This window comes from Kitasatospora sp. NPDC048722, assembly GCF_040650235.1.
In the GTDB taxonomy this organism is placed as follows: Bacteria; Actinomycetota; Actinomycetes; order Streptomycetales; family Streptomycetaceae; genus Kitasatospora.
This window is the reverse complement of the sequence record NZ_JBEZGX010000028.1, coordinates 55221-106181: the sequence shown is the minus strand read 5'-3', so window position 1 is coordinate 106181 and position 50961 is coordinate 55221. Positions and strand designations below refer to the sequence as shown.

The 50961-nt window shown below is 73.3% G+C and carries 46 protein-coding genes (1 of these 46 cut by a window edge); 23 read left to right on the top strand and 23 right to left on the bottom strand.

The genetic code is table 11. The annotated features are described in order from the left end of the window. Positions 1 to 10: 10 nt before the first annotated feature. From AB0C76_RS21675 to pdxH, 5 genes are all read right to left on the bottom strand, one after another. The gene (locus AB0C76_RS21675; RefSeq protein WP_359967718.1) at positions 11 to 1246 is read right to left on the bottom strand and encodes an FxsB family cyclophane-forming radical SAM/SPASM peptide maturase; all 1236 of its coding nucleotides are present in this window, start codon (positions 1244 to 1246) and stop codon (positions 11 to 13) included. 145 nt (positions 1247 to 1391) lie between these two features. Next, on the bottom strand, positions 1392 to 5405 hold the full coding sequence (fxsT, locus tag AB0C76_RS21670; protein ID WP_359967715.1) for an FxSxx-COOH system tetratricopeptide repeat protein: 4014 nt from the start codon (positions 5403 to 5405) through the stop codon (positions 1392 to 1394). Beyond that, on the bottom strand, positions 5395 to 6777 hold the full coding sequence (locus AB0C76_RS21665) for a TIR-like protein FxsC (protein WP_359967712.1): 1383 nt from the start codon (positions 6775 to 6777) through the stop codon (positions 5395 to 5397). The genes fxsT and AB0C76_RS21665 overlap by 11 nt, the downstream gene beginning before the upstream one ends. A gap of 160 nt (positions 6778 to 6937) precedes the next feature. After that, entirely contained in the window at positions 6938 to 7129 is a 192-nt protein-coding gene (gene fxsA, locus AB0C76_RS21660) for an FxSxx-COOH cyclophane-containing RiPP peptide (RefSeq protein WP_359967709.1), read from the bottom strand. A 146-nt stretch (positions 7130 to 7275) separates the two neighbouring features. Then, a complete protein-coding gene (gene pdxH / locus AB0C76_RS21655; RefSeq protein WP_359967733.1) occupies positions 7276 to 7908 on the bottom strand; it encodes a pyridoxamine 5'-phosphate oxidase in 633 nt (210 codons plus the stop codon). A gap of 417 nt (positions 7909 to 8325) precedes the next feature. Here pdxH and AB0C76_RS21650 point away from each other — a divergent pair, with 417 nt between their 5' ends. Both AB0C76_RS21650 and serC read left to right on the top strand, forming a co-directional pair. After that, the gene (locus AB0C76_RS21650; protein ID WP_329932237.1) at positions 8326 to 9426 is read left to right on the top strand and encodes a citrate synthase 2; all 1101 of its coding nucleotides are present in this window, start codon (positions 8326 to 8328) and stop codon (positions 9424 to 9426) included. Between the two features lie 162 nt (positions 9427 to 9588). After that, positions 9589 to 10707 carry a phosphoserine transaminase gene (gene serC, locus AB0C76_RS21645; RefSeq protein WP_359967705.1) on the top strand — a complete coding sequence of 373 codons (1119 nt, stop codon included), beginning with the start codon at positions 9589 to 9591 and terminating at the stop codon, positions 10705 to 10707. A 234-nt stretch (positions 10708 to 10941) separates the two neighbouring features. On the opposite strand, the gene AB0C76_RS21640 is transcribed toward serC, so the two are convergent. Further along, the gene (locus tag AB0C76_RS21640) at positions 10942 to 11736 is read right to left on the bottom strand and encodes an SDR family oxidoreductase (RefSeq protein ID WP_359967702.1); all 795 of its coding nucleotides are present in this window, start codon (positions 11734 to 11736) and stop codon (positions 10942 to 10944) included. Between the two features lie 110 nt (positions 11737 to 11846). Between AB0C76_RS21640 and AB0C76_RS21635 the strand changes: the two genes are divergently transcribed. Next, on the top strand, positions 11847 to 12437 hold the full coding sequence (locus AB0C76_RS21635; RefSeq protein WP_359967700.1) for a TetR/AcrR family transcriptional regulator: 591 nt from the start codon (positions 11847 to 11849) through the stop codon (positions 12435 to 12437). Here the strand turns inward: AB0C76_RS21635 and thpR are convergent, their stop codons facing one another. Beyond that, entirely contained in the window at positions 12438 to 13031 is a 594-nt protein-coding gene (gene thpR, locus AB0C76_RS21630) for an RNA 2',3'-cyclic phosphodiesterase (protein WP_359967698.1), read from the bottom strand. A gap of 45 nt (positions 13032 to 13076) precedes the next feature. Here thpR and AB0C76_RS21625 point away from each other — a divergent pair, with 45 nt between their 5' ends. Beyond that, positions 13077 to 13595, top strand: coding sequence for a GNAT family N-acetyltransferase (locus AB0C76_RS21625; RefSeq protein WP_359967695.1), 519 nt, complete (start codon positions 13077 to 13079; stop codon positions 13593 to 13595). Positions 13596 to 13657: 62 nt separating this feature from the next. Here the strand turns inward: AB0C76_RS21625 and AB0C76_RS21620 are convergent, their stop codons facing one another. Further along, the gene (locus tag AB0C76_RS21620; protein WP_359967730.1) at positions 13658 to 14947 is read right to left on the bottom strand and encodes an MFS transporter; all 1290 of its coding nucleotides are present in this window, start codon (positions 14945 to 14947) and stop codon (positions 13658 to 13660) included. 353 nt (positions 14948 to 15300) lie between these two features. After that, entirely contained in the window at positions 15301 to 15735 is a 435-nt protein-coding gene (locus AB0C76_RS21615; RefSeq protein WP_359967692.1) for a MarR family transcriptional regulator, read from the bottom strand. Positions 15736 to 15887: 152 nt separating this feature from the next. Between AB0C76_RS21615 and AB0C76_RS21610 the strand changes: the two genes are divergently transcribed. After that, a complete protein-coding gene (locus tag AB0C76_RS21610; RefSeq protein WP_359967689.1) occupies positions 15888 to 16292 on the top strand; it encodes a VOC family protein in 405 nt (134 codons plus the stop codon). A 338-nt stretch (positions 16293 to 16630) separates the two neighbouring features. After that, positions 16631 to 17407, top strand: coding sequence for an MHYT domain-containing protein (locus tag AB0C76_RS21605; protein ID WP_359967686.1), 777 nt, complete (start codon positions 16631 to 16633; stop codon positions 17405 to 17407). Positions 17408 to 17486: 79 nt separating this feature from the next. Here AB0C76_RS21605 and AB0C76_RS21600 read toward each other — a convergent pair whose 3' ends face one another. Both AB0C76_RS21600 and AB0C76_RS21595 read right to left on the bottom strand, forming a co-directional pair. Beyond that, a complete protein-coding gene (locus AB0C76_RS21600) occupies positions 17487 to 19199 on the bottom strand; it encodes an enoyl-CoA hydratase-related protein (protein WP_359967683.1) in 1713 nt (570 codons plus the stop codon). A 196-nt stretch (positions 19200 to 19395) separates the two neighbouring features. Further along, complete coding sequence (locus AB0C76_RS21595) at positions 19396 to 20319, bottom strand: DUF4231 domain-containing protein (protein ID WP_359967680.1); 924 nt, start codon at positions 20317 to 20319, stop codon at positions 19396 to 19398. A gap of 132 nt (positions 20320 to 20451) precedes the next feature. Here AB0C76_RS21595 and AB0C76_RS21590 point away from each other — a divergent pair, with 132 nt between their 5' ends. Then, on the top strand, positions 20452 to 20901 hold the full coding sequence (locus tag AB0C76_RS21590; protein ID WP_359967677.1) for a VOC family protein: 450 nt from the start codon (positions 20452 to 20454) through the stop codon (positions 20899 to 20901). Positions 20902 to 20971: 70 nt separating this feature from the next. On the opposite strand, the gene AB0C76_RS21585 is transcribed toward AB0C76_RS21590, so the two are convergent. After that, on the bottom strand, positions 20972 to 22432 hold the full coding sequence (locus AB0C76_RS21585; protein WP_359967674.1) for an NCS2 family permease: 1461 nt from the start codon (positions 22430 to 22432) through the stop codon (positions 20972 to 20974). A 184-nt stretch (positions 22433 to 22616) separates the two neighbouring features. On the opposite strand from AB0C76_RS21585, the gene AB0C76_RS21580 reads away from it, so the two are divergent. The 3 genes from AB0C76_RS21580 (at position 22617) to AB0C76_RS21570 (ending at position 25721) form a co-directional block, all read left to right on the top strand. After that, entirely contained in the window at positions 22617 to 22907 is a 291-nt protein-coding gene (locus tag AB0C76_RS21580) for a DUF2530 domain-containing protein (RefSeq protein WP_359967671.1), read from the top strand. 76 nt (positions 22908 to 22983) lie between these two features. Beyond that, positions 22984 to 25452 (top strand): HAD-IC family P-type ATPase, encoded by a 2469-nt coding sequence (locus tag AB0C76_RS21575; protein WP_359967668.1) that lies wholly within the window; start codon positions 22984 to 22986, stop codon positions 25450 to 25452. Positions 25453 to 25499: 47 nt separating this feature from the next. After that, the gene (locus AB0C76_RS21570) at positions 25500 to 25721 is read left to right on the top strand and encodes a hypothetical protein (protein WP_359967665.1); all 222 of its coding nucleotides are present in this window, start codon (positions 25500 to 25502) and stop codon (positions 25719 to 25721) included. Positions 25722 to 25763: 42 nt separating this feature from the next. Here AB0C76_RS21570 and AB0C76_RS21565 read toward each other — a convergent pair whose 3' ends face one another. Both AB0C76_RS21565 and AB0C76_RS21560 read right to left on the bottom strand, forming a co-directional pair. Further along, complete coding sequence (locus AB0C76_RS21565) at positions 25764 to 29066, bottom strand: molecular chaperone Hsp90 (RefSeq protein ID WP_359967662.1); 3303 nt, start codon at positions 29064 to 29066, stop codon at positions 25764 to 25766. Between the two features lie 216 nt (positions 29067 to 29282). Further along, positions 29283 to 30164 carry a DUF3027 domain-containing protein gene (locus AB0C76_RS21560; protein ID WP_359967659.1) on the bottom strand — a complete coding sequence of 294 codons (882 nt, stop codon included), beginning with the start codon at positions 30162 to 30164 and terminating at the stop codon, positions 29283 to 29285. Between the two features lie 591 nt (positions 30165 to 30755). Between AB0C76_RS21560 and AB0C76_RS21555 the strand changes: the two genes are divergently transcribed. The 4 genes from AB0C76_RS21555 (at position 30756) to AB0C76_RS21540 (ending at position 34346) form a co-directional block, all read left to right on the top strand. Further along, positions 30756 to 32066: an MFS transporter gene (locus AB0C76_RS21555; RefSeq protein ID WP_359967727.1), complete on the top strand. Its 1311-nt coding sequence runs from the start codon at positions 30756 to 30758 to the stop codon at positions 32064 to 32066. 106 nt (positions 32067 to 32172) lie between these two features. Continuing rightward, positions 32173 to 32703 carry a hypothetical protein gene (locus AB0C76_RS21550; protein WP_359967656.1) on the top strand — a complete coding sequence of 177 codons (531 nt, stop codon included), beginning with the start codon at positions 32173 to 32175 and terminating at the stop codon, positions 32701 to 32703. 10 nt (positions 32704 to 32713) lie between these two features. Next, on the top strand, positions 32714 to 33502 hold the full coding sequence (locus AB0C76_RS21545) for a futalosine hydrolase (RefSeq protein WP_359967653.1): 789 nt from the start codon (positions 32714 to 32716) through the stop codon (positions 33500 to 33502). Next, on the top strand, positions 33495 to 34346 hold the full coding sequence (locus AB0C76_RS21540) for a 1,4-dihydroxy-6-naphthoate synthase (RefSeq protein WP_359967650.1): 852 nt from the start codon (positions 33495 to 33497) through the stop codon (positions 34344 to 34346). Before AB0C76_RS21545 ends, AB0C76_RS21540 begins: the two co-directional genes overlap by 8 nt. Positions 34347 to 34364: 18 nt before the next feature. Here the strand turns inward: AB0C76_RS21540 and AB0C76_RS21535 are convergent, their stop codons facing one another. Next, positions 34365 to 34748 (bottom strand): cold-shock protein, encoded by a 384-nt coding sequence (locus AB0C76_RS21535; RefSeq protein ID WP_359967648.1) that lies wholly within the window; start codon positions 34746 to 34748, stop codon positions 34365 to 34367. A gap of 566 nt (positions 34749 to 35314) precedes the next feature. Between AB0C76_RS21535 and AB0C76_RS21530 the strand changes: the two genes are divergently transcribed. Then, positions 35315 to 35551, top strand: a complete 237-nt coding sequence (locus AB0C76_RS21530) for a hypothetical protein (RefSeq protein ID WP_359967645.1) — start codon at positions 35315 to 35317, stop codon at positions 35549 to 35551. An 18-nt stretch (positions 35552 to 35569) separates the two neighbouring features. On the opposite strand, the gene AB0C76_RS21525 is transcribed toward AB0C76_RS21530, so the two are convergent. Next, positions 35570 to 36196, bottom strand: coding sequence for an HAD family hydrolase (locus AB0C76_RS21525; RefSeq protein ID WP_359967642.1), 627 nt, complete (start codon positions 36194 to 36196; stop codon positions 35570 to 35572). Positions 36197 to 36296: 100 nt separating this feature from the next. Between AB0C76_RS21525 and AB0C76_RS21520 the strand changes: the two genes are divergently transcribed. From AB0C76_RS21520 to AB0C76_RS21505, 4 genes are all read left to right on the top strand, one after another. Further along, positions 36297 to 37334, top strand: coding sequence for an iron ABC transporter permease (locus AB0C76_RS21520; RefSeq protein WP_359967639.1), 1038 nt, complete (start codon positions 36297 to 36299; stop codon positions 37332 to 37334). After that, positions 37331 to 38377 carry an iron ABC transporter permease gene (locus AB0C76_RS21515; RefSeq protein ID WP_359967636.1) on the top strand — a complete coding sequence of 349 codons (1047 nt, stop codon included), beginning with the start codon at positions 37331 to 37333 and terminating at the stop codon, positions 38375 to 38377. Before AB0C76_RS21520 ends, AB0C76_RS21515 begins: the two co-directional genes overlap by 4 nt. After that, positions 38377 to 39168, top strand: coding sequence for an ABC transporter ATP-binding protein (locus AB0C76_RS21510; protein WP_359967633.1), 792 nt, complete (start codon positions 38377 to 38379; stop codon positions 39166 to 39168). The genes AB0C76_RS21515 and AB0C76_RS21510 overlap by 1 nt, the downstream gene beginning before the upstream one ends. Positions 39169 to 39434: 266 nt before the next feature. Next, positions 39435 to 40271, top strand: a complete 837-nt coding sequence (locus tag AB0C76_RS21505) for an ABC transporter substrate-binding protein (RefSeq protein ID WP_359967630.1) — start codon at positions 39435 to 39437, stop codon at positions 40269 to 40271. A gap of 8 nt (positions 40272 to 40279) precedes the next feature. On the opposite strand, the gene AB0C76_RS21500 is transcribed toward AB0C76_RS21505, so the two are convergent. Next, on the bottom strand, positions 40280 to 41164 hold the full coding sequence (locus AB0C76_RS21500; RefSeq protein WP_359967627.1) for a LysR family transcriptional regulator: 885 nt from the start codon (positions 41162 to 41164) through the stop codon (positions 40280 to 40282). A 71-nt stretch (positions 41165 to 41235) separates the two neighbouring features. Between AB0C76_RS21500 and AB0C76_RS21495 the strand changes: the two genes are divergently transcribed. Next, the gene (locus AB0C76_RS21495) at positions 41236 to 41598 is read left to right on the top strand and encodes a nuclear transport factor 2 family protein (RefSeq protein ID WP_359967624.1); all 363 of its coding nucleotides are present in this window, start codon (positions 41236 to 41238) and stop codon (positions 41596 to 41598) included. A gap of 79 nt (positions 41599 to 41677) precedes the next feature. Here the strand turns inward: AB0C76_RS21495 and AB0C76_RS21490 are convergent, their stop codons facing one another. Next, positions 41678 to 42289 carry a TetR/AcrR family transcriptional regulator gene (locus AB0C76_RS21490; RefSeq protein WP_359967621.1) on the bottom strand — a complete coding sequence of 204 codons (612 nt, stop codon included), beginning with the start codon at positions 42287 to 42289 and terminating at the stop codon, positions 41678 to 41680. A 63-nt stretch (positions 42290 to 42352) separates the two neighbouring features. Here AB0C76_RS21490 and AB0C76_RS21485 point away from each other — a divergent pair, with 63 nt between their 5' ends. After that, complete coding sequence (locus tag AB0C76_RS21485) at positions 42353 to 43246, top strand: alpha/beta hydrolase (RefSeq protein WP_359967618.1); 894 nt, start codon at positions 42353 to 42355, stop codon at positions 43244 to 43246. A gap of 17 nt (positions 43247 to 43263) precedes the next feature. Here the strand turns inward: AB0C76_RS21485 and AB0C76_RS21480 are convergent, their stop codons facing one another. The 4 genes from AB0C76_RS21480 to AB0C76_RS21465 all read right to left on the bottom strand — a co-directional run bounded on the left by AB0C76_RS21480 (position 43264) and on the right by AB0C76_RS21465 (position 45977). Further along, positions 43264 to 43725, bottom strand: a complete 462-nt coding sequence (locus AB0C76_RS21480) for a hypothetical protein (protein WP_359967615.1) — start codon at positions 43723 to 43725, stop codon at positions 43264 to 43266. A 48-nt stretch (positions 43726 to 43773) separates the two neighbouring features. Beyond that, positions 43774 to 44811: an acyl-CoA desaturase gene (locus tag AB0C76_RS21475; protein ID WP_359967725.1), complete on the bottom strand. Its 1038-nt coding sequence runs from the start codon at positions 44809 to 44811 to the stop codon at positions 43774 to 43776. A 114-nt stretch (positions 44812 to 44925) separates the two neighbouring features. Then, entirely contained in the window at positions 44926 to 45153 is a 228-nt protein-coding gene (locus AB0C76_RS21470; RefSeq protein ID WP_359967612.1) for a hypothetical protein, read from the bottom strand. After that, positions 45150 to 45977, bottom strand: coding sequence for a hypothetical protein (locus AB0C76_RS21465; protein WP_359967609.1), 828 nt, complete (start codon positions 45975 to 45977; stop codon positions 45150 to 45152). Before AB0C76_RS21465 ends, AB0C76_RS21470 begins: the two co-directional genes overlap by 4 nt. Before the next feature lie 334 nt (positions 45978 to 46311). Here AB0C76_RS21465 and AB0C76_RS21460 point away from each other — a divergent pair, with 334 nt between their 5' ends. Beyond that, positions 46312 to 48753: a PKD domain-containing protein gene (locus AB0C76_RS21460; RefSeq protein ID WP_359967606.1), complete on the top strand. Its 2442-nt coding sequence runs from the start codon at positions 46312 to 46314 to the stop codon at positions 48751 to 48753. 64 nt (positions 48754 to 48817) lie between these two features. Here the strand turns inward: AB0C76_RS21460 and AB0C76_RS21455 are convergent, their stop codons facing one another. Beyond that, positions 48818 to 49627 carry a hypothetical protein gene (locus AB0C76_RS21455; RefSeq protein ID WP_359967604.1) on the bottom strand — a complete coding sequence of 270 codons (810 nt, stop codon included), beginning with the start codon at positions 49625 to 49627 and terminating at the stop codon, positions 48818 to 48820. Positions 49628 to 49762: 135 nt separating this feature from the next. On the opposite strand from AB0C76_RS21455, the gene AB0C76_RS21450 reads away from it, so the two are divergent. After that, on the top strand, positions 49763 to 50961 hold the 5' portion of the coding sequence (locus tag AB0C76_RS21450; RefSeq protein ID WP_359967602.1) for a helicase-associated domain-containing protein. Its footprint extends 1303 nt past the window's final position; the window shows 1199 of its 2502 coding nt (coding positions 1–1199); the start codon lies at positions 49763 to 49765; its stop codon lies beyond the right edge, outside the window.

The window sequence follows — 50961 nt, the reverse complement described above, 5'->3', positions numbered from 1 at the left end:
AGTCGGAAAATCACCCAGCCCCCGGAGCGGCCACCCCCGCAGCCACCCCCGGCGAACCCCACCCACCCGAAAGCCCACGACCACACCCCAAGCCCCGCGCAGCAGCCCCCACCCCCACCCGCAGCCGCCCCACCACGTGCCGAATCAACCGATCCAAGTCCGCGCAATACACAGACGGATGACCGAACCCGTCCCCCGCATACCGATGCGCATAGAGCCCACCCCCACACACCCGGACCAACGGGCACCCCACACACACCGGCCCGAGCCCGTCCACCCCACGCTGACGAGCCAAGAACGCCGGATGCGTCGCAGCGTCGGCGAAGCCGTGCCGCCACACGTCCAGTCCCGTCGCCGCAGCCCCGTCGTACGCGGCCTTGAGACTGTCCGCCTGCTCGATCGTTCCGTCCGCCTCGATCACCACGAGGTCCACCGGCGCGAGCCCGACGGCCTCGCTGGCCGCGCGGCCGCCGAGCAGCAGCACGGCCAGCTCCTCGAACAGCCGCACCCCGGTCTCCCGCCGAGGGGCGTCGAACCACCGGTCGAAGGCGGCGATCAGCCACTCCCCGTACGGAGCCGCCTCCCCGCCGGCCGGGGGCGCGGAGGGCAGGTCGCGCCGGACGCCGGCCGGCTGGGACTGCCAGGTCGCGTGCGGCAGGAGCAGGTCGAGCCGGGGCGGAGCGAACTCCAGCAGGGCCTCGTAGGTGGCCACCGGATCCGCCGCCAGGTCGACGACGCACAGCAACCCGGCGAACAGCGCGCGGTGTTCGGGTGAGCCGAGCAGCCGCACCGCCTCGGCGGTCCGCTCCCAGCTGCCCGCGCCGGAGGGCAGTAGCCGGTGCCGGTCGTGGTCGGCGCGCGTGCCGTCCAGCGACACCCCGACGCCGACCCGGTACCGGTGCAGGACGTCCAGCAGCGCGGGCTCGTCGAGCAGTCGGAGCCCGTTGGTCTGCAGGCTGAACCGGACCCGCGGCCCGGCGTCCGCCAACTCCCCCAACAAGGCGTCGAGATGACCGGCACCGACGAGCAGCGGCTCCCCGCCGTGCAGCACCACGACGACCTCGTCGAGCCCGTGCTCGCCCGCGTGCTCGGCGATCCGCCGCGCGGTGCGCCGGACCACCGGCAGTTCCATCCGCCGGGGCCGGTCCCGCCAGCTCTGGTCCGCGGCCTCGTAGACGTAGCAGTAGTCGCAGGCCAGGTTGCACCGACTGTGGATCTTCAGCAGGAACTGCCGGAACGCCACCATACGGCGAGCCTAACGCCGCAGGGCCACCGCCCTTGACAGCGAGTCCGGCACCGCACGACAGCCGGCCCGGCAGCGCATGGCAGCGAGTTCTGCACCGCATGACGGCGAGTCCGGCACCGCAGGAGACATCACCCGTGACGACGACTCACACGTGCGGCGGCTCCACGTCCGAGTCGAGCCGCAGCCCCGCCTTCACCGCCACGGTCGTCGGGTGCTCCTCCCCCAGCGTCGCCCGGGCCCGGCGGATGCAGTCCGCCCGCAGCTCGGCCGCCCGCTCGGTCTGCCCCGCGGTCGCGAGCGAGAGCGAGAGGTTGGAGTTGATGCCGATCGAGTCGTAGTGGTCCTGGCCGAGCGTCGCGGTCATGAGGGGCGCGGCCTCCAGTTCCAGGGCCAGCGCCGCCTGCGTCTCCCCGGCCACGGCCAGGTCGTTCGCGTGGTTCATCATCGCGATCGGGATGTAGAGGTGGTGGTCCCCGAGGACCGTCCGGAACTGGGCCAGAGTCCGCCCGGACAACGCCTTCGCCTCCTCCAGGCGGCCGGCCAGCCGCAGGTACACGGACAGGTTGTTGGCGCCCGCCAGGGTCACCGGGTGGTTCTCGCCCAGGTAGTCGCGGTACCGCGCAAGAGCCCGCTCGGCGAGCGGGATGGCCCGCTCGGTGAGGCCGAGGGCGTTGAGGTCGCTGGCCAGGTTGGTGGCGGCGGCGAGGGTGTCGGGGTGCTCGGGGCCGTTGATGTCCAGGTAGCGCTGGTAGATGTCCTCGTCTATCTCCAGGGCCTCGTTGTAGCGGCCGGCCCGCCGCAGGGCCACGGCGAGGTTCTTGCGTGCGCGGAGCGTGTCGGTGTGGCCGTCGCCGATGGTCTGCTGGTAGATCCGGACGGTCTCCTCCAGCAGGTCGAGGGCCTCCCGCAGGCGCCCGGTCTCGCGCAGGTCGCGCGCGTAGTTGGAGGCGGACGAGAGCGCGTAGAGGCTGTGCGCACCGAGGGCGTCGCGCTGCTGGAGGTAGTTGCTGCGGTGGCGCTCCAACGCCGCCCGCCGGTCGCCGGCCAGGTAGTCGGAGACGGCGAGGTTGTTGGTGATCATGAGCGTGCGCGGGTGGTCGGGTCCGAGGGTGCGCCGGGCCGCGTCCAGCGTGCGGCGGTCGAGGGTGCGGGCCTCGTCGTAGCGGCCGAGGAAGCGCAGGTCGGCACCGAGGCTGTTGGCGACGGCGAGGGTGTGCGAGTGCTCGGGGCCGAGGGTCGCGGTGAACCGGTCCAGGATGTCGCGGTCCATCTCGTACGCCTCCTGGAGGGCGCCCTGGGACCGGCGGATGTTGCTGAGCTGGGTGCGCAGCATGAGCGTCTGGGCGTCGTTGTCGACGTCGAAGCCGGGGCCGCCGTAGCCGTCCCGGCCCCAGTGTTCGAGCGTTCGCTCGGCGAGTTCCCGTCCGGACTCGTGCAGGCTGCGCTTCCACTGGTAGCGGACGGAGTCGATGATCCACTGCCGGACGTCCTCGTCGGCGCTGTCGACGGAGCCGGAGGGCCACAGGTGCGGCAGGAGTTCGGCGTACTCGGCCCAGTTGGCGGGGACGTCGGGGTCGCCGGGGTTGGCGGTGGCGAGCGCCGCGTGGACGACGCTGCGCAGTTCGGCCCGCCGTTCCTCCTCGACCTGGTCCCGGAGCACGGCCTGGACGAGCCGGTGCACGGTGATGGTCTCGCTGCCCTGGTCGGTGCGGGCGAGCCCGAACCGGTTGATGGCGCGCAGGAACTCGCCGATCGCGAGCTTGTCGCGGGGCGCGCGCGGGGGCAGCCGCAGGGCGCGGGTGACCGCGCGGCTGTAGAGCAGCCGCATCGGGATGGCATCGGGGCCGAAGAAGGCGCAGATCTCCAGGATCTGGGCGGCCGGGGCGTTCATCCGGCGCAGTTCCTCGACCGAGATGCGCCAGGTGGCCGCGGCGGAGTGCGGGTAGTCGGCGGTGCGCAGGGCGGTGCGCTCCAGCATCTCGGTGAGCTCTTCGTCGAGCAGTTCGAGGTAGGTGGCGATCGGCATGGACGTCTCCTGCAGCCAGACGGCGGCCTGGCCGACGGCGAGCGGCAGGTCGCCGAGGCGGTGGGCGACCTGGTCGGCGTCCTCCAGGGAGAGGCCGCTGTTGAAGCGGCGCAGCAGCCGGATGCTCTCCTCGCGCAGGAAGACGTCGACCTCGACGAGGCCGGCGTGCCGGGCCCAGCCCTGGTTGCGGGAGGTGATCAGGACGTGCCCGCCGGAGGAGCCGACCGGCTGCCAGGGGGCGAGTTCCTCGGGGGTCCCGGCGTTGTCGAAGACGAGCAGCCAGCGGCGGTAGGGCTGGCCGCGGCGCAGCGCGTCGAGAACGGCGGCGGCCGTGTGCGCGACGTCGTCGCTGGTGGGCACGCCGAGCCGCGGGGCGAGTTCGGCGAGCTTCTGCGGGATGTTGGCGGGTTCTTCCGCCGGCACCCACCAGACGACGTCGTAGGCGGCCTTGAAGCGGTGCGCGTACTCGGCGGCGATCTGCGACTTCCCGGCGCCGCCGAAGCCGTACAGGACCTGGCTGAGCACGGCGCCGGGGCCGCCGGTGAAGCGGTTGCGGAGCAGTTCGAGGAGCTTGCCGCGGCCGATGAAGGAGGCGTTGCGCGAGGGCGCCTCCTGGACCTGCGGGGCGGTGCCCGGGAAACGCGCGGGGGCGAGGAACTCGCCGCTGTCGGAGTCGGATTGGCGGGCGCTGCCGGGCGGCGGGCCGAGCTCGCCGTAGAGCTGGGACTCGGCGGCCACGGCGGAGGAGCGGACGAGGTCGGGCGCGGCCTGGCCGATGAACGGGCGGGGCACCGGCTCGTCCGAGTCCTGCAGTCGCAGGGCGACGAGGGCCGGGGAGCCGGAGGCGAGTTCGCGGCCCTGGAGCAGTTGCCAGACCTCGGCGGCGCGAGGCAGCGCGGTGTACTCGGGCGAGAGCAGCGCGAGCAGCCGGCCCTGGCCGTCGAGCGGCCCGGCGACCTCGGGCGGGCGGCCGCCGGTGTACGGCTCGGCGGCGTTGTGCAGGGAGGACTGGTAGCCGAAGCGGGTGAGGGTGCCGGCCGCCCACTCGGCCCACATCCGGTCCTCGGGCGCGTAGCTGACGAAGACCTGCCGGGGCACGGCACGGGCGGAGCGCAGGTAGGCGCCGTAGAGGCGGCGGCGGGTCTCGGAGCCGAGCGGGCGCAGCGTGCGGACCCTGCCGTCGGTGATCCAGCCGGCCAGCCGTTCGAAGGCGTTGAGCAGGCTGCGGGCCTCCTGCGGCCGGTCGGCGACGGTGGCGGGCACCTCCTCGTAGGCGTAGAACGGCTTGTACGGGACCTCGACGTCGGCCCAGTAGCCGGCCCGGCGTTCGGCGGGCAGCCAGCGGCCCAGGTAGGGCGCGAAGGCCTCGCGGGCGTAGTCCCGGCCGGCTTCGAGGCGCTCCTGCTCGGCGTCCTCGACCCGCATCGGCACCGGCAGAACGCGGATGGCCCGTTCCTCGGCCTCGGCGATGGCCCGGGCGGCGTCGACGCCGCCGCGGATGTTCTGGGCGCTGAAGGTGAAGCAGTCGACGACGGAGTCGGGCATCAGGACGGTGCAGATGCCGGAGGTGTCGCTGACGCCGGTGCGGCTGTCGATGAGCACGTAGTCGTACGTACGGGACCAGCGTTCGCGCAGCTCGCGCAGGAACTCGCCGCCGCGGATGTCGCGCCCGTGGTAGAAGCTGCGCCAGTTGAAGCTGGTGACGGCGGCGGCGTAGGCGGCGTTCTGCCGGCCGGCCGGGAGGAAGTCGAGCCGTCCGCCGGCCGGCAGGTCGAGGGCGAGGCCGCAGACGTAGGCGTCCAGCCGGCCCGGCTCGTCGAGCCAGGCCGCCGGGGACAGGCCGGCCGGTCCGACGGCGGAGGGCAGCGCCTGCTTGACGTAGGAGCGCAGCAGGTCGATCAGGCCTTCGGTGGAGTGGAGTTCGGGGTCGACCAGCAGGGGGTGGTAGTAGCGGTGGAGGCCGGGCGCCTCCAGGTCCCAGTCGACGACGAGGACGCGCAGGCCGCGACTGGCGAGGATCCACCCGACGTTGGCGAGGGCCATGGTGCGGCCGGTGCCGCCCTTGAAGGAGTAGAACGTGACGACCGATCCCGGTCCGCCGCGGGCCGGCTCTGTTCCGGGCTCAGTGATCATCGTCCTGGTCTCCCCTCAGGGGCGCTGCGTCGTCGTGGTGGTCGCGCGGGTTCGGCACGTCGGGCGGGTTGGGCCACCGCCCCGGTTCCCGTGGCGGGGTCTCCGGGGCCGGCTGCGGACCGAACGGGATGGCCAGCCCGGGGATCGCCCGTTCGCCGGTGCCGCCGGGGCCGAAGCCGAATGCGCCACCATCATCGTCCCCCCAGTCCAGGTTGTCGTCCATGAGCTTGTTCTGAGCGACCGTCACCATGATGGTGAGGTCGGAGTCGAAGTTCTCCCGGTTCACCTTGACGCGGAAGAGGTGCTCCGGGTCGCTCCGGCGCAGCCAGTTGCGGCGGAACACGCCGCGCACGCCGGCCCAGAGCGCGTCGCGCTCCCCCTCCGGGTCGGCGCTGCCCATCGGGACCATCACGCCAGTGACGGGGTGGTTCTGGTCGTCGTACTCGCGCAGAGCGGCGCGGTAGCGGACGTGCCCGGCCACCCAGGGGTCCACCAGCAGGACGCTGACCTGACTGTCCTCGCGGGCCTGGTCGAGCTTCTCGCCGAGGCCCGCGCCGACCTCCTCCAGGGTGGTGGTGTGTCCGGCGGCGGTGATCACCCGCTGGGCGCGCACCGCGAGGGACGGCGTCGTGGGCGGGTGGTACGGCGCCCAGTGCCAGGGCTTGGCCCCGTACCAGCCTCCGGCGTGGGAGCCGCCCTCGGCGGCGGCCTCCGAGGCCCGGCCGGCCGCGATGAACAGCCGGACCATGCCCGCGCCGGCCGTGGACTCCACCGGCTGCGGGCCGGGGAAGTAGCCGCGCACCGCGTTGAGATCGAAGTCGGCGAGCTCGGTGAGGCGGCGCGCGGCCGCGTCGCGGACGCGCTCGGCGACGACCTTGACGACCTGCCGGTAGGCGTCGCCCTGCGGCCCGGTGCGCAGCAGCGCGCGCAGGCCGTACCGCGCGTAGGCCTCGCCCATGTCCGGCTGGGCCCACTGGATCTTGGTGACCTCGGCGGCCAACTCGCCCGGGACGACCGGCTCCCAGAGCACCGGGACCAGCGCCGGGATGAGCTCGCCGGTGTCCTCGTGGTGGCGCCGGACGCGGCCGCGGAAGGCGGTCCACTCCTTGCCGCAGTAGAGGCTGGCGAAGTAGGCGGGCGAGTAGAGCGCGACCATCGCGCGGCTGCGGCCCAGCATGGTGGCGAGCTGCTCGGCCCAGTCGTCGCCGACCCGCAGCTGCTCGGTGTCGCGGTACGCCAGCTCCTCGGCCCGGGCTGCGGGTTCGATGCGCCCGAGCTCGTCTCTCAGGTCGCTGAAGAACTGGTCGACGAAGGCATCCTCCGCCTCGAAGTCCACACGGGCGTAGCTGAAGAAGAAGTAAGGCTGCAGCACTCTGTCCCCCGAGGCCCGACGGTGTCGCGACGGCGCTGGTTTCATACCCAGCATGTCGTGAACTCCACCGGTCGCGCGGGGAAGTTGGCGAACTCGGAGGCTCCGGGGGGTTTAACCGGTGGTGGGGCGCACGCCCCGACCGGTCCCGCTACCGCCCTCGCTACCGGCCGAGCGCCGACTGGAACGCCGCGAGCGGTTCCGCGCCGGGGGTCAGCGCGTCCGCGACCACCCGGCGCAGCAGGTCGCCGAGGACGGTGTCGGGCAGCGCGTCGAGTTCGTCGAGCGGCAGGGCGGCGACGTCGACCAGGTCAGAGCCGAGTCCAGCGGCGGTTTCCGCACCGGTGACGCCCATCAGTCCCTCACTCGATCGTGTCGGCACGGCGGGCTGGTGCCCCGGTGGGATCCGACCCAGGTCCGCGCGGGCAGAATGTTACTACGCCGCACCTTGATCATGACGGACCGTCAGGTCCACTGCGGCGCCGCACCCCCGCCCCGCCCTCAGGGGCAGAGGCGTTCGACGCGCCAGCCGGTGGGGGCGGCGGGGTCGGCGAGGTAGCGGAGGCGGTCGTGGAGGCGGTTCTCCCGGCCCTGCCAGAACTCGACGGCCTCGGGGACCACCCGGTAGCCGCCCCAGAACGGCGGGACGGGGACGCCCTCGCCCTCGGGGTAGCGGCGTTCCAGTTCGGCGTAGCGCCGTTCGAGGACCTCGCGGCCGGCGACCGGGCTGGACTGCTCGCTGGCCCAGGCACCGAGCTGGGAGCCGTGCGGGCGGGTGCGGAAGTAGGCGGCGGTCTCGTCCCGGCCGACCTTCTCGACCCGACCCTGGACGATGACCTGGCGGGCCAGCGCGATCCACGGGAAGAGCAGGGCCGCATGCGGGTTCTCTGAGAGCTCCGAGCCCTTGGTGGAGCCGTAGTTGGTGAAGAAGACGAAGCCGCGCACGTCGTAGCCCTTGAGCAGGACGGTGCGCGAGTTGGGCCGCCCCCGGGCGTCGGCGGTGGAGAGCACCATGGCGTTGGGCTCGATCACGCCGGCGTCGTCCGCCTCGTGGAACCAGCGGGTGAACTGGCCGAGCGGGTCGGGCGCGAGCTGCTCCTCGACCAGGCCCTCGTGGGTGTAGTGCTTGCGCATCACCGTGAGGTCCGGACCGGGCCGGGCCTCGTCGGCCAGGTTCCGGGTGGCGGGGCTCAGGGGCGTCGACTGGGCGCGTTCCGGGGTCTGCACGCCAACATCATCCCGTACGACAAGCAACCGGCACCGCTACCTCGAGACAAACCCCGGTGGGAGATAAGGTGACTCGCCACCGCTTGGCCGCCCGTCGTACGGTGAATTGTCCGGAACACGGCTTTCGGTTCCGGGGATTTCCCGGGCACGACCGACCCTCGGCGGAAAAGTCAAGCGGGCCCGCGGCAAACATCACCACGGTGGTGTATGGCGCAATGCACCCCGTGCCTGCCACTCTGGCACCGAGTGCCAACCACCATTCGGTCACTGGTGCGCCGCCCCACCACGGCGGAGCGCCGATCGCAGAACTGAAGGAGCCGTCGCATGTCCGACTTCGTACCCGGGCTTGAGGGAGTCGTCGCGTTCGAGAGCGAGATCGCGGAGCCCGACCGCGAGGGCGGCGCCCTCCGATACCGCGGTGTCGACATCGACGACCTGGTCGGCAAGGTCTCCTTCGGCCACGTGTGGGGCCTGCTGGTGGACGGCAAGTTCAACCCCGGCCTGCCGGCCGCCGAGCCCTTCCCGATCCCGGTGCACTCCGGCGACATCCGGGTCGACGTCCAGTCCGCGCTCGCCATGCTCGCCCCGGTCTGGGGCCTCAAGCCGCTGCTCGACATCTCCGCCGAGCAGGCCCGCGACGACCTCGCCCGCGCCGCCGTCATGGCGCTGTCCTACGTCGCCCAGTCGGCCCGCGGCCAGGGCCTGCCGATGGTCCCGCAGAGCGAGATCGACAAGGCCGAGACGGTCGTCGAGCGGTTCATGATCCGCTGGCGGGGCGAGCCGGACCCGAAGCACGTCAAGGCCGTCGACGCGTACTGGACCTCGGCCGCCGAGCACGGCATGAACGCCTCCACCTTCACCGCCCGCGTCATCGCCTCCACCGGCGCCGACGTCGCCGCCGCGCTCTCCGGCGCGGTCGGCGCGATGTCCGGCCCGCTGCACGGCGGTGCGCCGTCCCGCGTGCTCGGCATGATCGAGGAGATCGAGCGCACCGGCGACGCCGTCAAGTGGGTCAAGAACGCGCTGGACAAGGGCGAGCGCCTGATGGGCTTCGGCCACCGCGTCTACCGCGCCGAGGACCCGCGCGCCCGCGTGCTGCGCCGCACCGCCAAGGAGCTCGGCGCGCCGCGCTTCGAGGTCGCCGAGGCGCTGGAGAAGGCCGCGCTGGAGGAGCTGCACAACCGCCGCCCGGACCGCGTCCTCGCCACCAACGTCGAGTTCTGGGCCGCCATCATGCTGGACTTCGCCGAGGTCCCGGCGCACATGTTCACCTCGATGTTCACCTGCGCGCGGACGGCCGGCTGGTCGGCGCACATCCTGGAGCAGAAGCGCACGGGCCGGCTCGTGCGCCCCTCCGCGCGCTACATCGGCCCCGGCGCGCGTCGCCCCGAGGAGATCGAGGGCTGGGACGCCATCGCGCACTGAGCTCGCGGGACGCCGGCTGCTCCGTCCTGCCGCACCGCCCCTGACCAGCGGGTCCGGCCCCGGCCGGGCCCGCTGCGGCGGGTCGGGGAGCAGTCGAGATCACAGTCTCAGGACGCGGACGACCGTATCCCCGCCCGCGCCCCGGCCGGTAGGCTGCGGCGCGTGGCTCAGATCCAGATCCCCGCTGACATCAAGCCCGCAGACGGCCGTTTCGGCTGCGGACCGTCCAAGGTGCGCCCCGAGGCCCTGAGTGCCCTCGCCGCCACCCAGGCCTCCCTGCTCGGCACCTCCCACCGCCAGGCCCCGGTGAAGAACCTGGTCAAGCGCGTGCGCGAGGGCGTGAGCAGCCTGTTCTCGCTGCCCGAGGGCTACGAGGTGGTGCTCGGCAACGGCGGCTCCACCGCCTTCTGGGACATCGCCGCCTTCGGCCTGGTGCGGGAGAAGTCCCAGCACCTGGACTTCGGCGAGTTCTCCTCGAAGTTCGCCTCCTCGGTCAAGGCCGCGCCGTGGCTGGGCGAGCCGAGCGTGATCAAGACCGCCCCGGGCACCCACCCCCTGCCGGTCGCGGAGGCCGGCGTGGACGTCTACGGCCTCACCCACAACGAGACCTCGACCGGTGTCGCGATGCCGATCGGGCGCCCGGCGGGCGCGGACGAGGGCTCGCTGGTGCTGGTGGACGCCACCTCGGGCGCCGGAGGCCTGCCGGTGGACATCACCGAGACCGACGTCTACTACTTCGCCCCGCAGAAGTCCTTCGCCTCCGAGGGCGGCCTGTGGCTGGCCACCTTCTCCCCGGCCGCCCTGGAGCGCGCCGCCGAGATCGCCGCCTCCGGCCGCTACATCCCGCCGTTCTTCTCGCTGCCGACGGCCATCGACAACTCGTCGAAGGACCAGACGTACAACACCCCGTCGCTCTCCACGCTGTTCCTGCTGGCCGACCAGCTGGAGTGGCTGAACGGCAACGGCGGTCTCGACTGGGCCGTCGCCCGTACGGCTGATTCCTCGTCCCGGCTGTACGGCTGGGCCGAGAAGTCGTCCTACGCGACGCCGTTCGTCGCCAACCCGGCCGAGCGCTCGCAGGTGGTCGGCACGATCGACTTCGACGAGTCGGTGGACGCCGCCGCGGTCGCCAAGGCACTGCGTGCCAACGGCATCGTGGACACCGAGCCCTACCGCAAGCTCGGCCGCAACCAGCTGCGCATCGCGATGTTCCCGGCGATCGACCCGGCGGACGTCGAGGCCCTCACGCAGTGCATCGACTTCGTGGTCGAGGCGCTCTAGCACCGGCACACCGACGACGAGAGGGCCACCGCACACGTGCGGTGGCCCTCTCGTCATTGCCGCGGGGGTGCCGCCGGAGTGCCGCCGGCGGGAGGCCGCCGGGGTGCCGCCGCTACCGGTTGACCAGCGAGCTGACCAGGACGACGACCAGCAGGAGCACCAGGGTGCCGGTCACGATGCGCATGCGAGTCTTGGGATCCACGGTCAACGAGCGTACCTCCGGCTCACCCCCGGCTAGACGCCGAGTCCGGCCCCACCGGTGGCGTCGATGTTCTGGCCGGTGACCCACCGGGAGTCGGCGCAGGCCAGGAAGGCCACGATGTCGGCGATGTCGGACACCTCGGCGACCCGCTTGAGCGCCGAGCGCCCGGCCGTCTGCTCCCGCGCCGCCGGGTCGTCCAGCCACGGGTTGATGTCGGTCGGGACGACGCCGGGCCGCACCGCGTTCACGGTGATCCCGCGCGGCCCGAGCTCCTCGGCCAGGGCCAGGGTGAAGGCCTCCAGCGCGCCCTTGGTCATCGCGTAGGCGATGGCCGACGGGAAGGCCACCCGGGTGGCACCGGACGAGACGTTGACGATCCGCCCGCCGTCCCGCAGGCGCTCCAGACCGCGCTGGACGACGAAGAACGGCGCCTTGGCGTTCACCGCGAACACCTCGTCGTAGGCCGCCTCGGCCAGCTCGTGGACCCTCCCGAACAGCCCCGTGCCCGCGTTGTTGACCAGGACGTCCAGCCCCTCGGCTCCCCCGCCGTGCCGAGCCCCGTGCTCGGCGCCGTACGCCGCCAGCCCCTGGTCGAAGGCCGCCCACAGCGCGTCGGCATCACCGGGGACGCCCAGCTCGGCGCCGATCGCGAAGGCCCGTCCGCCCTTCGCCTGGATCGTCCGCACGACCTCCTCGGCGGCCTTCCCGTTGCGGCCGTAGTGCACGGCGACCAGCGCGCCGTCCCGGCCGAGCCGCTCGGCGATGCCCCGCCCGATGCCCCGGCTGCCGCCCGTCACCAGTGCCGTCTTCCCTGCCAGCGCGCCCATGGCCACGCCCCCTCACTCCGGTCGACCGTTGTGGCGATCGGTTTCTGTAGCGATCGCTAATGAATGAAACCGTAGCACGGCTTCTGTAGCGCTCGATATAAAATCTGGTCATGACCAGCACGACGCGCGGGCGCCCCCGCTCCTTCGACCGCGAGGCCGCCCTCGAGCAGGCCCTGCGGCTGTTCTGGGAGCGCGGCTACGAGGCGACCTCGGTCGCCGACCTCACCGCCGCCATGGGCATCCGCCCGCCGAGCCTGTACGCGGCCTTCGGCGACAAGCGGACGCTCTTCGCCGAGGTCGTGGCCCGCTACCAGGAGACGTACGGCATCCAGACGACGCGCGCCTTCGCGGAGGAGCCGACCGCCAGGGCCGGTGTCGAGCGGATGCTGCGCGAGGCCGCCGCCGTGCTCACGGACCCGGCCCACCCCTGGGGCTGCCTGCTGGTCGGCTCGACGGTCAACTGCACCTCGCCCGATGTCGTGCAGGCCGTCCGCGAGCAGCGCGAGGCCAACCTGCGCGACCTGGAGTCCCGGATCCGCGCCGACGTCGCCGCCGGCCTGGAGCCCGCCGGCACCGACCCGGCCGCGCTGGCGCAGTTCATCGCGACCGTCCTCCAGGGCATGACGCTGCGTGCCCGCGACGGCGCGAGCCGGGCGGAGCTGGAGCAGGTCGCGGCCGTCGCGATGCGCGCCTGGCCGTGATCAGTCGACCGCCCAGCGCGCCAACGACCAGGCGCGGACGGTCTCGTAGTGCGCGAAGCCGCCGTCCAGGTCGCTCTTCATGAGGTGCAGTTCGGCGGCCTCCCACTCCGGCCCCCGGTAGTCGGCCAGCGCAGCGGCCAGTCCCTCCAGCTCGGCCGCCGCGACCCGCTGGACGGCCCGCCGGTGCCCGCGCGACGAACCGGCCCGGGCGAGGGTGAGGTGCGGGTGGAAGGCGAACGCGTCCACCTCGCCGGTGACGTCCGCGGTGGCCTCGTTCACGGCCTCCGCGAGCCTGCGCAGCGCCCAGGCCTGCCCCTCGACCCCGACCCAGAGCACCCGGTCGCCGAAGCGGCCCGCGCCCGCGAGTCGCAGCCGGTGCGCCGGGTGGGCCTCGGCGACGGCGGCCAGGGCCGTCTCCAGCTCCGGCAGCCGGTCCTCCGGTACCTGCCCGAGGAAGGCCAGCGTCAGGTGCCAGCCCTCGACCGTGGTCCAGCGCAGCCGGTCCGCCCCGGGCAGCCCGCGCACCGGCGCCACCGCGTCGGACAGTCCCTGCAACGCCTCGGCCGGCGGCAGCACCGCCACGAACAATCTCATGGTCCCATCTTCCGCCGAGCCGTCGTCTGCACTAGAACCTTTTCCATGAAGATCCGCAACGGGGGCCCCGAAGACGTGCCCGACCTGCTCGCCCTGCTCGACGGCGCCGTGGCCTGGCTGGCCGGCCAGGGCCGCACCGGCCAGTGGGGCGACCAGCCCTTCTCCACCGTCCCGGCCCGGGTGGAGCACGTCGAGAAGTACGGCCACGAGCCGTTCCTGATGCGCCTCGCCGTGGACGACGAGGGCCGCACCGTCGGCGCGTGCGTCCTGTCCGAGGAGCGGGGACCGTACATCCCCGCCGTGGACGAGCGCGAGCTGTACGTCCGCAATCTGGTGACCGACCGTGCGCGCAAGGGCTCGGGCATCGGCGCCGCGCTGATCGCCGACGCGCTCGACGAGGCCCGCCGGCGCGGCATCGGCCTGCTCCGGGTGGACTGCTACGGCGGCGACGACCGCAAGCTCGTCGGCCAGTACCGGGCCCTCGGCTTCACCGAGACCGAGTCCTTCGAGGTCGAGCAGCCGAACGGCGCGTGGGTCGGCCAGGTCCTGGAGATCCGGCTCTAGCAAGGCGTCCGGGTACACCTCAGGCCTCGGGGGCGTTGCCGCACCCGAGGCCTGATGATTCATCAGCAGGCCGGAGCCAACTGGGACTTGGACGCGGTGGGGGTCCGCGCAACGACGGCCACCACCCGGCCGCCGCGGCCCGGGTGCAGGTCGAAGCGCACCCTCAGGTCCGCGCTGCGGGCGAGCACCAGGCCCACCGCACCGGCCGCCAGTGCGGACACCAGCCCACAGGCCAGCAGCCCGAGCCGGGGCCCGTACGAGGCGGTGACCCAGCCCACGATCGGCGCGCCGATCGGCGTGCCGCCGGTGAAGACCAGCACCAGCAGGCCCATCACCCGGCCCCGCATCTCGGGGTCGGTGGCCAGCTGCAGCATCGAGTTGACCGAGGTGTTGAAGCTCAGCCCGAACACCCCGATCAGCGTCAGCAGCGCCGCGAAGGTCCAGTAGTCGGGCGCGAACGCGGCCACGACCTCCAGCGCGCCGAAGCCCAGCGCCGCCGCCACCAGTCTGCGCAGGCGCGGCGCGCCCCGGCGGGCCGCGAGCAGCGCTCCGGCCAGCGAACCGACCGCCATCGCGGTGTTCAGCAGACCGTACTGCCCGGCGCCCACCTTGAAGGTGTCGTGCGCGAAACCGGCCAGCAGCGTCGGGAAGTTGAAGCCGAAGGTGCCGATGAACCCGGCGAGCACCATCGGCCAGAGCAGCTCGGGCCGCTCCTTCACGTACCGCAGTCCCTCGCGCAGCTGCCCCTTCTCGCGGGCGATCGGCTCGGTCGGGCGCAGCTCGCTCTCCCGCATCGCGAGCAGTCCGCCGATCACGGCGGCGAAGGACAGTGCGTTGACGGCGAACGCCCAGCCGCTGCCGACCGCGGCGATCAGCAGGCCCGCGACGGCGGGGCCGACCAGGCGCGCGGTCTGGAAGTTGGCGGCGTTGAGGCTGACCGCGTTGGCGAGGTCCTTCGGGCCGACCATCTCGGACACGAAGGCCTGCCGGGTCGGGTTGTCCACCACGGTGACCAGGCCGAGCAGCAGGGCGAACGCGTACACGTAGTAGGGCGTCACGATGCCGCCGACGGTCATCACGGCGAGGCCCGCGGCGAGCAGGCCCATCGCGCCCTGGGTGTAGATCAGCAGCCGGCGCTTGGGCATCCGGTCGGCGAGGACGCCGCCGAACAGGCCCAGCAGCAGCATCGGCAGGAACTGCATCGCGGTGGTGATGCCGACGGCGAGCGGGCTGCCGGTGAGGCTGAGCACCAGCCAGTCCTGGGCGATCCGCTGCATCCAGGTACCGGTGTTGGACACCACCTGGCCGGCGAAGTAGTAGCGGTAGTTGCGAACGCGCAGTGAGGAGAACATGCCCCGGGGTCGCGTGAAATCGGCGCCCGTGGGGGATGCGGCCGAGCGGGATCGGCCGGGAGCGGCGGGGTCGTCCGCCGCGGTGCGTTCGTCGGGGTCGTCGTCGCCGTTGCCCGGCAGCCCCGTGGGGGCGGGTGCCTGGGTGTCGGCGGCCGCGGCGGTGGCCGCGGCGGGGTCGGTGGTCGGCTCGTCGGTACGGATGGCGGCGGCGGCTGCGGCCGGCGGTGTCACGGTGTTCTCCCCTCGCGGCGCGACGGCCCGCACATCGGCCGTCGCGCTCCTGGTGTTCGTGGTCGGTCCTGCGGTGATGCGGTGCTCCTTCTTCTCCGACTGGCAGGTCGGACTGGGTGTGCCTAGAGGTGTGCGAGCTTGTAGAGCACGGGCGCGGCCTCCCGGAGGACGGCCCATTCCTCCTCGTCGAGCCCCTCGGCGAGCTCGGCGAGCCAGGCGTTGCGACGCCGGCGGCTCTCCGCCAGGATCGCCTCGGCCTGCTCGGTGCTGCTGACGACCACCTGGCGGCGGTCCTCGGGGTGCGGCTCGCGCCGCACGAGCCCCTTCTCCTCCAGCATCGCGACGATCCTGGTCATCGAAGGGGGCTGCACGTGCTCCTTCCGGGCGAGCTCACCCGGCGTGGCCTTCCCGCACCGGGCGAGGGTGCCCAGCACCCCCATCTCGGTAGGGCTCAGCGACTCCTCGACCCGCTGGTGTTTGAGCCGGCGGGAGAGGCGCATCGTGGACGATCGCAGCTGGTTGACCGCTGCGAGGTCCTGCTCGGACATCTCGGGCATGGTCTTTAGCCTACGTCATTACTCTCGCTAACGAAAATTGGTTCCCGCCCTCCCCGCCCTCCCCGCCCTCCCCTCGCTCCACCGCCGCGCCGGAAGATCGCCCCGGTGCCATATTGGACATAGGTCTCGACTCCCAGAAGGGCCGACCAGACATGTCCGACCTCGCCGCCGACCAGGCCGCCCCGAACAGCACCGGTTTCGCCCGGCTCGCCCTGGTCACCATCGACTGCGCCGACCCGGTCGCGCTGGCCGGGTTCTACGGCGAACTGCTCGGCTGGGAGACCCGCCACGCGGACGAGCACTTCGCGATCCTCGACAACCCCGAGGGCGGCAGCCCGCTGGCCTTCGGGCGGGTCACCGGCTACCGGCCGGAGCCCTGGACGGAACCGGACGGCGGCAAGCACTTCCACCTCGACTTCTACGTCGACGACCTCGACGAGGCCATCGACCGGGCCCTGGAACTCGGCGCCACCGAGCCGACGTACCAGCACGGCCGGACGCTCAAGGTGCTGATCGACCCGGCCGGCCACCCGTTCGGACTAGCTGCCCTGGAGTAACCAACGAACGGGCCCGGCGGACCTGCGCAGACGGTGTCAGGGATTGGTGCCAAGATCATGCAGGCACCGTAAAGGCCCACGCTGACCTGGGACTTCACGAAAACGCCGAACCTTGTGCGACCGCCGGGCAGTGGTTACTGTCCCGGTTGTCAGGGCCTCGTTGTCAGGGGCACCACATGTCAGGGGCGCCATGCCAGGTCTCCCCCCGGCGGACCCCGTCCGTGCCCACTCCGCACGGCTTCCCGCGCGCCCCACCGGCCGTTCCGTCCCTCCCGGCAGTCCCGCGTCCGCCCGAGCCCTGGCGCCGTCCTCCCCCTCATCCGTCCAGGGAGCTGTCATTGGGTGAGATCCACCATGCCGACCACGGCTGGATAACACCGGCGGTCTCGTACTTCGTCGCCTGCCTCGGCTCGTTCGTCGCCCTGCGCAGCGCCCGCTGGGCGCTCGTCTCCCAGGGCCGCACCCGGGCCAACTGGTTGCTCTTCGCGGCCACTTCGCTCGGCGCCGGAATCTGGTCCATGCACTTCATCGCGATGCTCGGCTTCTCCGTCAGCGGTGTCGACATCACCTACCGGCCCGGGCTGACGGTGCTCAGCCTGGTGGTCGCGATCGTCGTCGTCGGCGTCGGCCTGTTCACCGTCGGGTACAGCAGGCGCCCGGTGCTGTCGTTGCTCGCCGGCGGCCTGACCACGGGCCTCGGGGTCGCGGCGATGCACTACCTCGGCATGGCCGCGATGGTCCTGCCCGGGCACGTGCACTACGACCGGACGACGGTCGGGCTGTCCATCGGCATCGCGGTGTTCGCGGCGACGGCCGCGCTCTGGGCCGCGCTGAACATCCGCGGCACGCTGGCCGTCCTGGCGGCGGCGCCGGTGATGGGCGTCGCCGTGTGCGCGATGCACTACACGGGCATGTCGGCGCTCTCCGTCGAACTCGACTTCTCGCAGAGCACCCAGGGCGGCGTGATGGCGCTGGAGTTCATCTTCCCGCTCGGGGTCGGACTGGGCTGCTACGTGTTCTTCGGCGCACTCGCCTTCGCGGTGTCGCCGAGCAAGAACGTCACCCAGCCCCTCGTCGTCGGCCACGCCGCACCACTGGCCGCACGTCGGCGCTGAGTGCTCGCCGACACCCAGCGCACGCACGGCGGAGGCCGGGCCCGCACGCACCGGGCCCGGCCTCCGCTTTCGCGTCCCGCTACTCGGGCCCGCCGAGCAGCCCGGTCAGGTGCTCCGGCGTGGCCACCGGGCACACCTTGCGGACGAAGTCCCGCCGCAGCCCGTGGTACGGCTCGCCCGCGCGGTAGAAGTTGGCGTGCATGCGCCGGAGTTCCTCCGCCCGGTAGTCGGCGAGCGGACGCTCCTCGTCGTCCGCGGCCAGCCGGCGCTTCTTGTCGACCAGCCGCGCGGTGAGCTCCGGCGAGGCGGCGAGGCGGGCCGCCTCACGGGCCGTCCAGCGGCGGAAACCGGCCGCGTCCCCGCCCTCCGTTCGGTCCACCAGGCCGATCCGGCGGGCCTGCTCGGCCCCGATCGGCAGCGCCTCGGCGGTCAGCCGCTCCGCCCACTCGGCGCCGACCCGGCGCGGCAGGGTGTACGTCCAGTACTCGGAGCCGTACAGGCCCATCAGCCGGTAGTGCGGGTTGAGCACCGCCGACTCGCGGCACCACACCTCGTCGGCCGCGATCGCCAGCATCAGCCCGCCCGCGGCGGCGTTCCCGGCGAGCGCCGAGACGGTCAGCTTGTCGGTCGTGGTGAGGATCGCCCCGACCAGGTCGTCCATCGCGTTGATGTTCTCCCACGACTCCAGCGCCGGGAAGGACGCGCCCTCGATGACGTTGAGGTGGATGCCGTTGGAGTAGAAGTCCCGGGCCGCCCCGAGCACCAGCACCGAGGTGGGCCGGTCGGCGGCCGCGCGGTAGGCGGCGAGCAGGCGGCGGCACTGCTCGGTGCTCATCGCCCCGCCGGTGTGGGCGAATTCGAGGAAGCCGACATCGCCGTCCTCGTGGTAGCGCAGCTCCGACCAGGTGTCGCGGCGGGCCGCCTCGGCCGGGGTCACCGGCACCTCGCGGACGCGGTGCAGCTCGTCGGCGAGCACCGTCGCGGCGGGCAGCTTGAAGGTGGCGGGCCCGCCCGGGGTGCGGCGCGGGCGCAGCTGCGGGATCCACACCGCGCCGTCCACGGTGGCCCGGCAGATCGCGCCGTCACGGGTCGCGAGCACCTCGCCGGGCACCGGGCCGCGCAGCTCGTCCTCGGGGTGGCCGCCGTGCAGGAAGAACTCGCGGCCGTACAGCTCGTCCAGCACGCCGGGCTGGGAGTCGGCGGCGCGGAGCTTGCGGAGCACGGTGGCGGTGTCGTCGGCGGACCAGTCGATCCGGCGCGCGTCCTGCCGCAGGAACGGGCGCAGCCGGCCGCGGACGTCGGGCCGGTCGTAGTCGAGCGGTTCGGGGGTGAACAGCCCGCCCTCGTAGCGCTGGACGGCCAGCAGGACGGCCTCGACGGCGGCGTCGGCCACCTCGTTGCGGTACAGCTCGCTCTTGCCGCACGCGGGGACGGTGAACTCGACCGACGCCCAGATGTCGCCCGCGTCCATCTCCCCGACGGCCTGCAGGACGGTGACGCCCCAGCGCTCGGCGCCCTCGGTGATCGCCCAGTCCAGCGAGGACGGGCCGCGGTCGCCCTTGGGCCCCGGGTGCACGATGAGGACGGTCCGCTCGCGCCAGACGTCCTCCGGGATGGCCTTGGTGAGCATCGGGCAGACGATCAGCTCGGGATCGGTCCGGTCCACCGCGGCCCGCACCTGCTCGTCCCCGAGGGCGAGCTGGACGGCGACCTGGTGGCCGCGCCCGCGCAGTTCGGTGTGGACGCGCTGGGTCAGGCTGTTGAACGCACTGGCGATCAGGAGTAGGCGCAAGGGGGCCTCCGACGGGGACTGGGGGTCGCGCGCGGAGGCGATGAAACCAGGGCATGGACACGTAATGATTACGGTCGGCCCGCCCTCGCCCGACCCTCACGCACCCCGCACACCTGTGGCCTCGGCATGGCGCATGCTTCGCGGGATCTCCCCAGCCCCTCCCCGGAGTTGCCCCTCCCGGTTCGCCTCCGTCGGGTTAGCGGGGAAAGGCCCGGCGGGCCCGCCAGGTGGTGTGCTCGCGGGAGACCGCGTCCTCGGCCTCGGCGGCCAGGCGGGCCCAGCGGGTCTCCGCGTCCGGCGCCCGGAGGTCGAGGTCGGACAGCTGGTTGCCGACGTTCTCCAGCTCGCGGGCGGCCAGCTGGTAGGCGGCGGCCAGCGGGCGGAGCTGCTTGAGCTGTGTCCAGGCGATGATCGACGCCGCCGCGGCGGAGCTGGCACCGAAGACGTGCACCTGCAGCGCGCCGGTCGCCTGCGCGACGGCCGCCGCCGCGCCGATGATGATCAGCGCCGCGATGCCGAGCCCCCACGACACCGCCTGCGACTCGCACGCCTCGGCCCGGGAGCGGTACCAGGTGCGCTGGCTCTCGACCCGGGTGCGGAGGTAGAGCGTCCGGCGGGCGGTCAGCGAGCCGGCTCTGGCCAGCCGCATCTCGGGGGTGATCTCCGGGACGGTGCCGGGCGGCACGATCTCCGGGTCCTCGAAGGCCCGCATCACGTCTTCGAGCTGCAGCAGGTAGCCGTGGTCCACGTCGGGCGAGTCCGCCTCGCCGTCGAACGGGCGGGCGCGCACCGAGTACTTCCAGGCGAGCGTCTTCACCGACTCGGCCGCGGCCCTGGCCTCGTACCAGCGGCCCTGCGGGTTGCTGCGGCGCAGCCGGGACCAGAAGTAGCCGGCGATCAGGAAGGCCACCACCGAGAAGAGTGGCGCGATGTCGCCGTCGCCCGCCTTGTCCGGCCCCGGGAATGAGCCGATCACTGCGGCGATCACCAGCATCGCGATCAGCCCGCGGTACCACCGGAGCGTCTCGCGCTGTCCGTCCAGCGAGGCCTTGTCCGCCGTCCAGAACAGGTCCGGCAGCAGCTTGGCCTCGTCTCCCCCGGGCGGATCCTGTTGCACCATCGATCGAGCCCCCTCCCCGTAGCCCCGTCCAGGCAGTATGCCCCCGACCAACTCCGCTACACAGTCACCTTTTTGACACCTTTCCCACGCGTCCGATTGCCCCTCCAGTCGGTAACCGGTACAACCGGTTACATGCCGCTGCACTGGAAGCTCGTCATCGACTGCGCCGATCCGCTCCGCCTGGCCGCCTTCTGGGCCGCCGCCCTCGACTACGCGGTCGAGGACAACAGCGCCCTGGTCACCCGCCTCCTCGCGGCCGGCGCGCTCCCCCCGGAGGCCGTGACCGAGTTCGAGGGTCGCCCCGCCTTCCGCGCCCTCCTCGCCGTCCGTCACCCGGACGACCCGTTCGACCCGGCCACCGGCACCGGCCTGGGCCGCCGCATCCTCTTCCAGGCGGTCCCCGAGCCCAAGGAGACGAAGAACCGCCTCCACCTCGACCTCCACCCCGGCCCCGCAGCCCGCGAGGCCACCGTCACCCGCCTGCAGTCCCTCGGCGCCACCGTCCTGCGCCACGTGAAGGAGAACGGCGGCGAATGGACGACGATGGCCGACCCCGAGGGCAACGAGTTCTGCGTCCAGTAGCCCGGCCGGGACGCACCGCGGCCCCGCCCTCCACGGGGGAGGGCGGGGCCGCGCGGGTGCCGTACGGCACTCAGAGCAGGCCGAGGGCCGGCATCAGGTAGTAGAAGGCGAAGACGCCCGCGACCGCGTACATCGGGATCGGGACCTCGCGGCCGCGGCCGGCGGCCACGCGCAGGATGCAGAAGGCGATGAAGCCGAAGCCGATGCCGTTGGTGATCGAGTACGTGAAGGGCATCATCACGATCGTCAGGAACGCCGGGATCGCGATGGTGTAGTCGGCCCAGTCGATCTCCTTGATCGAGTTGGCCAGGATCAGGAAGCCGACGGTGACCAGGGCCGGGGTGGCGGCCTGCGCGGGGACCATGGTGGCGAGCGGGGTGAGGAAGAGCGCCACCACGAAGAGCAGGCCCGTGACGATCGAGGCGAAGCCGGTCCTGGCGCCCTCGCCGACGCCGGCCGTGGACTCGACGAAGCAGGTGTTCGCGGACGCGGAGGTGGCGCCGCCGGCCGCCGTGGCGATGCCGTCGACCATGAGGATCCGGTTGATGCCCGGCAGGTCGCCCTTCTCGTCGAGCAGGTGGGCCTCGTCGGCGACGCCGAGGATGGTGCCCATCGCGTCGAAGAAGCACGACATCAGCACGGTGAAGACGAACAGCGCGCCGGTCAGCACGCCGACCTTCTCGAAGCCGCCGAACAGGCTGACCTTGCCGACCAGGCCGAAGTCCGGGGCGGCGACCGGGTTGCCGGGCCACGCCGGGACGGTGAGGCCCCACTTGAGGGCCGGGATGTCGGCGAACTTGTCGATCACGACGGCGACGGCGGTGCTGACCGCGATGCTGATGAGGATCGCGCCGGGCACCTTGCGGATCACCAGGACGAGGGTGAGCAGCAGGCCGACGACGAACACCAGGACCGGCCAGCCGAGCAGGTGGCCGCCGGTGCCGAGCTGGAGCGGGACGGTGGTGTGGGCGGCGTCCGGGATGCGGCTGACGAAGCCGGAGTCGACCAGCCCGACGAGGCTGATGAACAGGCCGATCCCGATCGCGATGGCCTTGCGCAGCCCGAGCGGCACGGCGTTCATGACCCGCTCGCGCAGCCCGGTGGCGACCAGCAGCATGATCGCGAAGCCGGCCAGGACGACCATGCCCATCGCGTCCGGCCAGGTCATCCTGGGCGCGAGCTGGAGCGCCACGATGGTGTTGACGCCGAGGCCGGCGGCCAGGCCGATCGGCACGTTTCCGATGACGCCCATCAGCAGGGTGGTGAGGCCCGCGGTGAGGGCGGTCGCGGTGACCAGCTGGGCGCTGTCCAGGTGGGTCCCGTTCAGGTCCGTGGCGCTGGCCAGGATGATCGGGTTGAGCACCAGGATGTAGGCCATGGTGAAGAAGGTGGCCACGCCGCCGCGGATCTCGCGCGGCAGGGTGGAGCCGCGCTCGCTGATGCGGAAGTAGCGGTCCAGGGCGCCGGAGGGCGGTTCGGGCGCGGTGTCGGCGGGCTCGGGCGACTCGGTGGTCGGCTGGACCACAGGCATGCGTGCGTCCTCTGTGGGGGGCGGAGGAGAGGGGGCTGGCGCCCTGGTCGACGGTGGCCGGGCGTAGAACTAAAAGTATGGTTTCCGGATCGCACACGCGCTATCTTCGCGCGTAGAGTCCCAGGCGTCCCCGAGCGGACGCCGGATGATCCCCACCGGACCCGCGCCCCGTACGCTAGGCCCCATGTCCAAGACCCCGCTGCACCCCTCCCCTCCGCCGCTGGAGGCCAACGACGTCGCGATCGTCGGCGGCGGCACGGTGCTGTGGTTCGTCGCCTTCCTGGTGCTGCTGCCGTTCCAGGGCACCCTCTCCGACCACGGCCACGGCACCTGGCCCTGGGTCTGCCTGTCCGGCGGGCTGCTCGGCCTGATCGGCCTCTGGTACTGCCGAGCCCGCCGGGACGCGATCGCCCGAAGCCGCGCCGCCGAGGCCGCCGCGCACGCCGAGGGGACGGGCCCGGACGGGGCCCCGTAGACCCCGGCCACCCGGTCGGACCGAATAGGCCTTTAGTAGCACGCATCGGACATAGGGCACCCGTAGAGTCGGTGCCATGACGCAGCCTGCCCACTCCGCGGAAGAGCAGCCCGGTGACGGCGACCGTCCCGACGGTGCGCACCCCCTCGGCCTGCTGCCCGGCCGGCGCGGCGGGCTGAGCGGCGCGGAGGTGGCCGAGCGGGTCGCGCGCGGACAGGTCAACGACGTCCCGGTGCGCTCCAGCCGCTCCACCAAGGAGATCGTCCGGGCCAACGTCTTCACCCGGTTCAACGCGATCATCGGCGTGATGTTCGGGATCATCCTGGTCGTCGGCCCGATCCAGGACGGCCTGTTCGGCCTGGTCATCGTCGCCAACACGGCGATCGGCATCATCCAGGAGCTGCGCGCCAAGAAGACCCTGGACAGCCTCGCCCTGATCGGCGAGGCCCGCCCGCAGGTGCGCCGGGACGGCACCGTCCAGCAGATCGGCGTCGGCGAGATCGTGCTCGACGACACCGTGCTGCTCGGCATCGGCGACAAGGTGATCGTCGACGGCGAGGTCACCGAGGCGGACGGTCTGGAGATCGACGAGTCGCTGCTCACCGGCGAGCCCGACCCCGTCCTCAAGCAGCCCGGCGACCAGGTGATGTCCGGCAGCTTCGTGGTGGCCGGCGCGGGAGCGTTCACCGCGACGAAGGTCGGGCGCGAGGCCTACGCGGCGCAACTGGCCGAGGAGGCGAGCCGGTTCACGCTGGTGAAGTCGGAGCTGCGCACCGGCATCGACAGCATCCTGCGGTTCATCACCTACCTGCTGATCCCGACCGCGATCGGCCTGATCATCAGCCAGCTGGCCGTCGAGGGCCGGGACTGGCGCGAGGCGGTGCGCCGCATGGTGGCCGGCATCGTGCCGATGGTCCCGGAGGGCCTGGTGCTGCTCACCTCGGTCGCCTTCGCGATCGGCGTGATCCGGCTCGGGCGCAAGCAGTGCCTGGTGCAGGAGCTGCCCGCGATCGAGGGGCTGGCCCGGGTCGACACGGTGTGCCTGGACAAGACCGGCACCCTCACCGAGGGCGGCATGGACGTGATCGACCTGCGCGTGATCTCCGACGGCGTGCCCGGGGCGGCCGGGCCGCAGACGATCGAGCACGCACTCGGCGTGATGGCCGGGGCCGACGCCCGGCCGAACCCGTCCATGCAGGCCGTCATCGCCGCCTACGGGGACGGCTCCCGGGCCGTGACGGGGGCCGCGGGCGGTGCGACCGGCTGGCGCGTGATCGAGGCCATGCCGTTCTCCTCCGCCCGCAAGTGGAGCGGCGTGCAACTGCTGGAGCCGCAGGGTGGCGAGGCCACCTGGCTGCTCGGTGCCCCCGACGTCCTGCTGCCCGCCGGCCACCCGGCGCTCGCCGAGGTGGACGAGCTGGGCGCCAAGGGCCTGCGCGTGCTGCTGATCGGCCGCAATCCCGTCCCGCTGGACTCCCCCGACCCGGCGGCGGGCCTCACACCGCTCGCCCTCGTGGTGCTGCAGCAGCGGCTGCGCGAGGACGCGGCGGCCACGCTGCGGTACTTCGAGGGGCAGCAGGTCCGGGCGAAGGTGATCTCCGGCGACGCCGCGGTCTCGGTCGGCGCGGTCGCCGCCCACCTCGGCCTGCCCGGCGCGGACCACCCGCTGGACGCCCGCGCGCTGCCGGCCGAGCCGGAGGCGCTCGCCGACGCCGCCGAGGGGACGAGCGTGTTCGGCCGCGTCACGCCGCAGCAGAAGCGCGAGCTGGTCGGCGCCCTGCAGTCGCGCGGGCACACGGTGGCCATGACCGGCGACGGCGTCAACGACGTGCTGGCGCTCAAGGACGCGGACATCGGCGTGGCGATGGGCACCGGCAGCGACGCGACCAAGGCGGTCGCCCAGATCGTGCTGCTGAACGACTCCTTCGCGACGCTCCCCTCGGTGGTGGCCGAGGGCCGCCGGGTGATCGGCAACATCGAGCGCGTCGCCGGGCTGTTCCTGGTCAAGACCGTGTACTCGGTCCTGCTGGCGCTTCTGGTGATCTTCACCCACTCGCCGTACCCGTTCCTGCCCCGGCACTCGACCGTGCTGTCCACGCTCACCATCGGCGTACCGGCCTTCTTCCTCGCCCTCGCCCCCAACAACGAGCGCGCCCGCACCGGCTTCGTCAAACGCGTGCTGCGGCTGGCGATCCCGGCCGGCGTCATCGCGGGCACCGGGACGTTCGTGTCCTACGCACTGGCCAGGGCGAACCACGCGACGGACCTCAAGGCCGACACCAGCGTGGCCACGCTGACGCTGTTCCTGATCGCCATCTGGGTGCTCGCCATCGTCGCCCGCCCGTACAACTGGTGGCGCCTGCTGCTGATCGGCGCGATGGGCGGCGCGTTCGCGCTGGTGCTGCTGGTCCCGTGGCTGTCCGACTTCTTCCAGCTCCGCCTGGTCGGCATCCGCGACCCCTGGACGGGCGTCGGCATCGCGGTGATCTGCTGCGTGGCCCTGGAAATCGTCTGGCGCTTCATGAAACGCCGCGGCTACGAGTGACGCGGCGTCCCCGTCCGGCCTAACATGCCCCCGAGAGGGGGTGCCGGATGGCGCGCAGGGGTGGGGAGTTGGAGGCGTTCATCGCCTTCCTGGGCGGCCTGCTGGCGGTCACGCTGACGGCCGTGGCGATGACGGTCCTGCACGTGATGCCGAGGCCCGAACCTCCGCTGCGGGCCGCCGCGCTGGTGACGCTCGGCGTGGTCTGGCTGACCGTCACCGTCACGCTCTACCTGCGGTTGCGGGCCCGCCCCGACGGACGGACCCGCTGACACCGGGCAACGGACTCGGCCCGCTCGGCCCGCTCGGCCCGCTCAGCCCTCGAAGTCCCGTGCCGCGGACAGCTCGTAGGCCCGGTCCGGCTCACTGAGCGCGGCCAGCACCTCGAACCGACGGTGCCACTGCCCGACCGACCAGGCCAGCCCGGCCGCCAGCCCCTCGGGGGTGGCCGCGTGCAGCAGGCCCGGCACCGGCGGCACCTCGAACTCGTCGTCCTCGTCGCCGGCCTCGGCCGTGTCCGGGTCGTACGGCGGCTCGGGCGCGTCCGCCCCGCGGTCCAGGCGCCAGTCCACCGCGGCCTCGTTGCCGTCCGGGCCCACGACGAGCAGCTCCTCGTGCTCCTCGTACGCCACCGGGCAGCCGGGCAGCAGCTCCCGCACCACGGCCGGCACCCGGTGCAGCACGCCCTCGGAGAGCACGCGCCCGCCCGCCACCTCGCTGGCCAGCGACACGTGCAGGCGCTCGGCGAGGTCCGCCGCGAGCGCCGGCGCGACCGGCAGCAGCGGGTGGGAGTGCAGGAGCTGGACGAGGTCGGGGGCGTCCGCGACGACCGCCTCGGCGGCGTCGACGACCACCGTGTGCGCCGGTCGGCGGCCGGTCTCCGGGTCCAGCGGCGGCAGCGCCCGTACGACGTCCAGGGCTTCGATCCGCTCGGCGTCGACCCGGGCCAGCGCACTGTGGATGCCGTGCAGCTGGCGGTGGCCGATCTCGGCCTCCGGGTCGGTGAGCCGGTCCAGGACCTCGTCCGGGCCGTGCGGCTCGGCGAGCAGCGCGGCGAGCGTCGTCCGCACGCCGAGGGCGTGCAGGAACTGCTCGTCCAGCGTGGTGCGGGCCTCGTCGTACAGGCCGCGCAGCAGCGGGTCCGCCCCGGCGGCGCGCAGGCCGGCCGGCTCACGGCCGTCCAGCACCGGGTGGTCGCGCAGCCACCAGGCGGTGTACGGCGGCAGGTCGGCGTACGAGCCGTCCGGGAGCAGGGTGCGGACCGGGTTGACGACGGCGTCCCGGTACGGCGGGCGGGCGAGCGCGGCGAGCGCCTCGGGCCAGGCGTCGTCGTCGATCAGGTCGAGGTCGCGGACGGCCAGCAGCTCGGCGGCCACCGGCGGCACGCCCACGGTGTCGCCGTCGTCGGCGTGCAGGGCGTCGAGCGCGTCCTCGGCCCACTCGGCGAGCCCGTCCGGTGCCTCGTCGAGCAGGCCGGTGGGGTGGCCACCGGCCGCGCGGTCGGCGGGGACGGTCGGGTCGAGGCGCTCCAGGTCGTCCGGGTCGAGCACGACGTCCTCGGCCCGGACGAGGACGAACTCGGCCAGCACGCCGACCGCGCCGAGCACGTCGGGGCCCCAGCGCTCCAGCAGGTCGTCGTCCACCCAGCCGGCGTCCTCCTCGCGTGCGAGGGCCGCGAACGGACTGCCGGGGAGCACGAGTTCGCCGGCCCGGGCAGGCTCGCCCTCGTCGTCGAGCAACGCCAGCCGGGCCAGCCACGGGTGCTCGCCGACGGCCGGGGCGGCGGCCCTGACCAGCGCCAGGACGGCGTCCGCCAGTTCGAGGGCGGCGTCGAGGTCGTCCTCGGCCACCTCGAAGGAGCGGGCGACGGCGGCCCGCACCTCGGGCGTGTCCAGCACGCCGGCCGGGGTCGCGGTGCCGGCGCCCAGCTTCGCCAGCAGCGGGTGCGACGCCTCCGGGTGGGCGAGCCGCAGGTCGAGCGCGGCGAGCGCCCCGGCCAGCGACTCGGGGTAGCCGGGGAAGGCCGCCCAGTCGGCGGCGTCGGAGGGCAGCAGGACGCGCCGCGGCCCGGTGACCGTCCGGCCGTCGGCGAGCGGAACGGGCAGCGCGCCGAGCGCCTCCGGGTCGGCCGCGCCGAGCGCCGCGTACAGGTTGCGCCACCAGGCGGGCTCGCGGTCCAGGCCGCCGAGCTGGTCGACCACCTCGGCGAGCGGCACCCGGCGCACGTTCAGCACGCGCAGCTCGGTGCGGCGCTCCAGACCGGCCGGCAGCAGCCCGGGGAAGATCGGCGCCAGCGCCTCGACCACCGAGCCGTCCGCGCCCTCCAGCAGCGTCGCGTCCCGGGGCCGCAGTGCGGGCGTGCCCTCCTCGACCGGCGCCGGGTGCGGAAGGAACGGCGTGCCGGGCAGCCGCTGGAGGATCGCCGCGCGCAGCTCGTTGTCCAGCGCGCCGTCGCCGAGCGGACCGGGCACCAGTCCGAGCGAGCCCAGGTCGCCGCCGCGGGCGCGCAGCAGGTCGGCGTAGCTGTCGGCGGCGCGCTCGGTCAGGAAGGCGGCGAGCGGTCCCGGGGCGACGTGCCGGCGGGTGGAGTCCAGCGGGTACGAGGCGATGAGCAGCGCGGGCAGGCCGACCGGCTCGTCGCTCGGCGTCGGCGCGTGCAGGACGGGCAGGACGCCGGGCAGCTGCGGGGTGCCGTCCTCGGCCACCGGGACGGCCCAGGTGACCGTCCAGTACGGGCGGGCGCGCTCCTCGGTGGGGCGGTCGACGAGCAGCTCCGGATCGAGCCGGCCGGAGGCGCCGACGGTCTGCCAGAGCGTCTGCCGGGGGCGACCTCCCTCGTCGTCCGTGACGGTCACCTCGGTGACGCCGTCGGGGCGCGGCTCGGAGGCGGTGCGGGTGAGCGCGCGGGTGCCGTCCGGGGTCTCCACGACGATCTCGGCGAGACCGGGGAGGGTCAGCAGCAGCGCGTCGTCGACGGCGAGCAGCAGGCGGCGCGTCAGGTCCTCGGCCGCGGCGTCGCGCAGCGGCAGCACGACCACCGTGTCGTAGCCCTCGGGGGCCGGGCCCTCGGCCGCGAACGGCAGCCGCAGCAGCGGGACGTGGCCGTCGCGGCGGCGCAGCTCGTCGGCCAGCGCGGGCTGCGCCTCGGCGAGCGCGCGGGCCTCACCGAGCGACCACCGCACGCCGCCCGCGGCACCGAGCACGGCCGGCTCGTCGGTGACGGCGAGGACGGCGGCGAAGCCGACGCCGAACCGGCCGACGCTGGGCGCCTCGCCGCGCTTGGAGGAGGCGCGCAGGGTGGACAGCGACTCGACGGCGGCGGCGTCGAGCGGGGCGCCGGTGTTGGCGGCGGCGAGCACGCCGTCGGCGAGGGTCAGCCGCAGTCGGCCGGGGCCGCGTCCGGCGCGGACGGCGGCGTCGGCCGCGTTCTGCGCCAACTCGACGACCAGCCGGTCGCGGTAGCCGCCGAGGGCGAGCTCCTCCTCGGCGTTGGCGTCCTCCCGGAACCGGGCCGGCGAGGCGGCCCAGGCGTCCAGCACGCGCCGGCGCAGCACGGCACTCCCGAAGGGGTCCGCGAGGTGCTCGTCCGTGCCGCTGCCGATGATCCGAGGTTCCACTGGACCTGCCACCTTCCGCCGCCCTGTACGTCGTAGGGCATTCTTCCCTGCCCCACCGACTGCTCCCGACCACGGCCCGCGCCGCCCCTGGCTCCGACCCCCCGTCTCCACCCGCCGGCGCCCCCACCGGAGGCGTCCGTCCACCCGCCGGAGGCGTCCGAGGAACACCACGGCCCGCCCCGCCGGCGTGGCGGGACGGGCCGGCGGCGGCACGCGTCAGGAGTGGCCGAGCTCCTCGGTGGGCGCGTCCGGCTCGACGGAGCCGGAGGCGCGGTCCGGGTGGAGCTGCATCGGCTCGACCACCAGCTCGTCCAGGATCAGCTCGGAGGGCGCCGGCGGAGCCGGGATCACGGCCGCCTCGGAGTGCCCGCCGCAGCCGTACGCGAAGGAGACGATCTGCCCGTCGGCCGGTCCGAACTCGTTGCCGCACACCCCGAAGGCCTGCCCGAGCGAGCCGCCGATCGGGATCAGGAAGCCGCAGCTGTTGCACGACGCGGGCGCGGCCTGCGCCATCGGGGTCTGCGGGCCGTGCGCCTTCTCCCAGCGGTCGGCGGCCAGGTGCAGGCCGAGCCGGGAGAGCACCCGGCTGCGGCCCATGCCGAGCTCCTCGGCGATCGCGTTGATCTGCGCGCGGACCGGGGCGGGCTGGACGCCGGGGTCGCTGACGACGACGTCCTCCTCGGCGGCCTGCGCCACCGCGGAGTTCGGCGCGGGCTCGTCCTCGCCGGTCCAGCCAGGCTCCAGGCGCAGGTCGTCGGCGTCGGTGGGGAGCAGGTCGCCGGGGCCCATGTCGCCCGGGCGCAGGCGCTCGCTCCACGGCACCCACTGGGGGGCGAGGACGGCATCGGGGCCGGGCAGCAGGACGACCTCGTCCAGGGTGACGTTCTTGGCGCGCGGGGCGCGGGCGACGGTGACCGCCCAGTGCCAGCCGCGGTAGGCCGCGTCGAGGCACTCGAAGCTGTGGGTGACGACACGGTCGGCGTCCGCCTGGACACCGAGGTGCGTCCCGACGGCCTCCGCTCCGACCGCCTCTTCGGCGGCCTGGCGGGCGAGTTCGACGGCCTCTGCACAGAGCCGATCGGGGGTACGGCTTCGCATCGCAGCACTCACGGCGTCGATTCTCTCCCAGTTCTTCTGTCGCCCACGGCGTGTTGCCTGTTCCGTCGCGGCTCGGTGTACCTCGTCCATTCTGCGCGACCGGAGGCCGCCGCGGGTACCGACCGCGCCGCTCGTCCGGGCCTGCCGGCGCCGTGGGACCCGGGCGGGCGGACCCTGGGCAGGCTACCCGTCGGTCGGCGCCCCGGCACAGTCCGGGGCGCCGACCGACCTCCGGGGGCCGCGCCGAGCGGAGCGGAATCCCGCGTCGCAGAAGCGAATCTGGGGCAGGATGGCCTTGTGGCGGACGAAAACCCGTCGCAGCACGCACTGCGCGCCTCGCAGGCCGACGGCCCGGACGAGACGAACGCGGTGCCGCGACAACAGCCCCCGGTCCACCCTGCGGGCGAACCGCAGCCGGCGGACGGATCCGGGACGTCCGCGCCCACCCGGGTCGACCTCACGAAGTACGGCGACGGTCCGGTCGCCGGGCATCCGGACGGGAACCCCGACGCGGACCTGGAGGAGCTCGCCGGCCCCCACCGCAACTTCCTCGTCCGCGGCGCCTCCGCCGTCGGCGCCCGCACCGGCCGGGTGGTGCACGGCACCGGCCGCCGGATCCGCCGGGCCACGTCGGCCGAGGGCGCGGGCGAGTCGGGCCTCGCGAAGCTGATCGAGCTGCACGCGCTGAACTCCTTCGGCGACATGCTGATCACCATCGCCCTGGCCTCGACGATCTTCTTCTCCGTCCCGACCGGCGAGGCGCGCGGCCGGGTGGCGCTCTACCTGCTGATCACGATGGCCCCGTTCGCCATCCTCGCCCCCGTAATCGGCCCGCTGCTGGACCGCCTGCCGCACGGCCGCCGCGCCGCCATGGCGATGTCGATGCTGGCCCGGGCCGTCCTGGCCTGGACGATGGCCGGGGTGATCTCGGGCGGCGGCATCGCGCTGTACCCGGAGGCGCTCGGCGTTCTGGTGGCGTCCAAGGCGTACGGCGTGGTGCGCAGCGTCGTGGTGCCCCGGCTGCTGCCGCACCGGCTGTCCCTGGTGAAGGCGAACTCCCGGGTCACCCTGGCCGGTCTGCTGGCCACCGGCGTGGCCGCCTTGGTGGGCGGGCTGCTGCACCTGATCGGGCCCGGCTGGCCGCTGCGCGGGGCGTTCCTGGTCTTCGTGATCGGCACCCTGATGGCCTTCCACCTGCCGCACGTGGTGGACTCGGCGAAGGGCGAACAGCGGGCCGTGCTGCACGCCGAGGTGCACACCGAGGGCTCGCACCTGATCCACCACAAGCCACCGCCGGTCAAGACCTCGCTGCGCACGGTCGGCCCGTCGGTGGTGCTCGCGCTGCGGGCGATGGCGGCGATGAAGTGGCTGGTCGGCTTCCTGGTGATGTTCCTGGCGTTCCTGCTGCGCGAGGAGCCGATCGGCGGCCTGCGGCCCACGCTGGCGCTGGGCCTGGTCGCCCTGGCGGCGGGCACGGGCAACGCGCTGGGTTCCGTCCTGGGCTCGTGGCTGCGCACGCGCGGCCCGGAGGCGACGGTCACCGCGATGCTGCTGCTCGCGACGTGCGCGACGGCGGCCTCGGCCCTCTGGTACGGCGTCGCGACGGTGATCATGACCGCCGGGACGGCCGGCATGGCGGCCTCGCTCGGCAAGCTGGCGCTGGACGCGCTGATCCAGCGGGACGTCCCGGAGGCGGTCCGGACCTCGGCGTTCGCCCGTTCGGAGACGCTGATGCAGCTGTCCTGGGTGGCCGGCGGCGCGGTCGGCATCCTGATGCCGCTCAACGGCGAGCTGGGGCTCTCGGTGGCCGCCGCGGTGGTCGGCCTGGTGTTGTTGTGGACGATCCGTTCGCTGTTCCGGGTGGGCCTGCGCCGGCACCCGGCGGCGCCCCGGGTCGCGTGACCGGCGCCTGACCGACGGGTGCGCGGCGGGTGCCCGGCGGAGGCGGCAACACGCGGTTGCCGACCCCCGCGTAGCGTGATCGGCGAAGCCCGGTAGATTCTGACCCATGAGCCTCGATACCCGTGTCATCGCCGCCCTCGGCGCCGTCGTCGTGATCGGCGCCGGCACGGTCGGCGGGTCCATCGCCTACGCGTCCGGCCAGACCGCGCACAACAGCCACCGCGCCACCCTGACCGTGGGCAACTCCTCGCTCGCCGCGGACCCGCTGTGCTGGAACGACGGCAACCCGCTGACCGAGGACGACCAGCAGAAGTGCCAGGAGACGGCCACCCAGGCCCTCAAGGACGGCACGCTCCCGACCTCGGACGTCGTCGTCAGCGACAACGTCGGCGTCGGCGTCTCGCCGAACGTGGCCGACAGGGGCTGGTGGGCCTTCACCAACGGCGGCACGCAGGCCCAGGGCGGGCGCTACAGCCTGTTCTCCTACGCCAAGAACGCGACCTACTCGGGCTCGCAGTCGGCCAGCAAGCTGCTGAACGCCTCCGGCAAGACGCTGGTGACCGTGGTCGAGGGCGACAAGAACTCGGACAACCCGACCGCCGTCTGGTACTTCCAGCTGAACACCCAGGACAACTGACGGTCCTGCGATGACCGCGCGCGCCGTCGCCGACGGGCACAGCGAGCAGTCGGGCCCCGAGCGGGCCCGACTGCTCGTCGTCGTCGCGGTGCCCGCCGAGGCCGCGGCGGTCCTGCGCGGACTGCCGGGCGGGGCGCACGCGCTGCCGCTGCCACTGCCGGGCGGGGAACTGCACCGCGCCGGGGCCGTGGACGTCCTGGCGGGCGGGGTCGGTCCGGCCGCCGCGGCGGCCGGCGCCTCGGCGGCCCTGTCGGCGCACCACCACGGGGCGCACCGCTACGGGCTGGTCGTGTCGGCCGGCATCGCGGGCGGGTTCGCCCCGCACGCCCCGGTGGGCGCGACCGTGGTGGCCGACGCGATCGTCGCCGCCGATCTGGGCGCCGAGACCCCCGAGGGCTTCGCCGACGTCGCCGAGCTCGGCTTCGGCACCGCCCGGCACACGCCTCCCCCGGCCGCCGTCGCGCTCGCCGCACGGGCGCTGGGGGCCGTCACCGGTCCCGTCCTGACCGTCTCCACCGTGACCGGCAGCGCAGAGCGTGCCGCCGCCCTGACCGCCCGCCACCCGGGCGCCGCGGCCGAGGCGATGGAGGGCTTCGGCGTGGCCGAGGCCGCCGCCCGGTTCGGCGTGCCGGCCCTCGAGCTGCGGACGGTCTCCAACCCGGTGGGCCCGCGCGACCGGGCCGCCTGGCGGATCGGCGACGCCCTGGCCGCCCTGGAGCGGGCCTTCGCCGCGCTGCCCGTCCCCGCACTCGTCGAGACCCTCGCCGAGGCACTCACCGAGGAGGCCGGCCGTGGCTGAACGGCTCAGCATCGCGTACTCGCCCTGCCCCAACGACACCTTCGTCTTCCACGCCTGGGCGCACGGCCTGGTGCCCGGCGCGGACGCCCCCGAGGTGACGTTCGCGGACATCGACATCACGAACGGGCTGGCCGAGCGCGGCGAGCTGGACGTCCTGAAGATCAGCTACGGCGCCCTGCCGTGGGTCCTGGCGCAGTACACGCTGCTGCCCTGCGGCGGCGCGCTCGGCCGCGGCTGCGGCCCGCTGGTGCTCACCCGGCCGGGCGTGGCGGCCCCCGGGGACCTCACCGGGAAGACCGTGGCGGTGCCGTCCGAGCGGTCCACCGCCTACCTGCTGTTCCGGCTCTGGGCCGCGAAGGCCGTGCCCGGGGGCTTCGGCGAGATCGTCGTCCTGCCGTTCCACGAGATCATGCCCGCCGTCCGGGACGGCCGGGTGGACGCCGGCCTGGTGATCCACGAGGCGCGCTTCACCTACCGGCAGTACGGGCTGCACAGCCTCGCCGACATGGGCGAGGCCTGGGAGCGGGAGACCGGCCTGCCGATCCCGCTCGGCGCGATCGTCGCGAAGCGCTCGCTGGGCGCCGAGCGGCTGCGCGCGCTCACCGACGCGATCCGCGCGTCCGTCCGGCAGGCCTGGGCGGACCCGGCGGCCAGCCGGGAGTACGTGCTCGCGCACGCCCAGGAGATGGACCCGGCCGTCGCCGACCAGCACATCGCGCTCTACGTGAACGAGTTCACCGCGGACCTCGGCGAGGAGGGCTACGCGGCCGTCCACGCGCTGCTCACCCGGGCCGCCGCGGAGGGGCTGGTGCCCCCGCTCGACCCGGGTGCGCTCGCGTTCTGACGCCCCTCGGGGCCCTGCTCAGAGGTCGAACTGGTCGGCCACCGCGCGCAGCAGGCCGGCCAGCTTCTGGCCCGTCGGCTTCGCCGGGTAGCGGCCGTGCTGCAGGCCCGGGAGCACCGCGTCCAGCGTGGTGATCAGGTCCTGGACGATGGGCGCCATGTCGTCGGCGCTGCGGCGCTGGGCGGCGGCCACCGAGGGCAGGGCCTCCAGCAGTTGCACGGCCATCGCCTGGTCGCCGCGGTGGCCCGCGACCACGCCGAACTCGACCCGCTGGCCCGGCTTCAGACTCGTGACACCGGTGGGCAGCGCCTTGGTGTGGACGAAGACGTCGCCGCCGTCGTCGCGCGACAGGAAGCCGAAGCCCTTCGTCTCGTTGAACCACTTGACCTGGCCGGTGGGCATCTCGAACAGTCCTCGAATGGGTGTGAGGGATCCCGGCCCTGGCCGGGGATCACTGGGTGGTGGAAAGCGCGGGCCGACCTCGGCTCGGCGCCCGTGGGCACTCATGGTCAGCACGCTGTCAGGAGCAGACTAACGGTCCGTCACTGCCTCATCCGCGTTCCACGGAAGTTCCGCGGTCCGGCGACTCGGGCACCTGGGCCCGCGGGGCTCTCGCGATCACGGGAGAGCCGGTACTGGTGCGCCCTGGGCGCGACTCAGCGCTGTCCATGCGGCTCACACCTCCGGCTCCGGGGAAGTCGGGGCGCGCCACTCGCGCCCCTAGGCAACCCGTGCATACCCCCGCTCAGCAGGGATCGAAACTCCCAGCTTCCGGGAAACTGCGCAACGTGACCGAACCGCTCGTCTGCGAAGCGGTGCGGCGGGAGCCGGGCCTGGGCACCCCGCCCGGCTCTGCCAGACTGGAGTGCCCCGGCGCGGCCCCTCGCGCCCGGAACGCCCCCGGACACCCGGGCGCGCCCGAAGGCACCCCCGAGCACCCCCGAGCACCTCCCGAGGAGCGAGCAGAAGTGAGCAGCCAGAGCGCCGACCGCGGCGACGCCTACGTCCGGGCCGGAGCGATCGTCTTCGGCGTGGGCGCGCTCGCCACCCTGGTCACCTTCGTCCCGCTGTTCCTGCACCTCACGCCGCTGCCGACGGCCGCGTACTGGCTGAGCATGCTGATGCCGGCGGGCTTCCTGCTCGCGCTGGTCGGGCTGTTCGTGAACGCCCGCGCCCAGAAGCGCCGCGCGGCCTCGCAGGCCTGACGGCGGGCTGCTCGCGCCCTACGCCCCCAGGTGCCCGGCGAGCCAGGCCGGGAACTCGGTGAGGTCGGCGAGCACCACGTCCGCGCCGGCCGCCCGCAGCTCGTCCGCGCCGTACGGCCCGGTGGCCACGCCCACCGCGACGGCGTCCGCGCGGCGGGCCCCGACGATGTCGCCGAGGTGGTCGCCGACGTAGACCGTCGCGCCGTGCTCGCGCAGCGCGTCGCCCTTGGTCTCCGCCCAGAGGTCGCCGACCAGCGCGTCCGCGTGCAGCCCGGCGTGCTCCAGGTGGAGACGGGCGTTCGGCTCGTACTTGCCGGTGATCACGGCGATCCGGCCGCCGTGCGCGCGGACGGCCCCGACGGCCGCGTGCGCGCCGGGCAGGGCGACGGTCGGGGCGAAGGCGTGCTCCCGGTACAGCTCGCGGTAGCGGGCGGCGGCGCGCTCGACCTCGCCCTCGGGGAACCAGTTGCGGATCTCGTCCAGCAGCGGCGGTCCGAGCCGGGTGACGACGAGGTCGGCGTCGATGGGGGTGCCGGTCTCGGCCGACAGCGCCAGGTACGTGGCGCGGATCCCCGGCCGGGTGTCGAGCAGCGTCATGTCGAGGTCGAAGCCGACGGTGAGCGGGGTGGCGGAAGTCGCGGGCATGGCGTCAGGCTATCCAACGGCCGGTGCGGGGGACGAGGCGATTTGCCCGGGCTTCGCGGCGGAACTTAGGTTTACCTGAGTTGTCTGCGGAAGAGGGCCCATGACCGACACCACCGCCGCGCCGCCGCCCGGCCGGCGACGGACCTCCCGCCGCCGCATACCGTGGCTCGTCGCCGCGCTGGCCGTCCTGGCCGGCGCGGTGCTGCTGAGCCTCTCGGCCGGCAGCCGCACGATCCCCTTCTCCGAGACCCTCGACGCCCTGCTGCACGGCGGCGACACCGCCGACGCCGTCGTCGTCCGCGAGCTGCGGGTGCCGCGCACGGTCGTCGGCGTCGCCGTCGGCGCGGCCCTCGGCCTCTCCGGGGCCGTCATGCAGGGCCTCACCCGCAACCCGATCGCCGACCCGGGCATCCTCGGCGTCTCCCAGGGCGCGGCGGCCGGCGTGGTCGTGGCGATCTCCGGCTTCGGGATCTCGACGCTGACCGGGTACGTCTGGTTCGGCTTCGCGGGCGCCGTGACCGCCACCATGCTCGTGTACGGCCTGGCCGGGCGCGGGCGCGGCGGCGCGACGCCGCTCAAGCTGGCGCTGGCCGGCTCGGCGATGTCCGCGTTCATCGCGTCGCTGAACACGCTGGTGCTCACGACGGACGCCGCGACGATGGACCGGTTCCGGTTCTGGCACGTCGGCTCCCTGTCCGGCCGGACCTCCGACGTGGCCTGGCAGCTGCTGCCGTTCCTGCTGTTCGGGACGGTGCTCGTGGTCGCGGTGGCGCGCGGGCTGGACGCGCTCGCGCTCGGTGACGACACCGCGAAGGGGCTCGGCGCGAAGACGGGCCTCGTCCGGGCGGTGGGCGCCCTCGGGGCCACCGTGCTGACCGGCTCCGCGGTCGCGGCGGCGGGCCCGATCGCGTTCGTCGGCCTGGCCGTCCCGCACGCGGCGCGGGCCGTCGCGGGGGCCGACAACCGGTGGGTGCTCGCCTTCTCCGCCGTTCTCGGCCCCGTGCTGCTGCTCCTCGCGGACACGCTCGGGCGGGTGCTCTTCCCGCCGTCGGAGGTCCCGGCCGGGGTGATGACGGCGCTGGTGGGTGTCCCGGTGCTGGTCGCGCTGGTGCGGCGGCGGAAGGTGGTGGCGGCGTGACGTCGGTTTCCCTGCGCGGCTACACCGTCGTCCGGGCCGGACGGGCGTCGTTCCTGCTGCAGCGGCGTTCGGCCTTCGTCGCGCTCGGGCTGGTGACGGCGCTGGCCGGCACCGTGATCGCCTCGCTGTGCCTCGGCGAGTCCACCGTGTCGCCGGTCGACGTCGTCGAGGTCGTGCTCGGGAAGCCGAACCCGAACGGACTGGTGGTGGGCGAGTTCCGGCTGCCCCGCATCGTCGTCGGCCTGCTGGTCGGCACCGCGCTCGGGCTGGCCGGGGCGCTCGTCCAGACGGTCGCCCGCAATCCGCTCGCCAGCCCCGACGTCGTCGGCGTCACGTGGGGCGCCACCGCGACCGTCGTCGGCCTCGTCGCGTACGGCGTCGTCGGCTCCACCGGCCAGGCCCCGTACGCGGCCGTCCTCGGCGGACTGGCCGCCGGGGTGCTCGTCTACGCCCTCGCCTGGCGGCGCGGGCTGCACGCGCAGCGCTTCGTCCTCATCGGCATCGGGATCAGCGTCGCGCTCTCCTCGCTGACCTCCGTCTTCCTCACCAAGGGCGACGGCTTCCAGGCGCAGGCCGCCAAGGTGTGGATGACGGGCAGCCTCAACGGCGCCGGCTACGACCAGGCCGGTTGGCTGGCCTGGGTGCTGCTCGCCGCCGTGCCCGTCGCCCTGTGGGCGGCGCGGGCGCAGCGCTCGATCTCCTTCGACGACGCGACCGCCGTCGGCCTCGGCCTGCGGCTGGACCGGATCCGGCTCGGCATGGCGCTGCTCGGCATCGTCCTCGCCTCGTGCGCGGCGGGCGCGGCCGGCCCGGTGGACTTCGTCGCCCTGATGGCCCCGCAGATCGCCCTGCGGCTCGCCCGCTCCGCGCAGGTCCCGCTGCTCTGCTCGGCGCTGACCGGCGCCCTGGTCGTCGTCCTCGCCGACCTGATCGCCCGGCGTCTGCTCGCCCCGACCGAGCTGCCGGTGGGGGTCGTGACCGGCATGGTCGGCGCGCCCTACCTGATGTGGCTGCTCGTCCGATCCCGCCGTGGAGGTGCCTGATGGCCGTGCTGGAAGCCCGTGACCTGACCCTGGCCTACGAGGCGCGCACGGTCGTCGAGGGCCTGGACGTCGCGGTGCCGGAGGGCCGGGTCACCGTGATCGTCGGCCCGAACGCGTGCGGCAAGTCCACACTGCTGCGCGCCCTCGGCCGCCTCCTGAAGCCCGCCCGGGGTGCGGTCCTGCTCGACGGCGAGGAGCTGGCACGCATCCCGACCAAGCGGGTCGCCCAGCGCCTCGGCCTGCTCCCGCAGTCCCCGACCGCCCCCGAGGGCATCTCGGTCGCCGACCTCGTCGCCCGTGGCCGCCAACCGCACCAGAGCTGGTGGCAGCAGTGGTCCCCGGAGGACGAGGCCGCCGTCGCCGAGGCCCTGGACCGCACCTCCACCACCGACCTGGCCGAGCGCAGCATGGACGAGCTCTCCGGCGGCCAGCGCCAGCGCGCCTGGATCGCGATGGCCCTCGCCCAGGGCACCGACGTCCTGCTCCTCGACGAGCCGACGACCTACCTCGACATCGCCCACCAGGTCGAGGTCCTGGACCTGGTCCGCCGCCTCAACGCCGAACGCGCCCGCACGGTCGTCGCCGTCCTGCACGACCTCAACCAGGCCGCCCGCTACGCCGACCACCTGGTGGCCATGCGCGAGGGCCGCATCGTCGCCCAGGGCACCCCGGCGGAGGTCGTGACGGCCGACCTGGTCCGCGAGGTCTTCGGCCTCGACTCGGTCGTCGTCCCCGACCCGGTCACCGGCACGCCCCTGGTGGTCCCCGGCGCCCCGTGGACGGCGGCATGACGGCGCACGGACCGCGCCACGTCCTTCCGAGGCCGGGCGGCGCGAGCGGGTGCCGAGTGGCGATTCGGACATAATCGACAGGGTTCGCCTCCCCCGTCGTCCGACCGTCCGAGGAATCGCCGATGCACCGGATCTCCCGTCGCGCGCTGCTGGTCGGGCTGGGTGGGGCCGCCCTCGCCGGGTGTACGACGGATCGGGCGGGGGGTTCGGGGACGGACGGGGTCGCGGCGGGCGGGTCGGGCGGGTCGGGCGGGTCGGTGCCTCCGGTGACGGTGAACACCGCGGTCGGGCCGGTGGTCGTGCCGGGTGCGCCGTTGCGGGTCATCGCGCTCGACACGGACGTGTTCGACTCGGCGCTGACGCTCGGGATCGCACCGATCGGGGCCGCGCGGCCCGCACTGGACGCGCACTACCCGGAGTACTGGCCGCAGTCCCGGACGGCCGCGATCGCGTACGTCGGGCCGGCCGGGGCACCCGATCTCGCGACGATCCGGTCGCTGCGGCCGGACCTGATCCTGTCCAACCAGATGCGGGACGGCGACCGCTACGACGCCCTGCGGGAGCTGGCGCCCACCGTGCTCACCCAGACCACGGGAGCCCCCTGGAAGGCCAACTTCCAGCTGCACGCCCAGGCGTTGAGCCGGCAGGCGGCCGCCGCGGCCTTCGTCGGCTCGTACCAGCGGCACGTCTCGCAGGTGACCGCCGCGCTCTCGGACGCGAAGGTGTCCGGACGGAAGGTGAGCCTCGTGCGGTTCGTCGAGGGCGGCGGGATCCGGCTGTACGGCAGGCAGAGCTTCCCGGGGGTGGTGCTGTCGGACGCGGGCGTCGGGCGGCCGGACGCGCAGAACGTCGACCAATCCGACTTCGAGGTCCCGCTCGACCAGATCGCGAGGGCGGACGGCGACCTGCTGCTCTACGGGACGTACGGCGATCCGGACCGTTCCGGCGCCAACACCGTTCTGGCGAGCTCCGCTTGGCAGGCGCTCGGCGCTGTGAAGGCGCACCGGGCGTTCCCCGTCGACGACCAGCTGTGGTTCGAGGGCATCGGGTACACCGGCGCCAACTACATGCTGGACGAGTTGCAGCGCTTCCTGGGGGCGTGACGTCCGAGTCACGGACCGCCGAGTGCCGCACGGAGCCTGGCCCGCAGCAGGCGCACGGCCGGCGAGTGCTGGTCGCGGCGGGCGACGAGGCCCAGGCGGGCGTGGACGGCCGCGTCCTTGACGGGAATCGCACGCAGCGTCGGGACGCCGACGGCGGACGACGGGCTCAGGACGGCCACCCCCGCGCCGCGTTCGGCGAGACGGAGGAGGGTCGTCGGCGAGCTGGCCTCGATGTCCACGCGGGGTTCCAGGCCGAGTTGGCGGCACGAGCGGTCGTAGGCCGCACGGATCCCGGTGCCCCTGGTCAGGCCGAGGATCTTCTCGTCACTCCGGAGGTCTGCGAGACGGACGGTCCTGCGGTCGAGCGGGTGCCCGATCGGCACGACGGCGGTGATCGGCTCGTCGACGAAGACGCTCGCGTCGAGTTCGGGGTCGGCCTCGCCCGCGAATCCGATCAGCGCGAGGTCGAGGGTGCGGGCCAGGACGTGGGACTGGAGGAGCTCGGAGTCGTCCTCGTGCAGGCTGATTTCGATCCCGGGGTGCGTACGGCCGAGGTCGGCGACGACGTCGAGGAACGGCGGGATCGAGCAGCCCGTGATCATGCCCAGGCGCACGCGCCCGCGCACGGCCTCCGCGAACTCGGCGGCGGTGTGCTGGATGTCGTCGAGCGTCGCGAGGGCGTTCTTGGCCAGCGGGAGGATCGCCTCCCCGGCGGGGGTGAGGCGGATGCCTCCCCGGCTGGCACGTTCGAGGAGCTTCTGGCCCAACTCGCGTTCCAGTTTTCCGACTTGGGTGCTGATGCCGGACTGGCTCACATGCAGGCGAGCGGCGGCAGCGGTGAAGGAGCCCTCGTCGACGACGGCGGCGAAGTAGCGCAGCTGATGCATCTCCATAACCAAGGATGATAGCTGACATCCGATCTATCTGTTGGACGGATAGCTGGATGCGGGCGGACCATGGAGGCATGACGACGACGAAGAGTGCACGCGAGATCGCCGAGACCTACTTCGCCTCCTGGGAGGCCGGCGACTTCGAGACGATCCGGGAACTGCTGGCGGAGGACGTGGACTTCGTGGGCGCGCTCGGCACCGCCTCGGGGATCGAGGAGGCCCTGGGCGGACTGAAGGGGCTCGGGCAGGTGCTGGAGAAGATCGACGTCCAGGTGCGGGTCGCCGACGGCGACGACGTGATCACCTGGTACGACCTGCACACGAGCATCGCGCCCGCGACGCCCACGGTGAACTGGATGCACATCGAGAACGGCAGGATCGCGCGGATTCGCGTGACGTTCGACCCGCGCGAACTGCTGGCGGGCTTCGACAGGTAGGGGCACACCGGCCACCCCTATCGGGCGGAGCCGCCCGGAGGACGGCGAACTCCGCCAGCCGCCGCGCAGGAAGTCGGCCTCACCGAGTTCCCGCGCCGAACAACTCCCCCAAGTGGTACTCCAGGATCGCCACCGCCTCCTCCCCGCTGCGCTGGCCGCCCAGCACGCTGGACCCCAGTCCGTTGACCATGGCCAACAGCCCGGCGGCCGCCACCGCCGCGTCCTTCCCCTCCCCGACCTCCCCCGCCTCCTGCGCCGAGCGGATCTGCTTCGCCAGGAAGCCCTCCAGCAGATCCGGCTGGAGCGGGCCCTTCTTCTCCATCGCCTCGGGATCACTCAGCACGAGCGTGTAGTACGCCGCGTACGTCCGCGTGATGCGCCGACTCTCCGCATCCGTCGGCAGGATGCACGACAGGATCGCCGTCACGACGCTCCGCGGCGTGGGCACAGACCCGGCGCCCTCGATCCACCGCTCCATCCGGGCCTGGAGCTGGACCCCGAGCCTCGCCAGGGCGTCCAGCAGCAACCCGTCCTTCGTCGTGAAGTAGTACTGCACCAACCGCAGCGACACCCCAGCCTCCGCCGCGACCGCCCGCATGCTCGCCGCCTGCAGGCCCTGGGTTTCGGCGATGCGCAGCAGGGCCTCGGCGATCTGTCGGCGCCGTTCCTCGTGGTCGACCTTCTCCGCCATCCCGCGAACTTCCTCTCCACCAATCCTGGTACACCTGTATCATGCCTGTGATACACATGTACCATGCGAATCAGCGAGTTCAGGAACGCCCAGGCCGAGTCCCGCTTCCGCGCCGCCTACGAGCGCACGTTCGCGTCCCTGTGGCCCGGCCCGAAGACCGTGCTCGACGTCCCCACCGCGTTCGGCACCACCCGCGTCCACCGCACCGGGACCGGGCACGGCGCGCCGCTCGTCCTCCTGCCCGGATCCGGCGGCAACTCGCTGATGTGGTACCGGTGCGTGGAGGCGCTCGCCGAACGGCACCCCGTCATCGCCGTCGACACCATCGGAGAACCCGGCGCGAGCGTCCAGACCGCCCCCCTCCGGGACGGCCGCGACGCCGCCGCTTGGCTCGACGAACTCCTCACCGCACTCGACACGCCCTCCGTCCGCCTCGTCGGCTGCTCGTACGGGGGCTGGATCGCGATCAACCAGGCCATCCACCACCCCGATCGCGTCGCCGGCCTCACCCTCCTCGACCCGGCGGGCATGGCGGACGTCGGATGGCGCTTCTACGCCTGGGTGATCGCCGGCGGCCTCGCCGGCCTCGCCCCGGGGGCGCTTCGCCCCCGCCTGGCACGGATGGTCGGGAACAGCACCGTCCTCGAAACGGAACTGATGGCCCTGATGAAGGCCGCCATGGGCTTCCGCCGCCGGCTCCCCCTCGCCCACACCTTCACCGACGAGGAACTGGGACGCCTGCAGACCCCGACCCACGTCCTCCTCGGCGAGCGCAGCGCCCTGCACGACTCCCGGGCCGTGTCGACCCGCCTCCGCGAGCTGTTGCCCACGGCCCGCATCGAACTCGTCCCCGACGCCGGACACGCCCTGACCACCGACCAGCCGGGGCTGATCACGGCCCGGATCCTCGACGCCCTGGCACACGGGAACAGTGCGGCCCCTCGCTCCTGTCCGTGAGCGAGGGGCCGCGCCGACTACGCCGCCGCCGCGGTGGCTGCGCGCCACGTGGCGATGAGGTGGGCCGCCTTGTCCTCGAAGGCCGGGTCGCGCCAGGCGCCCGGCATGCCGATCACCACCGGCAGCTTGAAGTCGCCGTGCTCCCGGTGGGTGACCCGCACGACGTCCCCGGAATCGGCGCGGTTGCGATTCTTCACGACCTCGACGTTGGTGACGTCCGCCCAGGCGAACCGCTTGCGGGAGCCCAGCACCCCGGTCCACCGGATCTCACGCTCGTCGAAGCTCACGCTGGTGAAGACGCCGTTCACCTGGAGGAGTCCACCGGTGATCAGGAGAACGCCGAAGGCCATGCCGACGGCGGTCCCGGCGGACAACGGGAAGAGCGAACCGCGGTACACGAGGTAGGCACCACCGGCCAGGAAGAGCGCCGAGAAGATCCACTGGCGGCGCATCTGCGCCGGGGGAAGACGGTAAGTCATGTGTTTCACCAGCGGGATCCTGGCAGGCCGCGACGACCTGAGGAAGCGTCACCCTTTCGAGCGGATCGGCTCCCCCGTACGGTGCAGGTGGGTGAGGATCTCGCGGTACGAGCGGAACAGGCCCACTTCGTAGTACGGGATGCCCTTCTCCGCGCAGAACGCGCGGGTGATCCGCGCCGCCCGTCCGAGTGCGGGCGTCGGCATGCTGGGGAAGAGGTGGTGCTCCACCTGGTAGTTGAGGCCGCCCATCACGGCGTCGACGGCGAGGCCACCACGGACGTTGCGCGAGGTGAGCACCTGGCGGCGCAGGAAGTCCAGCCGCATCTCCGGTGTGACCATCAGCATGCCCTTGTGGTTCGGGGCGAACACACAGCCCAGGTAGACGCCGAGCAGCGCCTGGTGGACGGCGAGGAAGGCCACCGCCTTGCCCGCCGGGAGCGCGGCGAAGACGAGCCCGAAGTAGCCGGCGAAGTGGGCCACCAACAGCGCACCCTCCAGCCACGGCCGCTTGACGGCCGTGCCGCGCAGCGCACGGAAGCTGTTGAAGCTGAGGTTGAGGCCCTCCAGCAGGAGCAGCGGGAAGAACAGGAACGCCTGCCGGCGCCCGATGAACCGGGCGAGCCCGCTCGCCTGCCGGGCCTGCCGCTGGGACCAGACGACGAGGTCGGGGGCGACATCCGGATCGCGCTCCTCGTGGTTGGGGTTGGCGTGGTGGCGGGTGTGCTTGTTCATCCACCAGCCGTAGCTCATCCCCATCAGCAGGTTCGCGGCGATCCGGCCGCCGATCTCGCTCGGCACGCGCCGGGAGAAAACCTGCCGGTGCGCCAGGTCGTGGGACAGCAGGCCGATCTGGGCGAACACGACGGACATCGCCGCCGCCAGGCCGAGCTGCCACCAGCTGTCGCCCAGCGCGAACAGGGCGCACCAGCCGCCGACGAACGCGGTGAGCACCAGTGCGGCACGGGCGGCGTAGTAGCCGTGCCGCCGGGCGAGCAGGCCCTCGGCGGCGATCCGGCGGCTCAACTGGGCGAAGTCGCTGCCTCCGCTCTCCGGCTGCGGGGCGAGGGCCTCGGGTGCGACCGTCATCGTCGCGGGCTGTGTGGGCATGCCCCGAGTCTGGTTCTCCGGGGCACCCGGGAGAACGGGGAAATCACCCGTCCCGTACGGGTGTTAACCCCCCTGCCCACCCCGGGGACAGCCTCACCCCTCCTCCGTCTCCGCCGACTCGCTCAGCCCCGGCCGATCGGAGGGCCCGCGATGGCGGAGGGTACCGGCGATGGCCCGGGCCACCTCGGCCCGCTGGCGGGCGGTGCAGCCGGTCATGAGGCGCTCCAGGCGCCGCAGGACGAGGACGTCCCGCCACGCCCGGATCGCCCCGCTCACGACACCGCACGCGAGGACGGCGGCCAGAGCGGTGGTCGGGCTCATCGGGCGGCCTCCGCCCGGGGTCGGGGTGCGGCGTACCGATCGCACGAGAAGACGGAATGGACGTGGCGCTTCAATTCGAGCATTCGGTCACCGATGAACGCGGCTCCTTCCGCTCCGAGGAATTCGGCCGGCCTGTTGGAAGGCAGACCGTCGGCCACACCATGGGCGAGCAAGGTGGCGAAGAGGGTCTCGAAGGTGTCGCCGCAGCACCACTCGATCACCAGGGCGGCTGTGCTCCTCGCGTGGCAGCGGACGGTTCCGTGCAGGGCCGCCGTCTGATTCAGCAGGGTGGGTCGTCGCAGGAGCCTGCTCAGTAGCAGCTCATGCGGGCCCGGCCTGCCGGGGTAGCCATGGACCCGAGCCATATCGCTCGGCAGCAGGCGCTCGGGATCGAACACGAGCGGAGTCCCGTCGTCGTTCACGAACGTGATCCGCTCCGGGCCCGATCGACCGCACACGGTGATCCCGCCGTGCACGGGTGATGCTCGAACAGCGAATTGGCGGACATCCCAGTACAGCAGCAGCCGAGCCACCAGATCGGTCCCCACCGAGGAGTCCAGGCGCACGGTCAGTCCGTCTTCCGCGATGCCGGACCCTACGACTCCGAATACGGCGAAGTCGACATTGCGACTCCTCAGCGCATCGGCGAAGGCATGGACCACCACCGCTTCGAGGTGCACCTGAGCGGCGGTCTCCGCATCGGGAACCGGATGCTTGGCGAATACCCTCACCTGCTGGGCGAGTTCACGAGCCCGGCAGTACTGCAGACCGGTCAGCTTCTGGATGCGCCTGGCCAGGCGGGTGACGTTGTCCGACGCGGACATGCGACTCCACTCCCCCCACGGAGCCGTCCGGCGGCGGCTGGAGAGACAGGTCGACTGTCCTGCGAACCAACGAAGGTCACACACGCCTGCGGGCGACTCTCCAGAGCCCTTCGCCCACCCCGGCCGCCGGTGACCGAGTGCGTGAGCGCGTAGCCGCATCAACACAACCAGCGTACACGCGCGGCCGGTTGGCGCGCAGGAGTATCGAAGCCAAGCCCCCCACGGAGCACTGTCCTCCCCCTTGGATACAGTTCGCGCACGCGTCGGCCGAATGATCCACACTCGAACACCAAACGGACCGACACGCTCCGCACAACTGATGGGGGACCAAGCAGTGCCCAGCAAGCGTCGGGTCGGCCTCGCCGCCGCACTCGTGAGCTCGACCGTCATCGTGAGCGCGCTGCCGGCCATGGCCGCGCACGCCGATCCCGCGTACCTGTACGTGGACAACAACAACCCCACGTCGTGCTCGGACAGTGGCCCGGGCACCGAGATGAGCCGTCCGTTCTGCAGCATCCAGGCCGCCGCCGACGCGGCGCAACCGGGCCAGACCATCCGGGTCGGCGGCTTCCAGTACACGGAACAGGTCACGCTGAAGCAGTCCGGCACCCCGGGGCACCCGATCACCATCCAGGGCGAGGGTTCCCCCATCGGCCGTCGGCCGCACATCGAGATCGCCCCCGGCGGGTACCCGTCGACCACGAAGGCACCGCACGCCTTCGTGGCATCCGGGGTGCACGACATCACGATCAAGAACTTCTGGCTCAGCGACTCCGACGAGGAGGCGGTGCTCGTCGCCGACTCCGAGCGCATCACGGTCGACGGCAACGCCGTGACGCGCGCGGGGGCTCAGGTCACGAAGGCCACGACGTCACCGCCCACCAACCCGGACAACAACACGTCGGCCATCCGCCTCACCGGCAAGACCCGCGACGTCACGATCAGCCGCAACCAGATCGGCGGCAGCGGCCGGGCGGGCGTCGCCATCGAGCCCGGGGTGACCGGGACCATCGTCACCACCAACGCCTTCACCGGGGTCTACGACTTCCGTGCCTCGAACATCATCGTCGCCGACAGTGCGCCGGGCACCGTGGTGAACAGCAACACCATCGGCGGCACCTGCGGCACCGGCATCGTGCTCACCGGCAGCTCCACCGGTTCGACCGTGGTGAACAACATCGTCCAGGTCCACCGGAACTGCGACGTGAACGTCGGCGTCGGCGTGATGGTGGCATCGGGCTCCGTCCCCGGCACCAGGTCCGACTACAACGTGCTGTACACCGACAGCCCGGACACCCACGCCTACTCCTGGGACGGCACGCTCTACCGGTCACCCGCCGACCTCGCCGCAGCCACCGGCCAGGGGCAGCACGACCTGACGGCGGACCCGAAGTTGTCCGACTACAACGCGATGCTGGAGGACGTGACCCCCGGCGCCGACTCGTCGGCGGTGGACTCCGCCGACGCCGCCGCACCCGGCCAGCTGGACACGGACATCTACGGCAACCCGCGCGTCGACGACCCGCTCGTACCCAACACCGGCACCGGCGTGGGCTACCACGACCGCGGGGCGGCCGAGTACCAGAACCCGCTCAAGGTCTCGCTGGACCACGGGGCGTACATGCCCGACCAGCCCATGGCCGTCAAGTTCTACGGCGGGACGACCTCGCCCTGGTACCCGGCCACCACGACCATGGACTTCGGGGACGGCAGCCCGGTCGTGACCGCGCCGACCTTCCCGCTGACGCACACCTACGCCGCCGCAGGGCGGTACACCGCCACGCTGACCGCTACCGACAGCAACGGCACCGTCAAGAAGACCACCACGCCCGCTGACGTGGCGAGCGGCCCGATCACCGCCGCCGTCCAGGTCCAGCACTCGGCCTCGGCCCCCGCGAGCATCACGGTCACCGGCTCGTACAACAGCCCGTGGCCGGTCTCGGAGTACAGCGTCGACTTCGGTGACGGCCAGTACCAATGGTTCCAGTCGCAGCCCGCCGGCCCGGTCACGCACACCTACGCCAAGCCCGGCCGTTACCTCGTGCGACTGACCGTCCGGGACGACCACGGCCGCAGCGCCACCGCCGACGGTTTCGCCCACGCCAACTTCACCGACCCCGCCGACCGGGCGATCGCCGGCCGCTGGACCACCGGCAAGCCCGCCGCCAACGGCCTCTTCAACAACGGCACCTGGGCACTTCGCTCCACCGGCGACTGCTGCAAGGCCGACATCACCCAGCTCGCCTTCGGCCAGGCCGGAGACCTCCCCGCCACCGCCGACTGGGACGGCCTCGGCCACGACCAGCTCGGCATCTACCGCAACGGCACCTTCGCCCTGCGCCACGACAACGGCACCGTCACCGCCATCCCCTTCGGCGACACCGGCGACCTCCCCGTCCCCGGCTACTGGGACGGCAACGGACACGCCCAACTCGCCCTCTACCGCCCCGGCACCGCCACCTTCATCGTCCGCCACGACGACGGCACCGTCACCACCGCCGCGTTCGGGCAGGCGGGCGACATCCCCGTCGCCGGAGACTGGGACGGCACCGGCCACTTCCAGCTCGGCATCTACCGCAACGGCACCTTCGCCCTGCGCCACGACGACGGCAACGTCTCCACCGCCGCCTGGGGCAACCCCGGCGACCAGCCCATCGTCGGCGACTGGTACGCCAAGGGCCGCACGACCTACGGCATCTTCCGCCCCACCGACCCCTCCTACGCCCTCAGCGGCGCATACACCGGCGTCTACGGCTACGCCGGCCAGGTCTACTAACCCACAAACACAACGGCCCTGCACCCCGCCCAAGGGTGCAGGGCCGCCGTGTTGCCGCGAGGTGTCACCCTTCCTGCTGCGGCTTGCGGCGCAGAGCCATGAGCAGCAGGAACGCCGCCGTCAGGGCCGCCGAGAGGCGCAGGACGCCCGGGGCGGACGCCCAGGTCATCTGCCCGAGCTGCGAGCCGGGGCCGGCTCCCGCCTGGCCGTGCTGGGTCTGGCGCATCTGGTAGAGGGTGGTCGCGCTCATCGTGATCAGCGGGATGCCGAAGATCGCGAACTTGCGGGTGAGGTCCTTGAGTTGGCTGGAGAGGTAGCCGAGGCCCCAGCCCGCCAGCATGGCCGGGAAGAAACCGGTCCAGGCGCCGCCCGCGAGGAGGGCGGAGGCGAGCAGGAGCAGCGGGGACGGGCGGCGGCCGGCGAGTGCGCTCTTCTTCGGGGGCTTCGGGGACTGCCCTGGCTTCGCGGAACCGGCGGCTCTGGCGGCCTCCTTCTCCTTCCGTGCCTTCTTCGACTTCGCCCCGGCCGCCGACTGCGGCCCAGTCGGCTGCGCGGGCGGCTCGTCGCCCTCCGCCGCCCGCTGCTCGGGGATCTGCTTCGGCGGGGCCGCCGGCGCGTCCGAGAAGTTGAGCATCACGAGGTCCCAGCCGCCCCCGCCGGAGTGGATCACCTGCGGCGGCGGTACGGCGTCCGGGTCGGCCTCCTCCGCGGGCTCGCGCGGCGGGTCGAGCGGCACGGCGGACATGCCCGGCACGCCGGGCGCCGTGGCGGCGTCGTACACGCTGTCGTCGGAGCCGTCGCGGGCCTCGGCGGACTCACCGCCCGACCGCGCGCTCCACGGCCCGCTCTTGCGCCACCACTCGCCGTCCGTCATCCCCGACACCCCGCCTCGCCCGTACCCTGCCCGACCCACCGAACCGCCCTCGGCGTGACGCTACCCACCAGTCCCCCACCCACGCGAGTCTCGACCCCGGGTCCACCGGCGCCGCACCCGACTAACCTAGGTCGAATGACCACACAGCAGGGCCCCCAACGCTCCGGCAGGTCCGCCGCCGGCCCCCGCACGCTCGCCGAGGAGCTGCGTGCCCGCCCGGACGACGCCCTCGCCGCCCTGCTGCGCGCCCGCCCGGACCTGCTCAACCCGGTACCCGGCGACCTCACCCAGCTGTCCGCCCGGCTGTCGTCGCGCGCCTCCGCGCTGCGCGCCCTGGAGCGGCTCGACCGGTTCACCCTGCAGGTCGCCGAGGCGCTGGCCACCGCACCGGACGGCACCACGCTCACCAGCGTCCGCACACTGCTGACCGGCCCCGCGAAGGTCAAGCCGCACCCGGGCGCCACCCCGCTCACCCCGGCCGACCGGTCCGCCGTCGCGGCCGCTCTGCCCCGGGCGATCGCCACCCTGCGCGACCGCGCCCTGCTGTGGGGCCCGGACAACGGGCTGCGCCTGGTCCTCGCCGTCCGCGAGGCGCTCGCGCCGACCGCCGCCAATCCCGGACGCACCGGACTCGGCCCGACGCTCGCAGACGCCACCATGGGCATGTCCCCGGCCCGGCTGCAGCAGCTGCTCGCCTCCGCCGGCCAGCCCGCGACGCCGGACCCGGTCACCGCCGTCGCCGCGCTCACCGCGCTGCTCACCGACCGCGCCCGTTGCGACGCCCTGCTCGCCACCGCCCCCGAGCCCGCGCTGCGGCTGCTGGAGCGCCTCGTCTGGGGCCCGCCCACCGGCACCGTCCCGGACGCGGCCCGCCCGGTCACCGCCGAGGACGCGCAGAGCCCCGTCGAGTGGCTGCTCGCACGCGGCCTGCTGCTGCCGAGCGGCCCCGGCAGCGTCGTCCTGCCGCGCGAACTCGCCCTGCACCTGCGCGGCGGGCGCACCCACCGCACCGTCGAGCCCGTCCAGCCCGAACCCCGGCCCGCCGCTCCACCGCGCGATCCACAGGCTGTGGACGGCGCCGCCGCCGGCCAGGCCCACACCGCCGTCAAGACCGTCGAGGAACTGCTCGACCTGTGGGGCCTCACCCCGCCGCCCACCCTGCGCGCGGGCGGCCTCGGCGTGCGCGACCTCAAGCGCACCGCCCAGGCCCTGGAGACCACCGAGCAGCAGGCTGCCTTCTGGCTCGAACTCGCCTACGCCGCGGGTCTACTGGCCCCCGACGGCGAGGCCGACGAGTGCTGGGCCCCGACCCCCGCGTACGACACCTGGCTCCA

Coding starts and splice junctions, on each gene's coding strand:
- AB0C76_RS21510 (WP_359967633.1), top strand. CDS start 38,377: ATGGCCGTGCTGGAAGCCCGTGACCTGACCCTGGCCTACGAGGCGCGC.
- AB0C76_RS21570 (WP_359967665.1), top strand. CDS start 25,500: ATGGCGCGCAGGGGTGGGGAGTTGGAGGCGTTCATCGCCTTCCTGGGC.
- AB0C76_RS21610 (WP_359967689.1), top strand. CDS start 15,888: ATGTCCGACCTCGCCGCCGACCAGGCCGCCCCGAACAGCACCGGTTTC.
- AB0C76_RS21525 (WP_359967642.1), bottom strand. CDS start 36,196: ATGCCCGCGACTTCCGCCACCCCGCTCACCGTCGGCTTCGACCTCGAC.
- AB0C76_RS21480 (WP_359967615.1), bottom strand. CDS start 43,725: ATGACTTACCGTCTTCCCCCGGCGCAGATGCGCCGCCAGTGGATCTTC.
- AB0C76_RS21580 (WP_359967671.1), top strand. CDS start 22,617: ATGTCCAAGACCCCGCTGCACCCCTCCCCTCCGCCGCTGGAGGCCAAC.
- AB0C76_RS21470 (WP_359967612.1), bottom strand. CDS start 45,153: ATGAGCCCGACCACCGCTCTGGCCGCCGTCCTCGCGTGCGGTGTCGTG.
- AB0C76_RS21585 (WP_359967674.1), bottom strand. CDS start 22,432: ATGCCTGTGGTCCAGCCGACCACCGAGTCGCCCGAGCCCGCCGACACC.
- AB0C76_RS21620 (WP_359967730.1), bottom strand. CDS start 14,947: ATGTTCTCCTCACTGCGCGTTCGCAACTACCGCTACTACTTCGCCGGC.
- AB0C76_RS21635 (WP_359967700.1), top strand. CDS start 11,847: ATGACCAGCACGACGCGCGGGCGCCCCCGCTCCTTCGACCGCGAGGCC.
- AB0C76_RS21485 (WP_359967618.1), top strand. CDS start 42,353: ATGCGAATCAGCGAGTTCAGGAACGCCCAGGCCGAGTCCCGCTTCCGC.
- AB0C76_RS21495 (WP_359967624.1), top strand. CDS start 41,236: ATGACGACGACGAAGAGTGCACGCGAGATCGCCGAGACCTACTTCGCC.
- AB0C76_RS21575 (WP_359967668.1), top strand. CDS start 22,984: ATGACGCAGCCTGCCCACTCCGCGGAAGAGCAGCCCGGTGACGGCGAC.
- pdxH (WP_359967733.1), bottom strand. CDS start 7,908: ATGCGCAAGCACTACACCCACGAGGGCCTGGTCGAGGAGCAGCTCGCG.
- AB0C76_RS21590 (WP_359967677.1), top strand. CDS start 20,452: ATGCCGCTGCACTGGAAGCTCGTCATCGACTGCGCCGATCCGCTCCGC.
- fxsT (WP_359967715.1), bottom strand. CDS start 5,405: ATGATCACTGAGCCCGGAACAGAGCCGGCCCGCGGCGGACCGGGATCG.
- AB0C76_RS21675 (WP_359967718.1), bottom strand. CDS start 1,246: ATGGTGGCGTTCCGGCAGTTCCTGCTGAAGATCCACAGTCGGTGCAAC.
- AB0C76_RS21490 (WP_359967621.1), bottom strand. CDS start 42,289: ATGGCGGAGAAGGTCGACCACGAGGAACGGCGCCGACAGATCGCCGAG.
- AB0C76_RS21650 (WP_329932237.1), top strand. CDS start 8,326: ATGTCCGACTTCGTACCCGGGCTTGAGGGAGTCGTCGCGTTCGAGAGC.
- AB0C76_RS21625 (WP_359967695.1), top strand. CDS start 13,077: ATGAAGATCCGCAACGGGGGCCCCGAAGACGTGCCCGACCTGCTCGCC.
- AB0C76_RS21615 (WP_359967692.1), bottom strand. CDS start 15,735: ATGCCCGAGATGTCCGAGCAGGACCTCGCAGCGGTCAACCAGCTGCGA.
- AB0C76_RS21545 (WP_359967653.1), top strand. CDS start 32,714: ATGACCGCGCGCGCCGTCGCCGACGGGCACAGCGAGCAGTCGGGCCCC.
- AB0C76_RS21520 (WP_359967639.1), top strand. CDS start 36,297: ATGACCGACACCACCGCCGCGCCGCCGCCCGGCCGGCGACGGACCTCC.
- AB0C76_RS21535 (WP_359967648.1), bottom strand. CDS start 34,748: ATGCCCACCGGCCAGGTCAAGTGGTTCAACGAGACGAAGGGCTTCGGC.
- thpR (WP_359967698.1), bottom strand. CDS start 13,031: ATGAGATTGTTCGTGGCGGTGCTGCCGCCGGCCGAGGCGTTGCAGGGA.
- AB0C76_RS21465 (WP_359967609.1), bottom strand. CDS start 45,977: ATGTCCGCGTCGGACAACGTCACCCGCCTGGCCAGGCGCATCCAGAAG.
- AB0C76_RS21640 (WP_359967702.1), bottom strand. CDS start 11,736: ATGGGCGCGCTGGCAGGGAAGACGGCACTGGTGACGGGCGGCAGCCGG.
- fxsA (WP_359967709.1), bottom strand. CDS start 7,129: ATGGGCGTCACCGGTGCGGAAACCGCCGCTGGACTCGGCTCTGACCTG.
- AB0C76_RS21550 (WP_359967656.1), top strand. CDS start 32,173: ATGAGCCTCGATACCCGTGTCATCGCCGCCCTCGGCGCCGTCGTCGTG.
- AB0C76_RS21455 (WP_359967604.1), bottom strand. CDS start 49,627: ATGACGGACGGCGAGTGGTGGCGCAAGAGCGGGCCGTGGAGCGCGCGG.
- AB0C76_RS21500 (WP_359967627.1), bottom strand. CDS start 41,164: ATGGAGATGCATCAGCTGCGCTACTTCGCCGCCGTCGTCGACGAGGGC.
- AB0C76_RS21475 (WP_359967725.1), bottom strand. CDS start 44,811: ATGACGGTCGCACCCGAGGCCCTCGCCCCGCAGCCGGAGAGCGGAGGC.
- AB0C76_RS21595 (WP_359967680.1), bottom strand. CDS start 20,319: ATGGTGCAACAGGATCCGCCCGGGGGAGACGAGGCCAAGCTGCTGCCG.
- AB0C76_RS21560 (WP_359967659.1), bottom strand. CDS start 30,164: ATGCGAAGCCGTACCCCCGATCGGCTCTGTGCAGAGGCCGTCGAACTC.